This window comes from Sporosarcina sp. YIM B06819 (genome assembly GCF_033485175.1).
Lineage (GTDB): Bacteria > Bacillota > Bacilli > Bacillales_A > Planococcaceae > Sporosarcina.
Window position 1 is genome coordinate 1 of the sequence record NZ_JAWLIQ010000015.1, and the last position, 57,671, is coordinate 57,671.

The 57,671-nt window shown below is 42.6% G+C and carries 58 protein-coding genes and 11 tRNA genes (1 of these 69 running past the window's edge); 47 read left to right on the forward strand and 22 right to left on the reverse strand.

Annotated elements, in window-relative coordinates; translation table 11 throughout:
* The first annotated feature begins 7 nt into the window (after positions 1–7).
* The 13 genes from R2B72_RS11315 to R2B72_RS11375 all read left to right on the forward strand — a co-directional run bounded on the left by R2B72_RS11315 (position 8) and on the right by R2B72_RS11375 (position 3,896).
* A tRNA-Asp gene (locus R2B72_RS11315) sits at positions 8–83 on the forward strand.
* Positions 84–111: 28 nt separating this feature from the next.
* Positions 112–187 (forward strand) — tRNA-Phe (locus tag R2B72_RS11320).
* A 14-nt stretch (positions 188–201) separates the two neighbouring features.
* Positions 202–277: transfer RNA gene (locus R2B72_RS11325), tRNA-Thr, on the forward strand.
* Positions 278–290: 13 nt separating this feature from the next.
* Positions 291–375: transfer RNA gene (locus tag R2B72_RS11330), tRNA-Tyr, on the forward strand.
* Positions 376–382: 7 nt separating this feature from the next.
* Positions 383–456 (forward strand) — tRNA-Trp (locus R2B72_RS11335).
* 20 nt (positions 457–476) lie between these two features.
* A tRNA-His gene (locus R2B72_RS11340) sits at positions 477–552 on the forward strand.
* A gap of 33 nt (positions 553–585) precedes the next feature.
* A tRNA-His gene (locus R2B72_RS11345) sits at positions 586–661 on the forward strand.
* A gap of 10 nt (positions 662–671) precedes the next feature.
* Positions 672–743, forward strand: a tRNA-Gln gene (locus tag R2B72_RS11350).
* Positions 744–747: 4 nt separating this feature from the next.
* Positions 748–822, forward strand: a tRNA-Gly gene (locus R2B72_RS11355).
* Between the two features lie 9 nt (positions 823–831).
* Positions 832–905: transfer RNA gene (locus R2B72_RS11360), tRNA-Cys, on the forward strand.
* A gap of 42 nt (positions 906–947) precedes the next feature.
* Positions 948–1,028 (forward strand) — tRNA-Leu (locus tag R2B72_RS11365).
* A gap of 128 nt (positions 1,029–1,156) precedes the next feature.
* Positions 1,157–1,603, forward strand: coding sequence for a hypothetical protein (locus tag R2B72_RS11370; protein ID WP_318616682.1), 447 nt, complete (start codon positions 1,157–1,159; stop codon positions 1,601–1,603).
* A gap of 493 nt (positions 1,604–2,096) precedes the next feature.
* Entirely contained in the window at positions 2,097–3,896 is a 1,800-nt protein-coding gene (locus tag R2B72_RS11375) for a sialidase family protein (RefSeq protein WP_318616683.1), read from the forward strand.
* A gap of 3 nt (positions 3,897–3,899) precedes the next feature.
* Here R2B72_RS11375 and R2B72_RS11380 read toward each other — a convergent pair whose 3' ends face one another.
* The 3 genes from R2B72_RS11380 to R2B72_RS11390 form a co-directional block, all read right to left on the reverse strand.
* Positions 3,900–4,151, reverse strand: a complete 252-nt coding sequence (locus R2B72_RS11380; protein ID WP_318616684.1) for a hypothetical protein — start codon at positions 4,149–4,151, stop codon at positions 3,900–3,902.
* 209 nt (positions 4,152–4,360) lie between these two features.
* Positions 4,361–4,876, reverse strand: coding sequence for a hypothetical protein (locus R2B72_RS11385; RefSeq protein WP_318616685.1), 516 nt, complete (start codon positions 4,874–4,876; stop codon positions 4,361–4,363).
* A gap of 29 nt (positions 4,877–4,905) precedes the next feature.
* Entirely contained in the window at positions 4,906–5,598 is a 693-nt protein-coding gene (locus R2B72_RS11390) for a B3/4 domain-containing protein (RefSeq protein ID WP_412177826.1), read from the reverse strand.
* Between the two features lie 56 nt (positions 5,599–5,654).
* Here R2B72_RS11390 and queG point away from each other — a divergent pair, with 56 nt between their 5' ends.
* On the forward strand, positions 5,655–6,794 hold the full coding sequence (gene queG / locus R2B72_RS11395) for a tRNA epoxyqueuosine(34) reductase QueG (RefSeq protein ID WP_318616687.1): 1,140 nt from the start codon (positions 5,655–5,657) through the stop codon (positions 6,792–6,794).
* Positions 6,795–6,808: 14 nt separating this feature from the next.
* Positions 6,809–7,282, forward strand: a complete 474-nt coding sequence (trmL, locus tag R2B72_RS11400; RefSeq protein ID WP_318616688.1) for a tRNA (uridine(34)/cytosine(34)/5-carboxymethylaminomethyluridine(34)-2'-O)-methyltransferase TrmL — start codon at positions 6,809–6,811, stop codon at positions 7,280–7,282.
* 43 nt (positions 7,283–7,325) lie between these two features.
* Here trmL and R2B72_RS11405 read toward each other — a convergent pair whose 3' ends face one another.
* Together R2B72_RS11405 and R2B72_RS11410 are read right to left on the reverse strand one after the other, a co-directional pair.
* Positions 7,326–7,448, reverse strand: a complete 123-nt coding sequence (locus R2B72_RS11405; protein WP_318616689.1) for a hypothetical protein — start codon at positions 7,446–7,448, stop codon at positions 7,326–7,328.
* A 111-nt stretch (positions 7,449–7,559) separates the two neighbouring features.
* A complete protein-coding gene (locus R2B72_RS11410; protein ID WP_318616690.1) occupies positions 7,560–8,861 on the reverse strand; it encodes an NCS2 family permease in 1,302 nt (433 codons plus the stop codon).
* A gap of 437 nt (positions 8,862–9,298) precedes the next feature.
* Between R2B72_RS11410 and R2B72_RS11415 the strand changes: the two genes are divergently transcribed.
* Together R2B72_RS11415 and R2B72_RS11420 are read left to right on the forward strand one after the other, a co-directional pair.
* A complete protein-coding gene (locus R2B72_RS11415; protein ID WP_318616691.1) occupies positions 9,299–10,123 on the forward strand; it encodes an aldo/keto reductase in 825 nt (274 codons plus the stop codon).
* An 81-nt stretch (positions 10,124–10,204) separates the two neighbouring features.
* A complete protein-coding gene (locus R2B72_RS11420) occupies positions 10,205–11,140 on the forward strand; it encodes a methyl-accepting chemotaxis protein (protein WP_318616692.1) in 936 nt (311 codons plus the stop codon).
* Between the two features lie 44 nt (positions 11,141–11,184).
* Here R2B72_RS11420 and R2B72_RS11425 read toward each other — a convergent pair whose 3' ends face one another.
* From R2B72_RS11425 to R2B72_RS11435, 3 genes are read right to left on the reverse strand one after another with little or no spacing between them, the layout of a single operon-like run.
* Entirely contained in the window at positions 11,185–12,030 is an 846-nt protein-coding gene (locus tag R2B72_RS11425) for an RluA family pseudouridine synthase (protein ID WP_318616694.1), read from the reverse strand.
* Between the two features lie 28 nt (positions 12,031–12,058).
* On the reverse strand, positions 12,059–12,520 hold the full coding sequence (locus R2B72_RS11430; protein WP_318616695.1) for a thioredoxin family protein: 462 nt from the start codon (positions 12,518–12,520) through the stop codon (positions 12,059–12,061).
* A 1-nt stretch (position 12,521) separates the two neighbouring features.
* Entirely contained in the window at positions 12,522–12,947 is a 426-nt protein-coding gene (locus R2B72_RS11435) for a disulfide oxidoreductase (protein ID WP_318616696.1), read from the reverse strand.
* Positions 12,948–13,141: 194 nt separating this feature from the next.
* Here R2B72_RS11435 and R2B72_RS11440 point away from each other — a divergent pair, with 194 nt between their 5' ends.
* Positions 13,142–14,686, forward strand: coding sequence for a GNAT family N-acetyltransferase (locus R2B72_RS11440; RefSeq protein WP_318616697.1), 1,545 nt, complete (start codon positions 13,142–13,144; stop codon positions 14,684–14,686).
* A 48-nt stretch (positions 14,687–14,734) separates the two neighbouring features.
* Here the strand turns inward: R2B72_RS11440 and rsgA are convergent, their stop codons facing one another.
* Both rsgA and R2B72_RS11450 read right to left on the reverse strand, forming a co-directional pair.
* Positions 14,735–15,814 carry a ribosome small subunit-dependent GTPase A gene (gene rsgA / locus R2B72_RS11445; RefSeq protein ID WP_412177831.1) on the reverse strand — a complete coding sequence of 360 codons (1,080 nt, stop codon included), beginning with the start codon at positions 15,812–15,814 and terminating at the stop codon, positions 14,735–14,737.
* A 964-nt stretch (positions 15,815–16,778) separates the two neighbouring features.
* Positions 16,779–18,101, reverse strand: a complete 1,323-nt coding sequence (locus R2B72_RS11450; protein ID WP_318616700.1) for a hemolysin family protein — start codon at positions 18,099–18,101, stop codon at positions 16,779–16,781.
* 600 nt (positions 18,102–18,701) lie between these two features.
* Between R2B72_RS11450 and R2B72_RS11455 the strand changes: the two genes are divergently transcribed.
* The 3 genes from R2B72_RS11455 to R2B72_RS11465 all read left to right on the forward strand — a co-directional run bounded on the left by R2B72_RS11455 (position 18,702) and on the right by R2B72_RS11465 (position 23,819).
* Positions 18,702–20,441, forward strand: coding sequence for an ABC transporter ATP-binding protein (locus tag R2B72_RS11455; RefSeq protein WP_318616701.1), 1,740 nt, complete (start codon positions 18,702–18,704; stop codon positions 20,439–20,441).
* A gap of 1 nt (position 20,442) precedes the next feature.
* A complete protein-coding gene (locus R2B72_RS11460) occupies positions 20,443–22,200 on the forward strand; it encodes an ABC transporter ATP-binding protein (RefSeq protein WP_318616702.1) in 1,758 nt (585 codons plus the stop codon).
* A 359-nt stretch (positions 22,201–22,559) separates the two neighbouring features.
* Entirely contained in the window at positions 22,560–23,819 is a 1,260-nt protein-coding gene (locus R2B72_RS11465; protein WP_318616703.1) for an MFS transporter, read from the forward strand.
* 38 nt (positions 23,820–23,857) lie between these two features.
* On the opposite strand, the gene R2B72_RS11470 is transcribed toward R2B72_RS11465, so the two are convergent.
* Positions 23,858–24,010: a hypothetical protein gene (locus tag R2B72_RS11470; RefSeq protein WP_318616704.1), complete on the reverse strand. Its 153-nt coding sequence runs from the start codon at positions 24,008–24,010 to the stop codon at positions 23,858–23,860.
* Positions 24,011–24,061: 51 nt separating this feature from the next.
* Positions 24,062–24,265: a YheE family protein gene (locus R2B72_RS11475; RefSeq protein ID WP_318616705.1), complete on the reverse strand. Its 204-nt coding sequence runs from the start codon at positions 24,263–24,265 to the stop codon at positions 24,062–24,064.
* Positions 24,266–24,336: 71 nt separating this feature from the next.
* On the opposite strand from R2B72_RS11475, the gene R2B72_RS11480 reads away from it, so the two are divergent.
* From R2B72_RS11480 to R2B72_RS11505, 6 genes are all read left to right on the forward strand, one after another.
* Positions 24,337–24,726 (forward strand): ferritin-like domain-containing protein, encoded by a 390-nt coding sequence (locus R2B72_RS11480; RefSeq protein ID WP_318616706.1) that lies wholly within the window; start codon positions 24,337–24,339, stop codon positions 24,724–24,726.
* Between the two features lie 102 nt (positions 24,727–24,828).
* On the forward strand, positions 24,829–25,950 hold the full coding sequence (locus R2B72_RS11485) for a DUF445 domain-containing protein (RefSeq protein WP_412177832.1): 1,122 nt from the start codon (positions 24,829–24,831) through the stop codon (positions 25,948–25,950).
* Between the two features lie 12 nt (positions 25,951–25,962).
* Positions 25,963–26,310 carry a YlbF family regulator gene (locus R2B72_RS11490; protein WP_318616709.1) on the forward strand — a complete coding sequence of 116 codons (348 nt, stop codon included), beginning with the start codon at positions 25,963–25,965 and terminating at the stop codon, positions 26,308–26,310.
* 111 nt (positions 26,311–26,421) lie between these two features.
* Entirely contained in the window at positions 26,422–27,930 is a 1,509-nt protein-coding gene (locus R2B72_RS11495; protein ID WP_318616710.1) for a coproporphyrinogen III oxidase, read from the forward strand.
* Between the two features lie 221 nt (positions 27,931–28,151).
* Positions 28,152–28,931, forward strand: coding sequence for an enoyl-CoA hydratase (locus R2B72_RS11500; protein WP_318616711.1), 780 nt, complete (start codon positions 28,152–28,154; stop codon positions 28,929–28,931).
* Between the two features lie 237 nt (positions 28,932–29,168).
* Positions 29,169–29,324, forward strand: coding sequence for a hypothetical protein (locus R2B72_RS11505; protein ID WP_318616712.1), 156 nt, complete (start codon positions 29,169–29,171; stop codon positions 29,322–29,324).
* A gap of 231 nt (positions 29,325–29,555) precedes the next feature.
* Here R2B72_RS11505 and mgsA read toward each other — a convergent pair whose 3' ends face one another.
* From mgsA to R2B72_RS11520, 3 genes are all read right to left on the reverse strand, one after another.
* A complete protein-coding gene (mgsA, locus tag R2B72_RS11510) occupies positions 29,556–29,960 on the reverse strand; it encodes a methylglyoxal synthase (protein ID WP_318616714.1) in 405 nt (134 codons plus the stop codon).
* 56 nt (positions 29,961–30,016) lie between these two features.
* Positions 30,017–30,442, reverse strand: a complete 426-nt coding sequence (locus R2B72_RS11515; protein ID WP_318616715.1) for a VOC family protein — start codon at positions 30,440–30,442, stop codon at positions 30,017–30,019.
* A 66-nt stretch (positions 30,443–30,508) separates the two neighbouring features.
* Positions 30,509–30,694 (reverse strand): YhzD family protein, encoded by a 186-nt coding sequence (locus R2B72_RS11520; RefSeq protein WP_318616798.1) that lies wholly within the window; start codon positions 30,692–30,694, stop codon positions 30,509–30,511.
* Between the two features lie 151 nt (positions 30,695–30,845).
* On the opposite strand from R2B72_RS11520, the gene R2B72_RS11525 reads away from it, so the two are divergent.
* The 7 genes from R2B72_RS11525 (at position 30,846) to yhaM (ending at position 38,762) form a co-directional block, all read left to right on the forward strand.
* A complete protein-coding gene (locus R2B72_RS11525; RefSeq protein WP_318616716.1) occupies positions 30,846–31,043 on the forward strand; it encodes a helix-turn-helix transcriptional regulator in 198 nt (65 codons plus the stop codon).
* Between the two features lie 2 nt (positions 31,044–31,045).
* The gene (locus R2B72_RS11530; protein ID WP_318616717.1) at positions 31,046–31,357 is read left to right on the forward strand and encodes a hypothetical protein; all 312 of its coding nucleotides are present in this window, start codon (positions 31,046–31,048) and stop codon (positions 31,355–31,357) included.
* Positions 31,358–31,424: 67 nt separating this feature from the next.
* Positions 31,425–32,324: an ABC transporter ATP-binding protein gene (locus tag R2B72_RS11535; protein ID WP_318616718.1), complete on the forward strand. Its 900-nt coding sequence runs from the start codon at positions 31,425–31,427 to the stop codon at positions 32,322–32,324.
* On the forward strand, positions 32,317–33,582 hold the full coding sequence (locus R2B72_RS11540; protein WP_318616719.1) for an ABC transporter permease: 1,266 nt from the start codon (positions 32,317–32,319) through the stop codon (positions 33,580–33,582). Before R2B72_RS11535 ends, R2B72_RS11540 begins: the two co-directional genes overlap by 8 nt.
* Before the next feature lie 123 nt (positions 33,583–33,705).
* Positions 33,706–34,917, forward strand: coding sequence for a DNA repair exonuclease (locus R2B72_RS11545; protein WP_318616720.1), 1,212 nt, complete (start codon positions 33,706–33,708; stop codon positions 34,915–34,917).
* 9 nt (positions 34,918–34,926) lie between these two features.
* Complete coding sequence (locus R2B72_RS11550) at positions 34,927–37,827, forward strand: ATP-binding protein (RefSeq protein WP_318616721.1); 2,901 nt, start codon at positions 34,927–34,929, stop codon at positions 37,825–37,827.
* Positions 37,824–38,762 carry a 3'-5' exoribonuclease YhaM gene (gene yhaM / locus R2B72_RS11555; RefSeq protein ID WP_318616723.1) on the forward strand — a complete coding sequence of 313 codons (939 nt, stop codon included), beginning with the start codon at positions 37,824–37,826 and terminating at the stop codon, positions 38,760–38,762. Before R2B72_RS11550 ends, yhaM begins: the two co-directional genes overlap by 4 nt.
* A gap of 45 nt (positions 38,763–38,807) precedes the next feature.
* Here yhaM and R2B72_RS11560 read toward each other — a convergent pair whose 3' ends face one another.
* Complete coding sequence (locus R2B72_RS11560; protein ID WP_318616724.1) at positions 38,808–39,677, reverse strand: peptidylprolyl isomerase; 870 nt, start codon at positions 39,675–39,677, stop codon at positions 38,808–38,810.
* A 144-nt stretch (positions 39,678–39,821) separates the two neighbouring features.
* On the opposite strand from R2B72_RS11560, the gene R2B72_RS11565 reads away from it, so the two are divergent.
* On the forward strand, positions 39,822–39,914 hold the full coding sequence (locus R2B72_RS11565; RefSeq protein WP_192598653.1) for a YjcZ family sporulation protein: 93 nt from the start codon (positions 39,822–39,824) through the stop codon (positions 39,912–39,914).
* Between the two features lie 69 nt (positions 39,915–39,983).
* Here the strand turns inward: R2B72_RS11565 and R2B72_RS11570 are convergent, their stop codons facing one another.
* The 5 genes from R2B72_RS11570 to R2B72_RS11590 all read right to left on the reverse strand — a co-directional run bounded on the left by R2B72_RS11570 (position 39,984) and on the right by R2B72_RS11590 (position 42,660).
* Complete coding sequence (locus R2B72_RS11570; protein WP_404830757.1) at positions 39,984–40,175, reverse strand: hypothetical protein; 192 nt, start codon at positions 40,173–40,175, stop codon at positions 39,984–39,986.
* A gap of 54 nt (positions 40,176–40,229) precedes the next feature.
* Positions 40,230–40,793 carry an HTH-type transcriptional regulator Hpr gene (locus R2B72_RS11575; protein WP_412177833.1) on the reverse strand — a complete coding sequence of 188 codons (564 nt, stop codon included), beginning with the start codon at positions 40,791–40,793 and terminating at the stop codon, positions 40,230–40,232.
* 206 nt (positions 40,794–40,999) lie between these two features.
* Positions 41,000–41,362, reverse strand: a complete 363-nt coding sequence (locus R2B72_RS11580; protein WP_318616726.1) for a YtxH domain-containing protein — start codon at positions 41,360–41,362, stop codon at positions 41,000–41,002.
* Positions 41,363–41,521: 159 nt separating this feature from the next.
* Positions 41,522–42,070: a tryptophan transporter gene (locus R2B72_RS11585; RefSeq protein WP_318616727.1), complete on the reverse strand. Its 549-nt coding sequence runs from the start codon at positions 42,068–42,070 to the stop codon at positions 41,522–41,524.
* Between the two features lie 170 nt (positions 42,071–42,240).
* A complete protein-coding gene (locus R2B72_RS11590; protein ID WP_318616728.1) occupies positions 42,241–42,660 on the reverse strand; it encodes an HIT family protein in 420 nt (139 codons plus the stop codon).
* Positions 42,661–43,030: 370 nt separating this feature from the next.
* On the opposite strand from R2B72_RS11590, the gene R2B72_RS11595 reads away from it, so the two are divergent.
* From R2B72_RS11595 to R2B72_RS11620, 6 genes are all read left to right on the forward strand, one after another.
* Positions 43,031–43,771 (forward strand): ABC transporter ATP-binding protein, encoded by a 741-nt coding sequence (locus R2B72_RS11595; RefSeq protein WP_318616729.1) that lies wholly within the window; start codon positions 43,031–43,033, stop codon positions 43,769–43,771.
* Positions 43,764–44,975, forward strand: a complete 1,212-nt coding sequence (locus R2B72_RS11600) for an ABC transporter permease (RefSeq protein ID WP_318616730.1) — start codon at positions 43,764–43,766, stop codon at positions 44,973–44,975. The genes R2B72_RS11595 and R2B72_RS11600 overlap by 8 nt, the downstream gene beginning before the upstream one ends.
* Before the next feature lie 144 nt (positions 44,976–45,119).
* On the forward strand, positions 45,120–45,356 hold the full coding sequence (locus R2B72_RS11605) for an IDEAL domain-containing protein (protein WP_318616731.1): 237 nt from the start codon (positions 45,120–45,122) through the stop codon (positions 45,354–45,356).
* 344 nt (positions 45,357–45,700) lie between these two features.
* Positions 45,701–47,683, forward strand: a complete 1,983-nt coding sequence (gene uvrB / locus R2B72_RS11610; RefSeq protein WP_318616732.1) for an excinuclease ABC subunit UvrB — start codon at positions 45,701–45,703, stop codon at positions 47,681–47,683.
* A 6-nt stretch (positions 47,684–47,689) separates the two neighbouring features.
* Positions 47,690–50,593 (forward strand): excinuclease ABC subunit UvrA, encoded by a 2,904-nt coding sequence (gene uvrA, locus R2B72_RS11615; protein ID WP_318616733.1) that lies wholly within the window; start codon positions 47,690–47,692, stop codon positions 50,591–50,593.
* Between the two features lie 311 nt (positions 50,594–50,904).
* Entirely contained in the window at positions 50,905–52,152 is a 1,248-nt protein-coding gene (locus R2B72_RS11620; protein WP_318616734.1) for a DUF4097 family beta strand repeat-containing protein, read from the forward strand.
* A 124-nt stretch (positions 52,153–52,276) separates the two neighbouring features.
* Here R2B72_RS11620 and R2B72_RS11625 read toward each other — a convergent pair whose 3' ends face one another.
* Complete coding sequence (locus tag R2B72_RS11625) at positions 52,277–52,834, reverse strand: N-acetylmuramoyl-L-alanine amidase (protein ID WP_318616735.1); 558 nt, start codon at positions 52,832–52,834, stop codon at positions 52,277–52,279.
* Positions 52,835–52,971: 137 nt separating this feature from the next.
* On the opposite strand from R2B72_RS11625, the gene hprK reads away from it, so the two are divergent.
* The 6 genes from hprK to R2B72_RS11655 all read left to right on the forward strand — a co-directional run.
* Positions 52,972–53,922: an HPr(Ser) kinase/phosphatase gene (gene hprK / locus R2B72_RS11630; protein WP_318616736.1), complete on the forward strand. Its 951-nt coding sequence runs from the start codon at positions 52,972–52,974 to the stop codon at positions 53,920–53,922.
* A gap of 3 nt (positions 53,923–53,925) precedes the next feature.
* Positions 53,926–54,735, forward strand: a complete 810-nt coding sequence (gene lgt / locus R2B72_RS11635) for a prolipoprotein diacylglyceryl transferase (RefSeq protein WP_318616737.1) — start codon at positions 53,926–53,928, stop codon at positions 54,733–54,735.
* 14 nt (positions 54,736–54,749) lie between these two features.
* Entirely contained in the window at positions 54,750–55,694 is a 945-nt protein-coding gene (locus tag R2B72_RS11640) for a nucleoside recognition domain-containing protein (protein ID WP_318616738.1), read from the forward strand.
* The gene (ppaX, locus tag R2B72_RS11645; RefSeq protein WP_318616739.1) at positions 55,687–56,340 is read left to right on the forward strand and encodes a pyrophosphatase PpaX; all 654 of its coding nucleotides are present in this window, start codon (positions 55,687–55,689) and stop codon (positions 56,338–56,340) included. Before R2B72_RS11640 ends, ppaX begins: the two co-directional genes overlap by 8 nt.
* Positions 56,337–56,852 (forward strand): acyltransferase, encoded by a 516-nt coding sequence (locus R2B72_RS11650; protein WP_318616740.1) that lies wholly within the window; start codon positions 56,337–56,339, stop codon positions 56,850–56,852. Before ppaX ends, R2B72_RS11650 begins: the two co-directional genes overlap by 4 nt.
* 95 nt (positions 56,853–56,947) lie before the next feature.
* Positions 56,948–57,671, forward strand: the 5' end (the start) of a protein-coding gene (locus R2B72_RS11655) for a tetratricopeptide repeat protein (protein ID WP_318616741.1). It continues 800 nt past the right edge of the window; only the first 724 of its 1,524 coding nucleotides appear in the window; the start codon lies at positions 56,948–56,950; its stop codon lies beyond the right edge, outside the window.

Consider the following 57,671-nt stretch of genomic DNA (forward strand, 5'->3'; position numbering starts at 1 on the left):
ACCAAATGGTCCCGTGGTGTAGCGGTTAACATGCCTGCCTGTCACGCAGGAGATCGCCGGTTCGATCCCGGTCGGGACCGCCATTTTTTTTAAAAAAATGAATATATTTGTGGCTCAGTAGCTCAGTCGGTAGAGCAAAGGACTGAAAATCCTTGTGTCGGCGGTTCGATTCCGTCCTGAGCCACCATTTTAATTCCACGTGCCGGTGTAGCTCAATTGGTAGAGCAACTGACTTGTAATCAGTAGGTTGAGGGTTCAAGTCCTTTCGCCGGCACCATTACTTTATATTTGGTGGGGTAGCGAAGTGGCTAAACGCGGCGGACTGTAAATCCGCTCCCTCCGGGTTCGGCGGTTCGAATCCGTCCCCCACCACCATCTTTTTAGGGGCATAGTTTAACGGTAGAATAGAGGTCTCCAAAACCTTTGATGTGGGTTCGATTCCTACTGCCCCTGCCATTTTAAATTAAAATATCGTGGCGGTTGTGGCGAAGTGGTTAACGCATCGGATTGTGATTCCGACATTCGAGGGTTCGATTCCCTTCAGTCGCCCCATAGTTTTTATAAATGAAAAGAATAGCTATAATGGCGGTCGTGGCGAAGTGGTTAACGCATCGGATTGTGATTCCGACATTCGGGGGTTCGATTCCCCTCGTCCGCCCCATTTATTTTTTTGGGGTATAGCCAAGCGGTAAGGCAACGGACTTTGACTCCGTCACTCGTTGGTTCGAATCCAGCTACCCCAGTTTCGCGGAAGTAGTTCAGTGGTAGAATACGACCTTGCCAAGGTCGGGGTCGCGGGTTCGAATCCCGTCTTCCGCTCCATTTTTCTACGGCGGCATGGCCAAGCGGTAAGGCATGGGTCTGCAACACCCTTATCACCGGTTCGATTCCGGTTGCCGCCTCCAATCTTATGATGGATTGGTTTTCGTGAAAAGAATAGTTATTATGCCCGAGTGGTGGAATGGCAGACACGTCGCACTCAAAATGCGATGCCGCGAGGCGTGCCGGTTCAAGTCCGGCCTCGGGTATTAAGGAAAAAAGACATAACTTCGGTTATGTCTTTTTTCGTTCTTCATATTAAAAATGTTTCTTTGTCAAATGACGTTAGTGAAGAATAGTAGCCAACCAAAATCTTTTGGAAGCGAAGGGAATCGTATTGGGTGTAGATGATCTACTTGTTCTTCAATATCTAATCCGTCATGAAGAAATTGACTCTACGAAGGTTGCTGAGCTAATTCAACGTGATGTTGAGCAAGCTAGGGAACTGTTGGGTAGATTAGCGAATGAATTAATGCTAATAGAGGCAGTCGGACGTGGAACGGGAAGATATTATACTTTGTCTTCATATTCAGCTGCACAGCTGAAAGGTGAAATGAGCTACGAGAGAAATGTTGCATTAGATATTGAAAAGGTGAAAATTCTAGTGCTCTCAATCTTAGATAAAAAAGCATTGACGAACAAAGAAATACGCCAATTAACAGGTTGGTCACGTCAAAAGGTATTTGATTTAATGACGGAGTTAAGCAACGAGGGGAAAGTAGAAATAATAGGCCTTGTAAGAGGGGCTTATTACCAAATAATAGACGGATATTCATTTATGTAAGTCATTTCGGTTTAATTGAATATAACATGCCGTAAATTTTTGATATTTGCTTAGCGTTGATTGATAACGGAAAAATCATAGGTGGTAACGGCAAGACCATAGGGGATAGTGACAAAATCATAGGTGATAACAGTAAGACCTTAGGTGATAGTGGCAAAACCATAGGTGGTAATATTAAGGATTTTGATTACGTAGGTAGTTCTACCCGTAGGATTGGATAAGTCAAATGATATTAATAGTTCGATATACAAAAAACATAATAAAGACCAAATAATTGGTAGATGTTTATAACGGGCTGTTAATTACTGTTCAATAAGCTTTCCGGACATTTGTTTATACGTGAATAATTCAGATTTAATAATGATTTGATACAATTAAGATGATAAGCTAGATTATGACAATACAACAAACCGGCCAGTTTGTTGTAGAATATTTTTGGTACGGTGAGATATATTACCACTAATATAGTCATAATTTCGTAGGAGGAAAAGCAATGTCCAAGGAAAATATTACAAAAGGTATGAATTTGAAAGTAGGAAATCTTGATCTCGCATCCCTGCCGGATGCCCTGATTCCTGACGCTACCAATCTGACACAGTCCCTGGTGCAGCCTCCGCTCATTGTTGCGACGCCGCCTTCCGACGCAGGACGCGGCCTGATTCGCATCGGCAATCGTGAGATCCGCCATTACTCCGGCGACAAGAAGCCGTTGCACTATCTCGTCAGCCGGGATAACGGACTCACATGGAGCGACGAGGAAGTACCCCAAAGTTATCCGCCAAATTTCGGTGGTGTGACGAAGGAATCCCCTGCCTTTACGTGCAACCCCAATACAAATGAGTTCTTGCGCATCCAACCTGTGGAAGATTTTATATTCGTGAGTAAGGGCGGACTTGATGGCTCATGGTTCACTGCGACGATTGATGGCATGTGGTCAGGAGAGTGGGACAAGAAGCATGGTGACCTGCTCTCGCTCAGTGGCATCCTACGTAGCCCGCTTTTTATTGACAACGGCAAGCGGCTGCTTGTCCCGTCCCATGAAATGCGAAAGGGGATCGAAGTCCACATTTCCGAGGATGGAGGACTCAAATGGCACAAATCGAAGAGCGTGGTGAACGCGCCGCGTCATCAGGCAGGCGGGGAGCACAAGGGGGTGCGATGGTACAATGCAGGAGCGGAGGCTTCCATCGTCGAACTCGAAGGCGGCAAACTCTGGATGCTATTCCGAACCTCACAGGATCAGCACTACCAATCGTTCTCCACCGACAAGGGAGAAACTTGGAGCGAAGGGGAGCCGTCACATTTCTTCGGCACACTTACCATGCCCACGATAGGGAAGCTCAAGGACGGACGGCTCCTTATGTTGTGGACCAATACGCAGGCGTTGCCGGAACTCGAGACCGCGGTGGACGACATGTGGGAGGATGTGTTCACCAACCGCGACTCACACCACGCCGCAATATCATCTGACAATGGAAAGACTTGGATTGGCTTCCGCGAGTTGATTCTCGACGAACATCGCAATCGCTCAGATTACGCCACGTTTGGCGGACCGGAAGATCGCGGCAAGCACCAGAGCGAGTTCGTGCAACTCGATGATAACCGCGTGCTTGTATCAATTGGCCAGCATAGAAACCACCGTCGTCTGGTGATCGTGGACATGCGCTGGCTAGCTGAAAAGTCGCGGACCAGCACTTTTGAAGACGGTTTAAATGACTGGACGCATCATACCTACATCCCCGTAATCAAGGGGCATGCTTCGTACAATCGCAAGTCGTCCGCATTGCTTATCGCTCATCCGGAAAAGCCGGGCGCTAAGGTCATGAAGATAGCGTTTCTGGATGACCCCGAACTGATGAACGAGAAGACCGGTGCGGATTACCGCCAGGGAGGGGCCACCTGGAATTTCCCGAATGGGGAAATAGGGCGCGTTTATCTGCGCTTGCAGTTGCCGGAAGGGTCCGGCGGCGCAAGGTTCAGCATCGCCGATCGGCTCTTTAACGCCTGTGACGCCGATATTACCCTTCACGCGCTATACACCATCAGGCTTTCAATCGGAGAAACGTTCGGCTCGGAAACCTTGCGTGCCGACACATGGTACGATTTCGGTATTCATTGGAATGGCGTGACCAAGGGATCCACCGCTGAAATACTGCTCAATAACAAGCCGGTTGGCACATTGCCTCTAAACTACGAAAGTCCGAACGGGGCCAGCTATCTGCACATGATCTCCACAGCGAACGAGACCGATGCAGGCTTGCTGGTGGAAACGGTGAGCGCTTGTGTGGAATGATATCTACTCTTGTTGAGGCACGACCATCAAAAGCAAAAGTACTTTGAGGGGCCGCATCTGAAAAATTCCCCAAATGACTGATAAATCCCAGCCAATCATTTCCGTAGGCCCGGCTTTATCTTCTTCCCTTGGTTTGATGTAGCGTAAGGTCATGTCAATATTCGGTGTTCCATCCGATTTCAAATGGACAGCAATCTCGGCTATGTTGGAAAGGGGTACCCCAGCTTTAATTGTATTCATATACAAATTGACCATAAATAAAATCGCTCCTTACCGCCGAAACGGAAGGAGCGATTTTCATAGGGGGACCGGTTGACACTCGTAAGGGTTGTCAATTGCAATTGCCTTGGTTGGTCATTGGAGATGGGTCACAAAGTAAATGGGGACTGGTTATTGGTTTGCCAGTAATTTAAATTGTTGGTCCCACACTATGCCTTGGAAAGGAGTCTCACCTTTTCAAGGGGTTAAAAGTATTTACTATCGTCAAATGCCAAAGTGATAGAATAGTTTTTGGCATTAATAGCATTGGATAACTTATGCGCATCTTTTTCTGCTTGCAATGATTTGACCCGATAGTCTTCTGGATCAAATAAAGCGACACGATAGACAACAGTATTGTCAGAGTAGCCGTATTGGATTTCTTCTTTTTGGGACATGGAAAGTTCCTTGTAAAATCGAGCTTTAGCACGTAATTGAGTCGCAAGTTCGATTGCTTCTACAATGGCTAGTGCTTGCCCCTGGAAGTCGATGTTATGGTCGATATTGGCTCGATACATCAGACGATCAAGTACGCGACTGTCAGCACGCACTTCGTCCAGCTCAGTTTCTACGACTTGCAGGGGCCGTGGTCCTTGTACAGGCTCGTTGCCTTTTTCCACAGTAGTAAAAGCAACACGTCTCATTTCATCTTCAAGCTCATGGATTCGTTTCGTTAAAATGCTTTTTAGTTTTACTGCTTCAGCGAGTGTAATGTTAGCCATCCCATCATTCCCCCGATTCTTTAATGCTATTAGTTAACTACAATGGAAGTTTGTCCCTCATGCAAAACGTATGAGCGGACGTCACCACCACTAACACTAGTGAACATATTCCCACATGCAGTAGTCAGTTCAAGTGCTTCCGTTGCATCCATTGACGGTCGGATAAAGAACACATGGAGCGCTTCTGTTGTTTCTTCTGTGACAGCAGTTCGTACAGAATCGACGAATGGGCTGCCAAACGGGCTATAATCATCTTTTAACAGTAAAATATTGTGTAATGAATTGAACCGACCATTCAATCCATCATAGCCATCTGCTTCTGCGCCTGATGAAATTTGGACATTGCCGACAATCTTGTTAAAGTCATATATACCTGCTGGGATTGCGTGTTGTAAGGAGAAGAAGTTATTCAGATCGACAGCCGAGTGAAACGGATGGATGTAGTTTTGCTTTTTAACACGTCGCATGAGTGCTTCTGTGGAATGACGATAGCGATTAGGATCTGCACCAAGCGCTTTCCATACTGTCCGCCATTCCTTAATGCCTGGAAAGTCAGTTACAGATTTGCCTTCTAGTTCAAAGAAAAGTTGTTCCTGGAACAGTTGTAATCGACCTTTTATCATTTGAGGCGATTCTGATACGGTAATTTTGGTATAATGGTTAATGCCCAATTTTAATCCGGGCACGGCTTGTAAAATCTTCGAAGCCATTTCAATATTCAATGACATCACCCTTTATATAATTTAGTTTAATACTAGCATAAAGGAGGAGATAAGGCGTGAATACTGTTCAATTGCAACAGGCGGTGAAAGACTATGCGGTTTCAATTGGCATAGACAAAATCGGTTTTACGACAGCTGCTCCATTTAGTGAGCTGAAAAATCGCCTGAAGCGGCAACAAGAGCTGGGCTATCAGTCTGGATTTGAAGAGAAGGACTTAGATAAGCGAACAGAACCTGCACTACTGTTAGATCAAGCAGAGAGCATTATTGCAATTGCCGTTGCTTATCCATCCAAGATGGTGAATGCGCCTAAAGGAAAGAAGGGTGAGCGGCGTGGCATGTTTTGCCGCGCATCATGGGGGACTGACTACCATACAGTTCTACGAGAGAAGCTTAGCCTTCTAGAAGAGTTCATTTTAACAAATGTACCTACTGCTAAGGTTCGTTCGATGGTCGATACAGGAGAGCTTGCTGATCGCGCGGTTGCAGAGCGTGCAGGTATTGGTTGGTCGGCAAAAAACTGTTCGATTATTACGCCAGAATTTGGTTCGTATGTCTATTTGGGAGAAATGATTACAAATATCCCGTTTGCGCCAGACGTGCCAATGGAAGACGAATGTGGAGACTGTACACTATGCCTGGACGTCTGTCCGACAGGGGCATTGATCCAAGGAGGTCAACTGAATGCACAGCGCTGTATCGCGTTTCTGACGCAGTCTAAAACCCCCATACCGGATGAGTTTCGTTTAGAGATTGGCAATCGGGTATATGGTTGTGATACATGTCAGACGGTATGTCCAAAAAATAAAGGAAAGCATAACTTGCATCAGCATGCATTCCAACCAGATCCAGAATTAGCGAAACCGCAATTGCAGCCGATTCTCAAATTATCGAACCGTGAGTTCAAAGAGAAATTTGGTCATGTGTCTGGCTCATGGCGAGGGAAAAATCCGATTCAACGCAATGCGATCATTGCACTTGCACACTTCAAAGAGGAGTCTGCAGTGCCAGAATTGATTGAGATGTTGGAGCAAGATCCGCGCCCTGTCATTAGGGGAACCATTGCATGGGCTCTTAGTCGAATTGGCATGGAGGAAGGCTATAGAGCAATCCAAAAAGCATTAGAAAATGAGCAAGATCCAGAAGTACTTGCTGAATTAAAAAAAGCAATGGATAATTGGATACAACAAGTTTAGAAGGAAGTGCTAAAATGGCTATACATGTTGCATTATTTGAGCCGCTCATCCCGGCGAACACAGGCAATATTGCGCGGACATGCGCAGGGACCAAAACGAAGCTTCATCTTATAAAGCCCCTAGGATTTTCGACAGACGATAAAATGTTGAAGCGAGCGGGACTTGATTATTGGGAGTATGTTGATATTACGTATCATGATGGCATTCGCGAAATGTTTGCGGCCTATCCAGATGCGGTATTTTACTTTTTGACGAAGCATGGCGACAAGCCACATACGTCATTTGATTACTCAGATGCAGCACAGGATATATTCTTTGTCTTTGGGAAAGAGACGACTGGGCTGCCAGACGATATTATAGAAGAAAATAAAGAACGGTGCTTGCGTATTCCAATGAATGAACATATTCGCTCGCTAAATCTATCGAATACGGCAGCGATTCTTATTTATGAAGCGCTTAGGCAACAAGATTATCCAGGATTAGCGTAAAAAAACGGGACAGCCATAAGGCTAGTCCCGTTTTTAAATTGTATTAGGTTGGCTGATGGCCACGGCTTTTCTTGCTTTTATGGCTATTGCCTTTGTCTTCGTAGCCGCCTGTAAGAATCGCAGCTAGGAATGCTACAGAAACACCCATGATAAGAATAAGATTCATCAGATTATACCTCCTGTAAAATCAATAGTTCTTCATCCAGTATACCTTATCGGCAATCAAATTGAAATGACCGACAGGAAAAGTTGTGACAAATCCAGTAACGGCTTTTGCTTAATGCGGTAAAAAGAGAAGCTGATAGGCAAATAATACTGCAAAAATATACAAAAGAACAGGAACTTGTTTCCCTTTTCCTTTGACAACTTTTAAAAGTGGATAAGTGATGAAGCCAAGCGCGATACCCGTTGCAATGCTTGATGTGAGCGGCATTGTTAAAATAACGAGAAATGCTGGAAATGCTTCGTCAAATGAATCCCAGTCAATGTTTTTAACCGCGCCAATCATCAGGCTCCCAACAATAATTAAAGCAGGAGCAGTAATTGCTGATACGCCCGAAAGTGCACTGACAAACGGAGCAAAAAATGCAGCAACGATGAACAAAATAGCTACGGTTAGTGTCGTTAAACCAGTTCGTCCACCTACTGCAACACCAGAAGACGATTCAATATAAGCTGATGTAGGGCTTGTACCGAACATTGCACCTGTTGCAGTTGCGACAGAATCAGCAAGCAAGGCATGACGTGCACGAGGCAATGTATTGCCCTTCATTAAGCCGGCCTGCTTGGCAACGCCAATCATTGTGCCGGTCGTATCGAATAATGTAACGATTAAGAATGCAAAGACGACACCGTATAGACCATGAGAGATGACATCTCCGACTGCTTGAATCGGGTTCCAAACTAGAATACCTTCTGGTAAATGTGGCATTTGCCATAGAGGTCCTTCAAATGTTAGTTGCTTCGTAAAGACGGCTACAATTCCGGTTAGGATCATGCCGATGAAAATCGAACCATAGACATTCAATGTCATTAGAATGATTGTCACGAGCAGTCCAAATAGTGCCAATAGAACTGGGGGAGAAGTCAGATCTCCTAGCTGCACAAGATTACCTGGATGGGGAGCAACGAGCCCTGAGAGGCGTAAGCCGATAAAGGCAATGAATAATCCTATGCCTGCTGTGATTCCTAGTTTCAAGGTCTCAGGAATTGATTGGATTAATTTCTCGCGGAACGATGTCAAAGACAATAAGACAAACAATAGACCAGCGACGAAGACAGCAGAAAAGGCGGTCATGTAATCAAGTTGTCCATCTGATGCGATGACAATGGATGTGAAATAAGCATTTAAACCCATACCTGGTGCGATGGCAATTGGATAGTTGGCGAACAGTGCCATCCATAGTGTACCAATGACTGCGGCAACAATTGTTGCGAGGAAAACCTGCTCGAATGGTACGCCCGCGTCAGCAAGAATAATCGGATTGACAATGACGATATAGGCCATTGTCAAAAAAGTAGTCAACCCAGCTAATATTTCAGTTTTTACAGTTGTATGGTGTTCTTTTAAATGAAACATCATAAATCTCCTTTCAAAATACGAACGAAATGAATTCCATTTACAATAATATTCGTTTTTAAGGCGGAATTCAACTAACAGATCAATTACGCCTTGGCGTAATTGCGTCCAAATTTTGAATTGTGCCCGCAGGATGCGGGTATGCAGTCGTTGCGACAGGACGTCGCGAACCTAGACTGCCTTCCTTAGCTCCTTTCAAAATTTATGACATCCGCCGGAGGCTTGGGCCAACAGGATGTTGGTTACTCAGACGTTGCCGCAGGACGCGGCGTACTTAGTCTGAGTTCCCCTATTCAGCAGGGAGTTCCGACCCCCTGCTGAATAAAGTCAAATCAGCGAATTCGTCAAAATCAGTTTACGAATGTACAATTGAAAAAAGAAGGAAAAACTACTTTATCGCATACTGCGATAAAAAGTTTTGAAAGGGGAAAATTAGAATGTCAAAAGTATTCACCGCAACAAAGGAACTTGCTAACGGAGTAGCGATGCCTCAACTAGGGTTAGGCGTTTATAAAATGACCAATCCACAGCAAACCTTTGAAGCCATTACATACGCCATTGAGACAGGCTATCGCGCGATTGATACTGCAACCATTTATGCGAATGAAAAAGAGACGGGCGAAGCGGTTCGTCATGCTAGGGTTCCACGACAAGAGCTTTTCATTACATCGAAAGTATGGAATACCGATCAAGGTTATGATGAGACGCTTCGTGCGTTCGAGGCTTCACTCAAGCGACTCGGTTTTGATTACTTGGATCTTTATTTGACACATTGGCCTGTTCCGGAAAAATATACAGAAACGTATAAAGCGATTGAGCGGCTATATGATGAAAAACTAATCCGTGCAATAGGTGTTTCCAATCATCATAGGCATCACCTTGAAAAGATTTTAGCGAAAGCGAATGTCGCACCTATGGTCAACCAGATTGAACTCCATCCGCGCCTAACGCAGGAGTCATTACGTGAGTTCTGCCGAGCGAATGGCATTGCAGTCACGTCCTGGTCACCAATTGCACGAGGACAGCTTCTAGCGGACCCGACACTACTTGAAATTGGCGGAAAATATGGCAAGACACCTGCGCAAGTCATCATTCGTTGGCATTTGCAAAATGATCTTATTGTAATACCGAAATCAGTGACACCAGAACGGATCAAAGAAAATAGTGAGGTGGCTGACTTTGAATTGTCGCTACATGATATGGAAGCGATCAATGCGCTTAATCGAAATGAACGGACGGGAACGGATCCAGATTCGTTGTGAGTAGTAAACCTTTTCTCATAGATAGAATTGTTGAGTAATTTGTATGATATAATTTAAGAAAAGATTCTAGGAGGAATGTATGTGTTTACGAATAAGAAAAAGAATATTCAGGACAATAGTCTTCAATTAGAAATCGAACGCCTAAAAACGGCGTATTCAGATAAAGAAATCGAAGAACAGGATCGCTTAACTGAATTAAAAAGCGAACTAAATGCAGCTGTCAATCAGCATGAAAAGGTCAATGCACAGCATAATGTATTAGGCGAAGCAGTTAGCCAAATCGAAGTGAAGTTTGAAAGAGTTGGAGACTTAAGTGAAAGAACTTCAGATAAATCACAGGAGTTGTACGAAAAAGGTCGTTCACTTGAAGAAAAGTCGTATAGCATGGTGACGGAAGCATCGGAAGGTACGAAAGAAGTCAATGCAACTGCAGAAGTCATTAAAGATTTAGGAATACAAATTCAAGCATCCGAAAAAAATATGACCAATTTGAGCGCTCGATCAGTTGAGATTCAGTCAATTGTTGGTGTCATCGAAGGTATCGCGGCACAGACCAACTTGCTAGCATTAAATGCATCAATCGAGGCGGCCCGTGCAGGAGAATCAGGGAAAGGATTTGCGGTTGTGGCACAAGAAGTGCGTAAACTTGCGGAAAGTACTTCTAATAGTACGGCTAATATCCAAACATTAACTTCTTCTCTACGTGATGAAATCGAAATGGCACTTGCTGCAACACGAAAAAGTGCTGAGCTTGTTGAAAAAGGTGTAGCAGTCAGTTTTGCAACAGCTGCAAAAATCGAAAGCATCCTAGGTACGATTGAACATAGCCAAGGAGATATCGGTGCAATACAGGGGATGATTGAAGAACAAAAACGATTGTCGGAAGAAGTGAAGAGTGAATTATTGGGTGCGAAAAAACTATTTGCACAAGCTCATGACTTAATCGTAGAACATATCGAAGATGCCAAAGAAGTAGACGAGCGTCTTGAAAATGGAATTCGTCAACTGACATTCTAATTAAAAAATCCATGGAGAAAATTTCTCCATGGATTTTTTTGAGTTTACTTCATTTCAATTGTTGTCTGTTGTTCTGTAAATGGATGAATGAAGCTTAGCGTAGTGGCTGTCAATCGGTAGTGACCGTCTGCGGTTTCACTGCCTTCATATAATGTATCCCCTGTAACTGGATTGCCAAGATGGGATAAATGGACACGAATTTGGTGCGTCCGCCCCGTCTCAAGCTGGGCTTCAACGAGAGTTGTATCTTCCCTACGTTCAATAACCTTGAAGTGAGTGACCGCAGCTTGTCCAGACATGGAAACAAGTCGCTTCGCGGGATGATGGCGATCTCGACCAATCGGCAGTTTAATAGTTCCTCTTGGCCTTTTCAAGTAGCCATCAACCTCGGCAACGTATTTCCTCGTCAAGTTGTTCTGTTCAATCATTCGGTCGAACAGAGATTTTGCAATCGGATGCTTAGCAATGAGCACAACACCGGAAGTACCTTTATCCAGACGATGGATATGCTCAGCATAGTCACCGCCATTGTTACGAACATGTGCCATGACACGGTTCATCAGCGTGCCGTTATCTGTCGGTCCATCGGGATGAGTCGCTATGCCAGCCGGTTTCACTACAGCGAGAATATGTTCATCTTCGAAAAGAATGTTCAGTTCACCTTTGTCATCTGATAGATACGTGGAAGCGGTGTCTGGAAATGTGACTACCAATTCCGTCCCTTTAGTCAGAGGAGCACGCCAGTCATCTACTGGATTACCTGCTGAATCGAGCACACTTTTTGCCATTCGCATCAAGTGAACCGTTTTTTTACCGCCTTGCCATTGTTCTTTGAGTAGTTGTTCGACGGTTAGACCGTCTTGTAGGGTTTTATAATGAAATAAAGCCATTTATATCATTCCTTCCAGCTATTCTTCATTATTTTCCTTCAAATTCAGTAAAAAATGCCCGGATATTTTCAGCGGGTTGTTCGCCGACCATTCTTCCAACTTCTTTACCATCCTTGTAGTGGACTAGCATAGGCCATGATTCTACATCAGCAGGATGAGGGAATTCCATCATATTGTATTGCAATACATCTACACCCATCTCTTTAGCAATCGGCATCATGACTGGCGTCATAGCCATACAGTACTGACATTCTGGGTGGAAATAGTAGGCTGTTACTGGTTCACCTGAAGTGATTTTATCGTTAAGTACTTCTGGTAGAACGATGTTGTCATAGTTTTCATTGCCAATTAAAGCGATTGTCGATTTAGATAGCTTGTCTGTGGCATACGGATTATCCTTTAGTTTGATCTGATCCGATTTATTCGACAAAACAACGATGAGGATGAAGACGGCGACAATCGCAGCGCCAATGATGAGTAGTTTTTTCAAGTTACTTCGACTCCTTCTGCCATTTCATCATGAAAAGGCTTGTGATAAAGATGATTACAAATGCGACTAGTGCTAAAAAGGGGATGGTGATGAATCCAAGATAATTGATGTACTGTCCTGTACAAGACACGTTGCCGCAAGTCGGTGCAGTTTCGCTCAAAAAGCTTAACTTTTGGATGCTGTAATGATAGAGAGAGATGCTTCCTCCAATAGTCGCGAAAACAGCAGTCGTTAAGGCAATTCGTGCATTTTTCTGGAATAGGGCAACCCCTGAAATAATGACAATTGGATACATCAAGATGCGTTGGTACCAACAAAGTGTACAGGGCTCGTATCCACGTACTTCTGAAAAGTATAGCGAACCCAACGTTGCGACGAAAGATACGGTCCAAATAAAAATGAGTCCATTCTCTAAGCGTTTTTGCATATGACCAGCTCCCACTTGGTTAACTACATATTTGATTATAGGGGGTTATCCTGGGCAAGTAAAATATTAATAACTTGCTTCTACTGAAGTAAGTTGGCCTCTGTTGGATGTCAAAAGATTCGGTTGCAATCGCGCTATGGCATAATTGATTAGTCAGAGTTGTGCGATATAATAAAAAGAAAGGAGTGGTTCGAGTGAGCGAAGAATTCGATTTGTCATCATTTGAAGTAAGCATGGTTATTCGTCAAATGGAATCCAAAGACATTAAGAGGTTGTTGGCGATGCAAGAGCTTTGTTTTCCCGGGATGGAGCCTTGGGAAGAGGGGCAACTGAAAAGCCATTTGGCAATTTTCCCAGAAGGTCAGCTCATTGCAGAACTGGATGGTGAAATTATCGGTTCCTGTTCAAGTCTTATTATTAACTTCGATGAGTATGATGACCGTCATACTTGGGATGATGTGACGGATGAAGGCTATATTACCAACCATAATCCAGACGGCTACAATATGTACGGTATCGAAGTGATGGTGCATCCTGGTTATCGACGTATGAAGGTCGGGCAGCGTCTGTATGAGGCACGAAAAGAGCTCGCCAGGGAATTGAATTTGAAGTCCATCATCCTTGGTGGACGGATTCCGAATTACCATAAACATGCTGCGGAAATGTCACCACGTGAATATGTAGATTCTGTATCACGCCATAAAATTTATGACCCGGTGCTAACTTTTCAATTGATGAATGATTTTACGTTAATGCGAGTCAATCCGAATTATTTGCCAGACGATAAAGCATCGAAGAAATATGCGACACTGATGGAATGGAACAACGTCGATTATAAGCCGCTTACCAAACGTCATTTTAAGACAAGTTATCCTGTACGAATTTGCGTCGTGCAATATTTAATGCGCAAGATTTCGTCTTTCGAAGAGATGGCTCACCAGTGCGAGTACTTTGTCGATGTTGCGTCGGATGCCAACTCTGACTTTGTCGTCTTCCCTGAAATATTTACAACACAGCTTATGTCCTTTTTGAATGAGCGCTCGCCGAGTCAAGCCGTGCGTAGAATGACGGAGTACACGCCGCAGTATATTGAAATGTTTACAAATTTAGCAGTACGTTACAACATCAATATTATTGGTGGTTCTCATTTTGTCGAAGAAGAGAATGAAGAAATTTATAATATCTCTTATTTATTCCGACGAGATGGTTCAATCGAAAAACAATATAAGATTCACATTACGCCCAATGAGCGCAAATGGTGGGGAATTAGTGCGGGAGATGCAGTTCGCGTATTCGATACAGACTGTGGAAAAATTGCCATCCAAATTTGCTATGATATCGAGTTTCCAGAATTGGCTCGTATTGCGACAGACATGGGTGCTAATATTATCTTCACACCATTTTGTACAGAAGATCGCCAAGGCTATTTACGCGTTCGTTATTGCGCACAAGCCCGTGCTATCGAAAATCAAATTTACACCGTTATTTCGGGTACAGTCGGTAATTTGCCACAGACGGATAATATGGACATCCAATATGCGCAGTCTGCCATATTCGCGCCATCCGATTTCGAGTTTGCGCGGGACGGTATTGTGGGCGAGACAAATGCTAACTTAGAGATGGTATTGATTGGTGACGTCGATCTTGAAATTTTGCGCCGCCAGCGTCAAGATGGAACGGTCAAGCAGCTGAAAGATCGAAGGCATGATGTGTATCATATTGAGTATAAGAAGGGTTGAAAAATAGCTGTGCGCACTGAGAATTATCAGTGTGCACAGCTATTTTTATTATTTCTTCTTCGAAGGATGTTTGCGCATGCTTTTCGTAATGTTTTTCCACTTGTTGCGCTCCGCGGATTGTGCTGCACGATCCATTTTACGCTCCAAGAAAGCTAACTCTTTTTGAAGCTTTAAATAGCTCGCGTAGCGGTCTTCGGGTAAAGTACCTGTGGCAAGTGCTTCCTGTATGGCGCAGCCGGGTTCGTTGTTATGCTGGCAATCATTGAACTTGCAGACGTCTGCAAATGCTTCGATGTCTTTAAAGCCGGAGTCTAGGCTTTCGTTGGTCTCCCAAAGCTGGAACTCCCGCATGCCTGGCGTATCAATGAGTACGCCGCCACCTGGAATTTTAATAAGTTCTCGGTGAGTCGTCGTATGCCGACCCTTCGCATCATCTTCACGAATATCTTGTACGGCCATCATTTCATAGCCACATATAGCATTTGTCAGTGATGATTTACCAACACCTGAAGAGCCAAGCAATGCCGCTGTTTTCCCGTCTGTTAACAACGCAGTTAATTCGTCAATACCTTCGCCAGTTACATTGCTGACAGCAAACACATCAGCACCGAAAGCGATGTTGCGAGCTTCTTCCATATAAAATGAGGGATCTTCGCAAACGTCTTTTTTCGTTAAGACTACAACTGGGTTAGCGCCGGAGTCATAGGCGGCGACAAGATAGCGTTCAAGTCGTCTGGCATTGAAGTCCTTGTTCATCGACATGACGAGAAAGACAACATCGACGTTTACTGCGATAATCTGTTCGACAATCGTTGTGCCAGCTGCTTTTCTTGAAAAGAGCGATGTTCTAGGTAAAATCGCATGAATGATGCCGCGCTCTTCACCCGGCATCTTTTCGACTGCGACCCAATCTCCGACTGCAGGAAAGTCACGTCGTTCTACAGCGTCATGTTGCATGGCGCCAGAGCAGACAGATAACCATTCACCGTCAGCAGTGACTACTCGATACATATGTTTATGTTCAAGCGTAACACGCCCGGGCGTGCACTTCTTCATTTTTTCGTTATTGTTCAGTTCTTCCCAATTTTCTTCATGGGATGTATTCCAACCGTAGTCATTTAAATTAATCAATTTGTATTCCTCCTGTTATGTGCGTTCTAGACAATAAAAAAAGCTGTGAGTCCTGATCGGACACCACAGCTTTCACGCGCATAACAGAATAAGCATACTTTTATAGAAGTATGGCAGGTGAAAGTATGGGTCCGATCGATTGAGCAATCTCAGATACAATGATAATAGCCATAAAAACATCACCTGCTTTCTGTAAGATAGGCTAATATTAACAAAGTCAGAGGAGTGTGTCAATATGAAATTTATGAAATATACATTATTAGGGGAAGATAAACGCCGTATTGTGGAAAGTAGACAACTCCTGCCGCGGTTCACAACGTTATCCGAAAAGTAACCAACGTCTTGGATGAAGTAGACAATGTTATCCTGGAAGTAAACAACGTTTGCTGAAGTTCACAACGTTATCCGGAAAGTAACCAACGTGTTGGGTGAAGTAGACAACGTTATCCGGAAAGTAGACAACGCTTGCTGAAGTTCACAACGTTATCCGAAAAGTAACCAACGTCTTGGGTGGAGTAGACAATGTTATCCGTGAAGTAGACAACGCTTGCTGAAGTTCACAACGTTATCCGGAAAGTAACCAACGTCTTGGGTGGAGTAGACAATGTTATCCGTGAAGTAGACAACGTTTGCTGAAGTTCACAACGTTATCCGGAAAGTAACCAACGTGTTGGGTGAAGTAGACAACGTTATCCGTGAAGTAAACAACGTTTGCTGAAGTTCACAACGTTATCCGGGAAGTAACCAACGTGTTGGGTGAAGTAGACAACGTTATCCGGAAAGTAGACAACGCTTGGTGAAGTTCACAACGTTATCCGAAAAGTAACCAACGCATTGGGTGGAGTATACAAACCTTATCCGAAAAGTAACTAACGTCTTGGATGAAGTATACAACGTTATCCTGCAAGTAAACAAAATACCTAACAAAAAAAACGACCCTCATAGTGAGAGTCGCTCTTCATTAGGATTCCAACGATAATTCTGACATGTTGTCGGCTTGTTGTTCTTCGTGTTTGAATACTTCCAAGTAGAGAATATGGTGACCTTCTACATCTTTTACCATAAATTCATACCCTTGTTCAATAATTTTTTCACCTTGGATGGCATCGAAGCGCTGGGTCATAAACCAGCCGCCAATTGTATCGATATCCTCCTCGTCAATGTCGATTGCCAGAATGTCATTGACATTTTCAATCAGCATCTTGGCATCGAAGATATAATGATCGTCGCCTACCTTTTGAATTTCAGGCACTTCATCGGTATCGAATTCGTCCCGAATATCACCGACGATTTCCTCTAAAATATCTTCAATTGTGACAAGGCCGGAAGTTCCACCATACTCATCCATTAGGATAGCCATGTGAATCCGTTCCCGTTGGATTTTTAGCAACAGGTCACCGATGGCAATCGTTTCAATAACATGGATAATCGGTTGCATATAATGAATAACGGACTGATGCTCATTTTCTGGATTCTTAATGAATGCCGTTAATAAGTTTTTCATGTTCACAAGGCCAATGATATGGTCCTTATCACCATCTGTAATAGGGTAGCGTGTGTATTGCTCAACGCCAATCACTTCAAACACTTCACGTAATGTCATATCTTTGTCAATCGACATCATTTCTGTCCGAGGGGCCATAATTTCTTTGGCAATCCGGTCGTCGAATTCAAAAATCTTATTCACATATTTATATTCAGATTGGTTGATTTCACCGCTTTTTAAACTGTCAGCTAAAATCATCCTAAGCTCTTCTTCCGTATGTGCAACTTCTGATTCTGAAATGGATTTAAAGCCTAGAAGTCGACAGATAAGGCGTGCAGAGCCATTCATGCCTTTAATAATGGGGTACATGAGGCGATAGAACAAAATAAGCGGTTTTGAAAATGATAATGTAATCTCTTCCGCTTTTTGAATCGCAATTGTTTTAGGAGCCAATTCACCTACAACAACATGCAAAAATGTAACGAACGTGAACGCGATGATGAATGAAAGTAGACTGGAAAGACTGGCTGTCAAATCAAAATGAGCGAAAATTGGTTTCAGCATTAAGTTAACAGTAGGTTCCCCTAGCATCCCGAGTCCGAGAGCGGTAATCGTAATTCCTAATTGACAAGCGGATAAGTATTCATCTAAATTACTGATTACTTTTTTCGCATTGAGTGCCTGGCGATTCTCTTCCGCAACAAGCTGATCAATCCGTGTTTTTCTTACTTTCACAATAGCAAATTCACTCGCAACAAAAAATGCGGTGAGGGCGATCAAGACAGCAAATGCTGTCAATCGTATGGCAATCTCCAAATAATGACTCTGTTCCAAACCCAAATGAGGGGGAGAACAAAGTGTACACCTCCTGTAGTGGTAAAATAGTTAGTTAAGACAATGATAAATTATTTACAAGAAAAAAACAAATAGTTAAGTCTATGTAGTAGATAAAGTTCAAGCACTGGGGAATTAGGAAGGGAATTAGAATTAAAATAATTCTCGGAATCTATTGACATCGATAAAATGGAAATGGTAACCTGTAATAGTTAGATACTCGAAATAGAAAGGGAGGTACGGAACATGAAAAAGCTATTCGTCACTCAAAAAAACTTCATGATACATCCGTCCCGTCCGGCTTCTATTCATTTTTGAATTTATCTGGAATGGCACGGGTTGCCGTTCTTTTTCGTTAAGCACACGCTTATGTTTAAAGGCGTGTGCTTTTTTTGATGTTATGATATACCATTTTATGGTGTTTTCACGCTTTGCGTGTTGCATAAAACTTGAGAAAAGGAGTGCTGGCTATGTTAATCATGAAGCAGCAAAGGAAATTATTGAAAAAGGAATCTCTTGAAAGTGGATAGTTGGTAGAGAAAAAGGAAGAGGGTAGATGGGTTTATGTTTTCGGTTTTGTTCAAATTAAAGTGGTTTTTTAAAGAAAATAGAAAGAGATATACAGTTGCGTTGATCTTATTAATGATAACGAATGTGTTGGTCGTTATTCCGCCTTGGCTCATTGGGGAAGCCATTGACTCGATTTATATGCAGACGTTGACGACGAAGTTATTGGCCGTATTGCTTGGCTCGATGTTGCTTATTATGGCTGTGAACTATGCGTGTAATTTTGTTTGGCAATATCAGTTATTTGGTGGTGCCTATGTAATTGAAAGGCAACTTCGAGGAAGATTGATGCGCCATTTCTTGAAGATGACACCGACGTTTTATGAGAAAAACAAGACAGGCGATTTAATGGCACGTTCAACAAATGACTTGCGTGCCATTTCGGAAACAGCCGGTTTTGGGATCATGACGCTCATCGATTCTACGCTGTACTTGCTGACACTTGTTTTGACGATGGGTTTCCTTGTGTCGTGGAAATTGACACTAGTGGCGATTTTACCGTTGCCGATTTTGGCGTTCATCATGCAAGTATTGGGGAAAAAGATTCATGAAAGATATATGACAGCTCAGCAAGTTTTCGGCGATTTGAACGACAATGTCTTAGAAGCAGTCGCTGGTGTACGTGTTGTTCGTGCTTATGTGCAAGAGCGTGCAACTGAAAACGAATTTGCGAAAATGACAGAGGATGTTTTTCAGAAAAATATGCATGTCGAAAAAATTGATGCTTTGTTTATGCCTATTTCAAAGGTACTAACAGGATTGACGTATATGATTGGACTCGGTTATGGGGCGTATCTTGTTTCTATAGGAGATATGACACTGGGGAATCTTGTAACATTTAACGTTTATCTTGGTATGATTGTTTGGCCAATGTTTGCGATTGGTGAATTAATCAACGTCATGCAGCGCGGTAATGCATCACTCGACCGAGTGACAGAAACACTAGACTATGAGGAAGACGTCAAAGATCCCGAACAGCCCGTTACGATGGAACTGCCGGAAAATGTTGGCTTCCGCGATGTGTTCTTTACGTATCCTATGTCGCATTCGGTCAACCTAGATGCGATTAAACTCCATTTGGATCGTGGCGATACACTTGGTATTGTCGGTAAGACAGGTAGTGGGAAAACAACATTTGTTAAACAATTGTTGCGCGAATACCCAGTTGGGGAAGGGGAAATCGTCTTTTCGGGCGTACCACTTCAGTCTATGACAAAAGATCAGGTGAGGGATTGGATTGGTTACGTCCCGCAAGATCACGTGTTGTTTTCAAGGTCAGTGAAAGAAAATATTTTGTTCGGCAGACCAGATGCATCGGACGCAGATATTGCAGAAACGATTCGTTTGTCTTATTTCGAGAAAGATCTTGAGATGCTGCCGGATGGACTGGATACGCTTGTAGGCGAAAAAGGCGTTGCCTTGTCTGGCGGGCAGAAGCAACGGATTTCAATTGCACGTGCACTCGTGAAAAATCCAGAAATTCTTATTTTGGATGACTCACTGTCTGCTGTCGATGCCAAAACAGAAGCAAAAATTATTGAAAATATTCAAGCAGAACGTTCCGGTAAAACGACAATCATTACGACACATCGGTTGTCAGCAATCCAGCATGCTAACTGGATTATCGTTCTTGACGATGGTCGCGTGATTGAAGAAGGAACGCATGAAGGGCTGCTAGGAATGAACGGCTGGTACAAAGAGCAATTCGACCGCCAGCAGATTGGGGAGGTTGAATAATATGGGTACTGGTAAACGTTTAGTTCACTATGCGCTTGATTATAAAAAACTACTGATTACAGGTTTGGTATTGCTTGGCTTTGCAGTAGGTGCGGATTTGATGGGGCCGATGATTGCGAAGAAAATTATTGACGACCATATTGCAGGTGCTGTGGGTGGCGGTATCGATTTCGAACCGATTGCCAAATTACTTGCTGTCTTTTTCGGGCTAGCAGTTGTAACGGCGATTTTGAGGTATTTCCAATATTTACTACTCCAAAATGCAGCCAACCGTATTGTGCAGAAAATGCGTAATGATTTGTACGAACATATCCAAACATTGCCGATTCGGTATTTCGATAATTTACCGGCGGGGAAAGTTGTTGCAAGGATTACCAATGATACAGAAGCAATTCGAAACCTGTATGTAACGGTTGTTTCACAGTTTGCGATTAGTGGGATGTATATTACAGGTATCTTTATTGCCTTGTTTTATTTAGATCCGAAAATGGGTGCGATTACGCTGTTCGTCTTGCCTATTTTGTATATTTGGATGAAGATGTACAGGAAATTTGCATCAAAGGTCAACCATATCATTCGCGGTAAAGTAAGTGATATGAACGCGATGATTAATGAATCAATAAATGGGATGACGATTATTCAAGCGTTTCGTCGTGAAAAGCAAATGGAGGAAGAATTCCGTGAGCTGAACGATGAGCATTATCACTATCAAAATAAGTTGTTGAAAGTGGAAGCGGCGACATCACATAACCTGGTCGATATTATTAGATCGATGACGTTCGTGTTCTTTATCTGGTATTTCGGTGGCGCATCATTAGCGACAGAAAGTGTAATTTCAGTCGGGATGCTCTATGCATTTGTGGATTACATTACACGATTGTTTAATCCAGTGACGGGTATTGTCAATCAGTTTGCACGACTTGAGCATTCCCTTGTAGCAGCAGAGCGTGTTTTCAAGTTGTTGGACCGTGAAGGGGAGCCCGTAAGTGATGATAAAATCGCTCGTTACCGCGGAAATGTCCGTTTTGAAAATGTCTGGTTTGCTTATAAGGAAGAAGAATATGTACTGAAGGATTTGTCATTCGAGGCGAAGCAAGGGGAAACGGTCGCGCTCGTTGGTCATACAGGGTCGGGGAAAAGTTCGATTATGAATTTACTGTTCCGATTCTATGATGCGTCAAAAGGGGCGATTACGATTGATGGCATGAACATCAATGATATGCCACGCCAGACGGTTCGCGATCATATGGGGATTGTCTTGCAGGATCCATATTTATTTAGCGGTACGGTGGAGTCAAATGTGAGCTTAGGGGATGCGCGTATTACACGTGAAAAAGTGCAGCAATCGCTTGACGCGGTTGGAGGGGAACGTGTATTGAAGCATTTACCTGGTGGTATTGACGAGCCGGTTGTAGAGAAAGGGAGTACACTTTCTTCTGGACAGCGGCAGTTGATTTCATTCGCACGGGCTTTGGCATTTGACCCAGCGATTTTGATATTAGATGAAGCGACGTCTAACATTGATACAGAAACGGAAGAAATTATTCAGCATGCAATGGACGTACTGAAAAAAGGGCGTACGACATTCATCATTGCCCATCGACTTTCGACGATTAAAAACGCGGATCGCATTTTAGTATTAGACCGCGGGGAAATAGTAGAAAGTGGTTCGCATGATGAATTGCTGGCGCTTGGCGGACAGTACGCGCAAATGTATAAATTGCAGGCGGGAACTTCCTCTCAACCGAAAATTGGTTGAGGGGGGTTCCCTCTTTTTTGATAGGTAATGAGTTTACTGTACTGGGAGTGCGGTTACTACGGTTTAGCTTATGTTTACTACCACTCACAGGGATACAATATGAAGTAGTTGCGAAACTATTCAGAAAGCCGTATATTTAGAGAGTCGAAGTAATAACTTGAAGCAGTAGAAGTTCCTGCTACTTCAAGTTAAGCCTCCGGCGGATGTCACAAATTTTGAAGGGAGTTAAAGGAAGGCAGTCTAAGTTCGCGACGTCCTGTCGTACCGACTGCATAACCTACTTCCTGTAGGCCTCAAGCGCAATTCAAAATTTGGACACAATTACGCCAAGGCGTAATTGATTAGAAAGTTGGAATGGTATGGGGAAATGGTTTGCGGATTGGAAGAGGAAGATTTCTTCATTCAATAAAAATGTTAGGTTGTTTATGCTGGCGAATGTGCTCATCCAAATTGGTATGGGTGTTTTTATGGTCATGTACAATCTCTATATAAAAGAGCTGGGGATGTCGGAAACGGTTAATGGTAAGGTGATTTCGATGGCGGCGATGGCATCGGCAATTATGCTTGTGCCGGCAGGTTTTTTGAGTGATAAGTTTGGACGGAAATGGATGATTGTTGGCGGTGCGTTGTTTGGGGCAATGACGTTGTTTTACCGCAGTGTTGCGGTTGCGGAAACACCAATTATTTACGCGGCATTTTTGACGGGCTTATTCATGGCATTTGTGCAAGTGTCAGGTGTGCCATTTTTGGCAGAGAACTCGACACCGGCTGAACGCGTGCATATGTTCAGTATCCATTTTGCGTTGATGACTGTGGCAAACGTTATTGGTAGTCTATTTGGCGGTGTGATTGCGGATGTGCTTGAAGTGGTGGGGGGCATGGATGCAGCATCGGCGATCCGCTTTGCGTTACTTGTAGGAGCCGTTATTTTTACGCTGGGACTATTGCCTTTATTCAAACTGCAAAATAAGCCACCGGAGCCTGTGCAGGTGAAACTAGATAAGGAAGAGAAAGTGGAGAGTGTTGATAGTAGCTTTAAGCGCAATATCATTCTCATCTTCCATTTTTCGTTTGCGAGTTTGCTCATTGGCATTGGTTCAGGATTAGTTGTTCCTTATTTGAATTTATATTTTTCCAATCGTTTTGATGCGTCGAATGCGTATATCGGGTTGATATTATCATTGGGATCTGCGATGACGGCGGTGGCAATGCTGATTGGGCCACTACTCGTGAAAAAGGTTGGAAAAGTGAAAGCACTCATTATTTTCCAAGTGCTATCGATTCCCTTTCTTATTTTGACGGCTTATACGACATCATTATTGCTGGCATCCCTCGGTTTCTTGATGCGTCAGGCACTCATGAACGCGGGGAATCCGATTCAAAGTGCCATTGCGATGGAAATTGTTGCGGATAAATATAAAGGCCTTGCGAACTCTGTGAACCAAATGGTATTTAATATTGGATGGGCTACTATGGGTCCAGTAGCTGCGGGACTCGTCATCGCCAATGGTTTCTACTGGGGCTATGCCTATGCCTTCACGATGACGGCATGTTTGTATATTGTGTCCTCCACGTACTATTTCTTTATTTTTGGTAAGAGGAAGTTGGCTGAGGAATAACAAAATGCCCTGCACATTTTATTGTGCAGGGTATTCTTTCATTCGCCTCGTTGGTATTGAGTTTCCTTCCAAGCGTTTTGTTCATTAGGAACCCGGCTTTTATCCTCAAAGATATTTTCCGTTATTTGGTTTTGCACTTTCAGCTGTTCCTTTTCCTTACGTAGTTCTTCGGGTGATTTTTCTTTTGTCATACTACGCCTCCTTACTTGTTATAAAGCGTAGTATTCCCGAAATAGTTGGAATCAGTCGTAAATGTGGAAAGTCATTAATTCGTGAATCATTTTTTTAACGTTTTCTTCTTCTGTAGGTGCTTCTCCGTTCCACCGTATATCTCCCTCAGGCATATAATCACCGGTATATCTCGTATTGCGAAAGAAAAATGCAAAGGTCCAACCTGGTAATTGTTTATTGTCATACATGGGTTTATAACTGAAATGTTGTAGCATAGTTAACTCCTTTCATAAGATACTACCCAATCGCATAAAATCGGAGTAAAGATAAGCGAAAGGGTGCTGACTTGTTTGTAAATAAATTAAAGCAGGCCATTGAAGGTGAGTACAGAGATTATTATTTTTATAAATCCATGTACAGCTTGACGAATGATCCGCTCTGGCAAGATTTTCTCCGTCATATGTATGAAGATGAAAAAAGCCATTATGAAATGTTCCAACAGCTCTATTATATGATGACGGGGACGTTTGTTCCAAATCCAAAGAAGCCATTGCCTTGTTATAACTTGAAAGAGTGTGTCCAAAGGGCGTTGGTTGATGAATTGGAGGGCGTTGAAACGTATAAGGAAATGCTGTTGACAATTCCATTTCAGCAGGCTTATAATCCATTATTTATTGCCATGCATGATGAAATGGAGCATGCGATTCGAATGTCGACGATGTATAACGCATTGTGATAAGCCTTTGCATTTTTCCGTTTGGTCCCGTTCTGCTATAATTGGGACGTAAAGAAACGGAAAAAGGTGAAGCGATTGGATTTTTTATGGACATTGGTATTTATGGCCTTTATTGGCGCGCTGATTGGTGGATTTACCAATCACTTGGCGATCAAAATGCTTTTTAGGCCACATGAAGCAAAATATATTGGGAAATGGCGTTTGCCGTTCACGCCTGGGTTAATTCCAAAACGGCGTGACGAATTGGCAAGGCAGCTTGGTAAGACGGTTACTAATTATTTGTTAACCCCTGATACTTTCCGCAAGAAGTTATTGACACCTGACATGGAAAAAAAGGCAGAGAGCTTTATTCAACAGAAACTGGTAGAACATGTCCTGCATTCAGATAAAACCTTGAATGATTGGCTGACGACTGCGGGTGCAACACAAGTTGCAGACAAAGCAGAACAGAAAGTGTTGGAAGTGCTCAATGCCCAGCTTAACGCCGTGCGTCGAAAACTGACGACCGGAACGGTAGAAGAGGTGCTGCCGGAAATGTGGCGGGTAAAAGTAGGAGAGCGTATTCCAACTGTGACAACGTACATTTTGGGTAGGTCAGAACAATACTTCGCATCCGATGAAGGAAAAGCAATGTTCCGTAATCTCATTGATGATTTTCTGGCGTCTAAAGGAACATTAGGTAGTATGGTCAATATGTTTTTTGGAGAATCGGAGTCACTTGTTGGAAAAGTACAACGAGAAGCCATCAAGTTTGTTACTGCACCTGGTACTACAGCTTTAGTGAATACAATTATTTATAATGAGTGGGAAAAGTTGCAACAACGTCCTGTTGAGGAATTGTTGACTGGCTTTGATTGGGACGGATTGTTCGGCTCAATCACGGCATATGCGAAAAATGAATTGGCCTTGGAAGCGCGTCTTAATAAGTCAATTCGTGATTATTGGCCGGATGGGGCAGAGTGGACAGCTGTTAACATCACACCAAAGCTGATCGAATTTGCTTTTAAACAAGCAGAAGAACAATTAGAAAAATCACTTGGAAAATTGAAATTAGATGATATGGTAAGAGAGCAAGTCGATACGTTTCCAGTGGCTGTGCTGGAGGATCTCGTATTGGGCATTTCCAAGCGCGAATTCAAAATGATTACCGTTCTTGGGGCATTGCTCGGCGGAATCATCGGTATCGTTCAAGGCCTTATCGTCTTTGCAACAAATTTATCGTAGGGGGAACTATCAATGACAGTAAATATCTATGATGATCTAAACAAGTTGGAAGCAACATTTCGTAAAACAACAGAATTTGCAGCAGTGGAACAAGCGGTAGGTGAAGTGAAAGCGGATGAAGAAGCACTTGCTCTATTTAAAAGCTTCCGTAAAATCCAGATGACACTTCAAGAAAAACAAATGCAAGGTGAAGAAATTGTTGCAGAGGAACTTGAATATGCACAAAAAACGGCCCAGCTTGCGCAACAAAACACTAAAATCATGACGATGCTTGAAGCGGAAATGAAGCTTAGCGGCTTGATTGAAGAAGTGAATCGCGTATTGATGAAGCCCGTACAGCAACTATATGAATCCATCTAAAACCGGCATATGCCGGTTTTTCTTCTTTATCCCTAACGAAAATTTGGTACAATGAACGTTACTAATAAGAAAAAAACCTCAGATTTATCCATAGAAAGTTGGTACACATACATGCAGAAAATCGTTATAAAACAATCGTTCGAACAGGATTGGATTCGGATGTTCACCCATCTGGCTAATCTTTTTTTTGAGCAGTCGAAGATTATAGATGAAGACGAAGATGAGGCCATCAGTGTAGTGTTTTCACTTGAAAAAAATGAGGATAATATGCTGATAGGGCAAGCATTCCTTATTTGGGATGGTGCGGAGTATACTTCTGAGTTTTCTGAGCTGGAAGAGATGGATGATGAAAAAATCCAAACGCGTCAGCTAAAACGTATTTATTCACATATTTTACTTGAAGCACTTGAGCAAGCGACAGGTATGCAGCAATCATGGGGAATTTTAACGGGCATTCGTCCGATGAAGCTGTACCATAAATACCGTCAGCAAGGGCATAGCACGGAACAAGCACAGCAATTGCTAATGGATCGCCACCGAATTTCGCGTGAAAAAAGTGAGCTTCTTGCCCAAATTGCAGATGTTCAGCTGCGCTCAGTACCTGATTTGTATGACTTGAAAGATGAAGTGAGCATTTACATTGGTATTCCATTTTGTCCAACGAAATGTGCCTATTGTACGTTTCCCGCCTATGCGATTCATCGGAAAAATGGTCGGGTAGAATCTTTCCTTGATGGATTACATGAAGAAATTCGTGAAATGGGGAAATGGTTAACAGAGCATAATATGTCGATTACGACTATTTATTTCGGCGGAGGCACGCCAACTTCAATTGAAGCAGAAGAGATGGATGCTTTGTACGAAACGATGTATGCCTCGTTTCCAAACATGGAAAATGTGCGTGAAATAACGGTGGAGGCGGGCCGTCCTGATACGATTACGCCTGCTAAAATTGACGTGCTGAAGAAATGGGGCATCGACCGCATTAGCGTCAATCCACAATCGTATACGGATGAAACCTTGAAAGCTATCGGGCGTCATCATTCGGTTCAGGAGACCGTCGATAAATTTTGGCTATCCCGTAATATGGGCATGAAAAATATTAATATGGATCTCATTATCGGTTTGCCGAATGAAGGCATGGAGGAGTTTCAGCATTCGCTTGATGAAACCGCAAAGATGCAACCGGAATCACTGACGGTTCATACATTATCATTCAAACGAGCGTCTGAAATGACACGTAATAAGGACAAGTACAAAGTTGCAGATCGTGGGACGGTTGAACAAATGATGAAGCTTGGCGAACAGTGGAATGCGGAAAATGGTTATGAGCCATACTATTTGTATCGTCAGAAAAACATTTTAGGCAACTTAGAAAACGTTGGCTATGCAAAACCGGGTGAAGAAAGTATCTACAATATTATCATCATGGAAGAAGTACAGACGATTATTGGTGTGGGATGTGGGGCGTCTAGTAAGTTCATCGATCCGAAGTCAGGAAAAATTACGCAGTTTTACAATCCGAAAGATCCGGCAGCGTATATTCTGACGTTTGAAGATGCGATTGAGAAGAAGCTGGAGCATTTGAATACAATTTTCCCAGAGACGGTGAGTAGTTAAATCAATTACGCCGAGGCGTAATTGCGTCCAGATTTTGAATCGAGCGAGCTCGATTAACTCCTTTCAAAATCTGTGACATCCGCCGGAGGCTTTATTTATATTCAGCAAGTGTTGAACACTTGCTGAATATAAATAAAGGATATATGGAAAAGACATCGAATATATATATAATGAATGGTGATTCATTTTACTTCATACTATTATAAGGGGTGTCTTTTTTTATGTATACAACTGTTGAATTGACAAAAGAGGGACGACTTGCGCGTCTCACATTGAACAGACCTGCGTCGATGAATGCGATGGATGGCGTGATGATGAAGGAGCTTGCAGACGTTTTTGAAGAACTGAAGGGCGACACAATGATGCAAGTGTTAGTGATTCAAGGGGCAGGCCGAGCATTTTCTGCTGGTGGGGATATTAAAGCGATGGTGGATCCGAACAGCCCAATGGATATTGGAAAGGTAATGGTCGATGTGTCACGTCTTGCGAAAGCATTGTACACATTGCCACAAATTACGATTGCGGTCGTCCACGGGGCGGCGGCCGGGCTCGGCTTTAGTCTTGCGCTAGGCTGCGACATCATTATTGCGGAGGAAGAAAGTAAATTGGCGATGAACTTCATTGGAATTGGTCTTGTGCCGGACGGGGCAGGCCATTTTTTCTTAAAAGAACGTATCGGTGTGCCGCAGGCGAAAAAATTGATTTGGTCAGGTAAGGTAATGAACGGTTCGGAAGCCTTGACGAAGGGATTGATTGACGAAGTGGTGCCGGAAGGTCAGGCTGCTGAATACGGCGAAGCCTATGCACAGAAATTACTTGCTTCACCTATTGCGTCGATGATTGCGTCGAAGAACATTTTGCATATGCAGAGGCTTTCTGAACTTGAAAATGTCTTGAAAATGGAAAGCGAAGCACAAGTGGCGATGCGCAAAACGGCTGACCATATGGAAGGTATTCAGGCGTTCGTGGAGAAGCGAAAACCAGTGTTTACGGGGAAATAAGAGCAGTGCCGGATGTGAACCTTACGGGGTGACATCCGGTATTTTTTATCAATTAGAGGTTTTTCTTGTATACTGGATGAAGAAGTATGTTCGAATGACAAAATGATGTGAATTATAATTATAGCGTGAAGACAATCTATAGCGAAAGATGAGGTGAGGATAATGGAAGAGTTATTAAAACAGTTTATGGGGCAGATGGAGAATCGCTTTGAGCAAATGGACAAGTGATTCGAACAAATGGAAAATCGTATGGAGGAACGTTTTGACCTGATTGACAAACGTTTCGATAAGGTTAAGCTAGAGATAAGAGAAAAAAAAGTAGAAATGGCAAATAATCAAACTGAAAACAGGAGCCATTTTAGACATATGGAAGAAAGACTCGACCAACAGTAGCAAACTTTCCAAGTTGTTGCCGAGGAGATAATAGGCATTAAAATTGATATTAACTATTTAAATCAAAAAAATGCAAAGCATGACATGGAATTAACAACTTACACCAGCGTTTGATGGTATGAATGAATTGAAAAAAGATACATCTACACGGATAGCCATCCAAGTAGGTGTATCTTTTTAAATTTATGTCGGACTCATTGATAAATTAGAGAATGCTTTGATAGACTAAAGTTATTTATATTTATCCGCCGTTTCTCGCCAAGCAAAATAGCCATTTTCGACAGAGCGTATTAACAGTTCAGCCGTTGCAATATTTGTTGCAAGTGGGATGCCATAGACGTCACATAGTCTTAGTAGTGCACTGACATCAGGTTCATGTGGCTGTGCTGTCAATGGGTCACGGAAAAAGAGGATTAAGTCCAAATCGCCAGTCGCCAGCATTGCACCGATTTGTTGGTCCCCACCTAAAGGTCCTGACATGAGTCGGTTAACGGTCAGTTTCGTTTCGTCCATAATTCTTTTCCCCGTCGTACCTGTTGCATATAACGTATATTGTGAAAAGATATGCTCATAGGCGATTGTGAAGTTCACCATTTCGTTTTTCTTTTCATCATGAGCGATTAATGCGATTTTCATTTAGAACACCCCTTTTATTCTACTGGTAAGCAATAATCTAATTCCCTTATAGATTATCACAATTTGTCGATATGTGTATGAATTAATTTAGGCGCTACTAATTCAACCTTCATTCTATCCGGGTCTTCAAAGAAAACGGCGTAATACTCGGGTCCACCGGCAAATGGATGCTTTTCGGGATAGAGAATGCGGATTCCTCTATCTTGTAATTTGTCTGTTAGCTCATCGACCTGTTGACGTGAGCTTGCGTGAAATGCCAAATGATTAAGGCCAACTCGGCATCTATGATAGGGCACATCCAAAAACCTGTCCTCCGCCTGCACAAAAACAAGATAGGTTTCGCCTAATTTCCAACTCCGCCCACTGTCCCATTCCTGAAACAGGCTATAGCCTAATTCCTCTAACAACCAACCCCAAAAATCAATCGTCTTTTTCAAATCAGAAACGTACAGTTCAATATGGTGAACAAGTCCTTGTGACATCTATTTTTCCCCCTTGTTATCTAAATGAAAATGCAGCTAAGCGAATTTTTGCTAAGCTGCACTTTTTTATGAATGAAACAATAATAATTTCCCGGCTGGAGATGCAAGACGATGTGTTTTTTCGACAAGGTCTTTTTCTTCAAGTAATGCCTGCCCTTGTATTTTTGCAGCTTCATCTGTTTCCGCTGTGAACGTCTTCTCTGTAATCAATTTCCCAGTTGGTTCATATGCAGTCAGCTTATAAGTTCTCAACACATTCACCCTTCCCATTCTCTTTCAGTCATTATACTACAATACTACAAAAGATTGTGAAAATAATATGTAAAGGTTGCTTGACATCAAACGTATAGTAAAGTAACCTTTACGTAAAGCTACCTTTACTATTGAAAGGGGGAGCAGGATATTGAATAACTTGATTAAAGAAATGCGGACGGAGATGGGATTGACGCAGGATGACTTGTCGGAAAAATTGGAAGTTTCGCGGCAGACGATTATCTCGCTTGAAAAAGGCCGATATAACCCATCGTTGACTTTGGCATTCAAACTTGCGAAGTTGTTCAATTGTCGCATCGAAGATATTTTTACACCGGAGGAGGAATGAGGATGTACGAAGGATTTGACATATGGGCATTTTTATTGGGATTTCCACTTTCCCTCGGGATTGTTTTAATTATTCTGTTAGTAAATTCGAGGATAGGTAAGAAAAATCGATTGTTTGACGAGCGATATAGGAAAATCCATCAACAGGCTAGGTCAATTTCATGGGGAGTGACAACAGTTGCGATATACATTGCATGGATGATTGTCATGATTGTAGAAGGACCTCGTCTTGCTTTTTTCATTCTGGCAGGGATTTGGGTCACACATATGCTGTCGTATTTAATTGGTGCAGTTATAGCTAACAGCAAAAACTAACAAGTGTGAAACTTCTAGGTGTTAGACACGTATAGTTATAAGGTTGAAATTTGAAAGGGGTAACAATATGACTCTACTACTTGAAAATGTCACAAAGCGTTTCGGCGATTTTACGGCTGTGAACAATTTGACGCTGTCCGTTGGCGATGGCACGATGTATGGATTTCTTGGCGCCAATGGGGCAGGCAAGACGACAACATTCCGGATGATTCTAGGATTATTGAACGCGAATGAAGGGCGGATTACATGGAATAATAAGCCTATCACTTATGCAACAAGTCCTGAAATCGGGTATTTACCAGAAGAACGCGGGCTTTATCCGAAAATGAAGGTAGAAGACCAGCTTATTTTCCTCGCACAACTGCGGGGCATGAGCAAAGGAGATGCGAAAAGAGAGCTCAACAACTGGCTCGACCGTTTTGAAGTGCCGCATTATGCCAATAAAAAAATTGAAGAGCTATCCAAAGGAAATCAGCAAAAAATCCAAGTGATTGCATCGCTTCTGCATAAGCCACAATTGCTCATTCTGGATGAACCATTTTCCGGTCTTGACCCGGTGAATGTTGAGATGTTGAAAGCGGCAATATTGGATTTCCGTAATGACGGCGCGACCATTATATTTTCGAGCCACCGCATGGATCATGTGGAAGAATTATGTGAGCAGTTAAGTATTATTGATAAAGGTAAACAGATTGTCAGTGGCACACTGCGTGATGTCAAACGGTCATTTAGTAAGCAGAATGTCCGTATTCATTCAGATAATGATTTGTCACAGCTTGAATCGATTTCGGGTGTCACATCTGTCCATAATACAATCGAAGGGGCTGTCTTCCAAGTTGAAATGGAAGATATTGCCCATAAACTATTGACGGCGGCTTTACAAACAGGACCAATCCGTCACTTTGAAATTGAAGAGCCTTCGTTGCAAGATATTTTCATCGAAAAGGTGGGGAAACAACATGCGTGAATTCATGATTATCTTTAAACAGGCTTTCGTGACCAAAGCGAAAACGAAGTCGTTTATCATTACAACGGCGATTATGATGGCGGCAGTCTTCTTATTTGCCAATATGGACAGAATTATTGATGGTGTGAAAAGTGTGACAGGCGGCGGTAGTGAGTCGTCGCAAGTGCTACAAGTGATTGACGATAGTGGTATTTTAATAGACCGTTTGGCAGCGCAGTTCAAGGCTAATGGCTCTGATAAGACAGTAGAAAAAGCCAGTGAATCGGAACAAGCACTGACGGATAAGGTGAAAGAAGGAGAAATTGATTCCTTTTTGACAGTGAAATTGGATGAAGCCAATACGATTCAAGCGAACTATACATCTATGAGCTCAATGGAATTCACGCTTCCGATGATGATACAAGAGGCGCTCCAGTCCATTCAAACGGAAATGAAGGCAGAGGAGTTATCATTGTCCGGTGAACAAGTGCAGACATTATTTGCACCGATTCAGTTTGATCAACATTCCGTATCTCCGTCAGCAAAAACGGAGGAGGAGTTGAGCCAGGCACGCGGTCTCGTCTATGTACTCATGTTTCTCATCTACTTTGCAGTTATAATGTATGCCAGCATGATTGCAACAGAGGTGGCGACGGAAAAATCATCGCGTGTCATGGAGATTCTGATATCGAGTGTATCGCCTGTTAAGCATATGTTTGCCAAAGTAGCGGGGATTGGCTCGCTTGGTTTATTGCAAATGGTGTTGTTTGGCCTCGCAGGGTTCATTGCGTTGAAAACGTCAGCATCTGACATGGCGGATGGTTTCTTCTCTGTCTTTGGTTTTTCGAATTTGAATGTCGGAACAATCGTTTATGCCATCGTGTTCTTCCTATTAGGTTATTTCCTCTATGCGACGCTTGCCGCTTTACTTGGTTCGCTCGTTAGCCGAACAGAAGATGTGCAACAAATGATTTTGCCAATGACATTGTTAATTGTGGCGGCATTTATGATTGCGGCAACTGGGCTTGGTAATCCAGAAATGGCGTATATCAAATATGCTTCCTTCTTCCCGTTCTTTGCACCACTCGTTATGTTTTTACGCGTCGGCATGTTGGATTTACCCGTTTGGGAGCCGGTGCTATCCATTGCGATATTGCTCGTCACGATTTTCATCCTCGGCTGGTTTGGTGCACGCGTCTACCGCGGTGGCGTTTTGATGTATGGCCCATCAAGGTCATTGAAGGATATTAAGAAGGCAATTCAGTTAGGGAAGGAATAAATTTTTGCTTAAAGCCTTATCGCTCATGAAATCACATGCGATAAGGCTTTATTTTATGTGCCAAAAATAGTTATTTGTGATAAAATAAGAACAAGTATTCGTTTGTAGAAGGAGGGATTTGAGTTGTCGACGATTCGATTTATTCACACGGCAGATTTGCATTTGGATAGTCCATTTAAAGGCATGACGGGGCTACCAATGGAGCGGTTGAACCACTTACGTGACAGTACGTTTGTGGCGTTCACTAACCTGATTGACCACGCAATCAATACAAAACCAGATTTCGTGCTAATTGCTGGGGATATTTATGACGGTGAGGATCGAAGTTTACGTGCGCAAATGAAATTCCATGAAGGTATGGAAAAGTTGAATGAGGCGGGCATTTCGGTGTTTATTTCCCATGGCAATCATGATCATCTGGCTGGGAAATGGACGCGCTTTGCGTTACCACCAAATGTACACGTATTTAACGATCAGGTAGAAGAAGTACAGTGTAATGTCAATGGACAAGCTGTTTCAATTTATGGCTTTAGCTATAAAGAACGACATATTCGTGAGCGAATGGTTGATGCGTATCCAATCGCGCAGAATCAGGATGCGTTCCATATCGGCATGCTACACGGCAGTTTGGCTGGGGATGACACGCATGCGGTGTATGCACCGTTTACGAAAAGTGAACTACTGGCTAAACATTATGATTATTGGGCACTCGGCCATATCCATCTGAGACAGCATTTGCATGAACAACCTCCGATTGTTTATCCGGGGAATTTACAAGGGCGGCATCGCAATGAGCGGGGCGTGAAAGGGTTTTACGAAGTAGAGTTATCGAAAACGGGTGCGTCACTGCAATTCATTTCCGCATCTGCAATTGTTTTTGAACGTATGGATGTGTCTTGTAAAGGAATGCGTCATGCCAATGAATGGCTGGCGGCTTGTCGAGAAGTGCTTGAGTCTTTCACATCACAGCATGGAGCAGGAATTGTCGAGTTGTCGATGATAGATGTTGATGCGGGGACTGCAGAGTTATTTAGCCAATCGACAGAGCAAGAGTGGTTGGATGTATTACGCGATGTGATTGGAGACAGCGAGCCTTTTGTTTGGGTACAGAAGCTGTCATTTGCAAGGCCAGCTAATCTTTTAGCAACTTCAGGAGCACTAGGTCAATCGGTCATCGGCATGATTGAAGGCTGGCAGGAGGACGAATGGAAGGATGTTTTAAAAGAGCTGTATCAGCATACGCAAGGTGTAAAGTATTTGGATATTTTAACGGCAGATGAACTTTATGAGGTCAAAGCTGGGGCAATTGCATTATTAGCGGCAGAAATGGAGTGAGGTGATAAAGTGAAAATTGATAAGCTAATCATTTATGGATTTGGCAAGCATGACAATGTCACCGTCGATTTTGGCACGGGTATTACGGTGTTATACGGCTTGAATGAAGCCGGAAAAACGACTATTCAGCAATTCATCTTACATATCCTTTTTGGCTTCCCACCCAAAAATAGTGCCTTGCTACGCTATGAGCCAAAATCAGGTGGCAAGTATGGTGGGCAAGTGCATGTTGTGGATAAAAAATACGGCAAATGTATGATTGAACGTGTTCGCGGAAAATCAGCGGGCGATGTCACGGTCCATTTTGAGGATGGAACAACAGGCGGAGAACAGGAACTGAGCATGCTTCTGCGCCACTACGACCGGACATCATTTGAATCCATTTTTTCGTTTTCTCTATTGCAGTTGCAAGGCTTTGACAAGATGGATGAGGAAGAGCTTAGCCGTACGCTTTTGGCTTCGGGGACAACAGGTGTTGATTCGCTGATACAGCTTGAAAAGAGAATGGAAAAAGAGATGGGCGAGTTGTTTAAGAAGTCCGGAAAAATTCCAGAGATAAACGTCAAGATGCTTGAACTTCGCGAACTGGAACTGGAGCTGAAAGAGGCGCAAGGAAAAGTGGCAGAGTATGCACCAGCTATTCAGCAACTACAAGAAATCGATGCACGTCTGACTAAATTATACGCTCGGCAAAAGACGCTTCAGCAAGATGCCCAGCAGTTATCGATTGTACGCCAGCTTCTCCCTCTTCATCAGAAAAAAATAGCTCTTGAAGCTAAGCTTACGCAATTAAATGCATCATCATTTCCAGTGGATGGTATTAGGCGTTACGAGGCATTAGTAGATAAATGGACGGAAGCAACTGCAACGACACAGAGATTGACCGAAGAACTGACGGCATTGGCTATAAAAATGCCACAACAACAGCCTGCTGATCGTTTAACGGATAGCGAGGTTTTATTGGCAAAAGAGGCGGAGTGGCATGGTTGGTGTCTGGCAGAGACAGCAGCGGCAGATGAACTTAGGCGTTTAACGAGCGAAAGAAGTTATTTAATCGGGCGTCTTGGTGTTCAAGGACAACTGGCGGAGCAGCGTCTGCTGCGGGCCGACTTGTCGATGCAGAAGGAAGAAGAGATGCATCTTTTGTTAGGGCAACTTGCTGAAAGTGACCAGCAAATTGGTTATTCGGAACGCCAGCTTGTTCAACTTGATAATGATTTACTCGATATTGAAACAAAACTGGCTACACTGCAACAAGCCGACCCTTCGCAAGAGGAATTGGAGCGCGCACAACGATGGCCTCAGATTCGCCAACAGCTTGCCGAAGCGAAAGCATATATGGCATTTGGAGGGCGTCAGGCAGAAAAGAGTACAATCGCTGTGCCGGCAATTCTATTACTACTTGCTGTCGTGTGCATCCTCATTGGTTTTATCCAACAACATTGGTTTGTTGTTGTAATTGGTGCTGTCATTGGCGTAGCTGGTGCATTCTTTTGGAAGCAAAAGGATTCACAATCTAATGAACCAACTAAAATGCGGGAGATGGAACGATTCATCGCTTTGTATGATGGTCAAGAACAGCAGATGGAGCAACTTGTGGAGCGTATAGCGAGCACTAAACGGGAAAAAGAAGGGCTACAACAAGCTTATGCAAGTTTTGAACGGAAGCATCTTGCGCTTTTAGCGGAGCTTGATATCTTTCATGACAATAGACGGCAAGTAGAATCACAGCTTGTTCAATTGTTACAAGCGTACGGTTTTGATAGGTTGCCATCACCTGCAATCATTCCAGAATTGTTGCGTTTCATACGCCAATTCCAGGAAGTGACGAGAGATATAGAGGAAATGAATAACCAACAGCAAATCGCCCAAAAAAGTATCGCTATTCGGGTAACAGAAATTGAAAAAGTTCTGCAAAAAAGCGTGCCACAAGAAGCGATGTATGAGATGCTTAGAAGGGAATTTATACAGTTAAAAGAAGAGACTGAAATGCTCAAGTCATTGACTATGAGCATACAGCACAAGGAACAAGCATTGAAGGAGTCCGCTGAGCTAGCCGATACGCTACAAGACAGGTTACAGCAATTATTGGCTGAAGCAGGAGTGGAAACGGAAGAAGCATTTTACGTGGCGGATCGTGTACATCAGGAAGTTGGTCGTTTGACGGAACAGTTGACTGATACACAGTTGCAATTATCTGCACATGGAGCTATGGAAGTACCAGAGGGCATCACCGAGGAAGATTTAGTAGCTAAGGTGACTGACAACCAAACTACAAAGTTGGTGGTCGACGAACAGCTCAAGACGTTATTGAATGAGCAAGCTACCCTTATTCATAAAACGAATCATTTGCTGACGGATGAAACCTATGGACGCAAACTACAACTGTTCGAAATGAAGAAGGGCGAACTTGCCGAACTTGCGAAACGCTGGTCGGAAAGCAAAGTGATTGCTGAAGCAATTAGACGTACGATGACGGATTTGAAAGAGAAGAAACTACCTGAAGTACTTGAAGTAGCGGAAGGGCTATTCCGTGAATTAACAGGTGGTCGTTATGAATCACTTATTGTGACGGAGTCTGGTCGTTTTGAGGTGTTGGCCATCGATGGCAAGCGCTATCCGATTGGTGAGCTCAGTCAAGCGACTAAAGAACAGGCTTATATTGCACTACGGTTGGCGCTCGCTGCATCGATACTTGGGACAGCACCATTTCCAATGATTATGGATGATCCATTCGTCCACTTTGACGGACAGCGACTTTCGCGTATGATTGAATTACTAAATCAGTTACAACAGCATCATCAGTTTATTTACTTCACGTGCCATAAAGTGATGACTGAACAATGGCAGGATGCAACAATACTAAACGTTTCCGATATAGGAAGCGAACAGGGGGCGATTACACGATGAAGAAATTGACGGATTATAAAGTGGGCGAGCCACTAGATATTTATCTACTCATTAAGCAGTCTACCAAAGGAGTTACAACGCAAGGTAGTCCATTTATGACACTGATTTTACAGGATAAAAGCAGTGATATTGAAGCGAAACTGTGGGACACGACAGAAGAGCTAGCCAAAACATATGCCGCTGCTACCATTGTCAAAGTGGGCGGAGAATTACATGAATACCGAGGGAAAAATCAGTTGCGCATTAAAAGCATCCGTCCGGTTAAAGAGGATGAAGGAATATCGATTGCTGACCTCGTTCCTTCATCAGCCAAAAGTAAGGAAGTGCTGTATGAGGAGTTAATGCAGTATTTTTTTGAAATGCAAAATCCCCATATTCAACGAATTACCCGCCATTTATTAAAAAAGCATCAGGCGGCTTTCATGACATACCCAGCAGCGACAAAAAATCATCACGATTATGTGTCTGGGCTCATTGACCATGTCGTGTCGATGCTGAAACTAGGAAAAGCGCTGGCAGACTTATATCCATCACTTAATAAGGATCTCCTGTATTCGGGCATCATTTTACATGATGTTGGAAAGGTCATTGAACTGTCGGGGCCGATTGCAACGCAATATACGATTGAAGGCAATCTTCTTGGTCATATTACCATTATGGTCAATGAAATATCGAAAGCAGCAGACGAACTTGAAATCGTTGGTGAAGAAGTGATGCTCCTACAGCATATGGTATTATCTCACCATGGCAAGGAAGAATGGGGAAGCCCGAAACGACCGATGCTGAAAGAGGCGGAAATTCTTCATTACATTGACAACATCGATGCCAAGATGAATATGCTAGATCGTGCGCTAGGAAAAACAGCGCCAGGTGAATTTACCGAGCGAATCTTTCCATTGGATAATCGTTCATTTTTCAAACCATCTTTTGAATAAAGAAAAGCTGTCCCCATTGTTTTCATAGGGACAGCTTTTTTGGAATTATTTTTTGTCAGCTTCAGCTGGTAAGTAAGCTTCAAGTACATTTTTGAAATCATCATTTTTAATTTTGATATCAGCATCTTTTAGTAGGCTGACAATTTTTTCTTCAAATTTAATACCTGTTAATTTGTTTTTTGCTTCAGCCTTTAGTTCTTCGTCAGTCTTTTCAAGTTCTACCTTGCGCGTATCCATCAATTCGATGATGTGGAAACCGTGCATTGTTTGAACAGGTTCACTAATTTCACCTTTTTTCAAAGCGAAAGCAGCTGCTTCGAATTCAGGAACCATTTTACCAACACCGAACCAACCAAGGTCGCCGCCTGATTCTTTTGCAGCTGGCTCAGTGGAATATTCTTTTGCTAATGCTGTAAAATCTCCACCTTCTTTCAGCTTCGCAAGAACTTCCTCAGCTGTTTTTTTGTCTTTAACAAGAATATGGCGGGCATGAACTTCTTTTTTCATATCTTCAATCGTAGCATTGATTTCCTCGTCAGAGATTTCTATGGAATCAATCAATCTTTCTTGTAGCATTTTTGATTTCACGTTTTTTTCAAAGTAATCTTCAGTTATGTTATTTTGTAGCAGGTACATTTCGAAGCTGTCTCCAAATTGTTCTTTTTGCTTATCGACTTCTTCTTTTAATTCTTTGTCTGTAATTTTAAACTCGTTTTCAATTGTTTGTTGGAGAATTAAGTTTTGAACAACTTGTTGACCAATTGCATCTTTCATTTCTTCATATAGATCAGCTTGTGTGATATTCCCAATTTTAGAAGTAGCAATGATTGCATCGTCAGCGGTATTTTTATCACTACATGCTGAAAGTGCAAGAACAAATGCCGCCATTGTGAGTGCTAATACAGTTTTTTTCATTTTAATTTCTCCCCTAACTTTTATGTGCAACAGTAAACACTATATCATATAAGCGCTTTGAAAACAAAAAGGTTCCCCGGATAATTTGCCCATAACGTCGTCAAAACTTCGCATAGGATGTATAGAGAGAGAGGGGGTGCTCAAATGAGCGGATATAACCAAGGTTCTTCGGGCTTCGCGTTGATTGTTGTGTTGTTCATCTTACTGATTATTGTCGGTGCAGCCTTCTTGTACTAAACCTAGCAGCTTAAATAATGTAAAAAGTCCATTTCCCCTTGCTGGGGACAATGGACTTTTCTTTATGATTTAGACATTCAACAGGATTTCGACATAAAAGGATAAAATTAAAATAGTGACGAGAATATTGACCGTTTTATAGATTTTCGGCTGTTTCTCTTCGGGGATTTCCCGTGATTCACATAGCGCATATGTCATCTTATTGATTTGGAACAAATAAAATAATGAGAACAGAATTGTAATTACAAGGATCAAGTCCATTCCTCCCCTTCAGCTTAACAAAGTAATCATAGCAGAAGTTCTGCTGAAATGAAATTATTTTTCACCAGCAATCGGCAATGAATGTATGCTTTCAACTTGTTCGTCCGTTACGGTCGATTCCTGACGGCTATCAAATGAGTTTTCAAGGTTTTTAAAGCCCTGCTCAAAAATTTCCATGAAGTCTTCTCCATATATATTGCGGATAACAGACATCACTTCAAGAAATTCCGGGAATTTCCCGTAAAGCTCCTTAATAGGCAGTGAACCTTCTAAAATATCACGATTGGAATTAAAATAATTATCATTCATTTCAAGGAGCAGCTTTTCGCCTTCTGCTGTTACTGAAACATATGTATTACGTCTGTCATCATCTTTTTTATAGAAGATTAAATAGCCACGCTGTTCTAGTTTCTTCGAGAAATTAAATGCCGTAGAGACATGCATCACTCCGAATTTAGCAATATCAGAAATAGTTGCAGCTTGAAGGTGGTAAGAAATCCATAAAATGTGATGCTCATTAATATTCAAGTCATAGGGTTTGATCCAATGTTGCCAATCCTTCTCGACCGCTTTCCAAAGTGCTTTTGACATTTGTGCAACGCGTTGACTGAACATCATGGCATCCTTTGGAGAAAACTTTTGATCTGACACGGAGACACCTACTTTCTATATATATATTATTATTTCTTTTATTATAGCAGGAAAACAAAGAAGAGAAAAGTAAGAATTGCAGAAAAACTTTTTTCTGAATTCATTCTTCGGCGGATGTCGCGGATTTTCATAATAAAAAAGGTTATCCAAGTTCGTTTGGACAACCTTGTGAATCATTTCTGCTGTGCAACAAGTGACTGTTCAAGTTCTTCAAGCGCTTTTTGAATGGCTACAATTTCTTTTTCCATTCGCTCCTTGTTCGGTTCGGTCGCTTGTTGCCATTTTTCAACCGAGCCTTTAATGCCTTCGATAGCTACCGGAATGGCTTCTTTTGCTTCTTGCGTTAGATTTGAAATGGAATCTTTCAAATCATCAACGCAGCCTTTGACATCTTTGATTTTGTCCTTCATATCGGTTGAGGCGTTTTTTATCGTTTTCCGAAGTTCATTTCCCGGTTGAGGGGTCGAATATAATACTGTAACCGCGGCCGCAACAGAGCCGGCTACGAGTCCGAGGAAAAATGTAGATGCTTTCATTGTGTAGCACTCCTTTCTTGGTGAATAGTATTTATCTCATATTATTATTAAAACATGGAAGCGCGGTCTGGGCAATTAAGAACTGAAATTTACAAATCATTAAAGCGCTTATAAATAAAAAAGCTTTCCGTATGTGGACGGAAAGCTATGCATATATAGTCAGTTGGACATGACTGTTTTAAATGAAGTTCGTTTCATTAGCCCTTTGACGATTGGATAGATGATGAAAAATGCGACACAGTTCATAGCGATTGCTGGAACAACAACGATTGTGAACAATCCTGTAAAAGCGGCCATTGGTGATGCGAAACCAGGGATTGTTGCACCAAGGATAAACAATGCAACCGATAAGAAAATAGCACCTGATAGAACAGTTCCAATGCCAGTCATAATTGTCGTAGCAATCAAGTTGCTAGTGAACTTCTTAAATACGATAACAAGAGCATAAATGACAAATGCCGTGACAAATTTGTCGACAATATTGGGGATGAAACCACCAGGGAAACTAGAGAACAGCCCGGATATGACACCAGTTGTGACAGCAAGTAAAAATACATTCTTCGTTTGCGGGAATAATAATATACCGATAAACATCATCGTTAGCATGAAGTCAGGCTTCATACCTTCACCATACCCTGGAATGATTACATACAATGCAGCACCTACCGCGACCAATAACGCCATTAACACAAGATTTTTCGTATTCATTTCTCATCTCTCCTCAGCTCAACTAGTATTATGCGTTTCTCCTGACGTATCCTCATGATCGGCAGCGAAAAACTTACTATGAATCATACACTCTATTCAGAAACTAAGCAAGACAATTTTATTCAAAACCCTATTGAATAAAATTGAGTCGCCGGCGGGTGCCGCAGATTTCATAGTTGGCTACGAATACCCGTAGCGAATGCAGTAATTTGTTCAGCGGTATAGGCCTCATCATTTGTTTTAACGGCTAATTGGAAGCCATCTGTTTCATCATAACGAGGGATAAAGTGTAGATGGAAATGGAACACAGCTTGTCCAGCAAAAGCACCGTTGTTTTGTAGTAAATTCATTCCTTTTGGATTAAATTCAGCTTGGATAGCGTTTGCAATTTTTGGTGCAACGGTAAATAGTTGAGAGGCTTGTTGTTCTGTCATATCATAGATATTTTCACAATGTGTTTTGGGAATGAGTAAGACGTGTCCTTTCGTGGCAGGCATAATATCCATGAAGGCATAGACGTGTTCGTCCTCATACACTTTCATGCTTGGGATGGTACCTTCGATAATCTTACAAAAAATACATGCAGTCATTTTGGCACTTCCTTTCATTAATGAGACAAGTGTAGCATAATTTATCTTGAATCATCAGAAGTTCCCTGATGATTCAAGATAAAGGAAGGCAACCTAAGTGCGCCACTTCCTGAATATGTGCCTTAATTTCTGCAAAAAGCGCAGAAATACGGCCAATCGAACCCTTCGCAGTTCGATTGGCAACGGTTGCATGACTGACATCCTGTCTTCCCGCGGATGTCACGGATTTTTAGGGGAGCTTTTCGAGCTCGCTCGAAAAAAATCCGGACGCAATCACGCCGAGGCGTGATTGATCTTATTGTATAAAAGTGAGGCAAAGCATTTTTAACCGTTTTTTGTTAAACTTATGAAAGATGAATGGGGGATGGATATGACAATTCTTGAGATGAAAGATGTAACTGGCGGCTATACACGTAAACCCGTCCTGCATGATTTATCATTTAACATAGGACAAGGTGAGCTTGTTGGGTTGATTGGCCTAAACGGGGCTGGAAAAAGTACGACGATTAAACATATTATTGGGCTGATGAATCCGCATAGTGGCGAAATACGCGTCAACGGGGTGACGTTTAGTGAAGATCCTGAAACCTATCGCAAGGCGTTCACTTATATTCCTGAAACGCCGATTCTTTATGAAGAGTTGACCTTGAGAGAACATCTTGAGCTGACAGCGATGGCTTATGGGCTTGAAAAAGAGATATTTGAGGCGCGTTCGGAAATGTTATTGACTGAATTCCGGATGGAAAAGAGATTGAACTGGTTCCCAGCGCATTTTTCTAAGGGAATGCGGCAAAAAGTAATGATTATGTGTGCGTTCCTCGTCAATCCTTCGTTATATATTATTGATGAGCCGTTTGTGGGGCTTGATCCACTCGGTATTAAATCACTTCTTGAGCAGATGACTGAACGTAAAGACAATGGCGCTTCGGTTTTGATGTCTACTCACGTTTTGTCAACAGCAGAAAAACATTGCGACAGAATTATTTTGCTGCACGACGGACGAGTGCGAGCGGAAGGTACGATGGACGATTTAAGAAAAGCATTTGGACGTCCGGGTGCATCCTTAGATGATCTGTATATCGCGATGACAGAGGAAGCGGACAATGAATAATTTACGTGAAATATGGGGGTCTCGGTTCGTCCACTATATAACCGAACTCCAAAAATATTTGAAATATGTATTTACAGGCCATTTGGCAATTGTGCTCGTTTTTACAATTGGGGCAGGGGGCTACGCGTATAGTGAATGGCTGAAGGAGGTTCCTGCAGAATTCCCGGCGGCATTGCTGGCGGCAATTGTGCTTGGAGCGGCGCTTGTTTTTTCGGCACCCGTGACACTGTTGAAGCCGGCGGATACGGTTTATTTTCTACCTCTTGAAAATAAACTCGGGATGTATATTAAACAATCATTACGCTGGACATTTTTCTCGCAGTTGCCTTTACCGTTTCTACTATATATTATCGCCTTGCCATTATTAGCTGCCACGGGGACAGGTACAAGGACAGAAATTGTAAGTATTGCCATTCTCATGGTACTCGTTAAGCGGGTATTTGTTGTCACTGAATATAATTTCCGGCATGCGTGTGAGGGAAGAAATGTTTGGACAGACCGTGCCATTCGATTTGTGCTGGCAGGTCTACTCATTTTCAACGGACTTGTTGGAAATATGCTGCTCCTCCCAGTTATTGCTGTCTTACTAGGGCTGTATAGCTTTCATTGGGCGAAACAGAGGAAAGAAAAACCGTTCCCTTATGATCATTTTATCGAACTTGAACAAAATCGAATGATGCGTTTTTACCGTTTTGCGAACTATTTCACGGATGTCCCGCATTTGAAAGGCTCTGTAAGTAGAAGAGGCTGGATTGGATTAGTATTCGATGCGCCGAAGTTTGGACAAACGGTGCCTCAATCTTATCTTGTGAGGCGGACATTCATCCGAACGGATGATATTTTCTGGTTATGGATAAGGCTAACTGCGTTGTCTGCACTTGGAGCGCTATTCATTCCATTTCCGATTGTCATATTCGTGTTTTCTGGCGCACTTGCATTTGCTTCGGCAGTACAGCTCATCCATGCGTTACGCGCAGGAGACGAGTTCCGAATGGATATGCTGTTTCCTGAACAGGAAGACACACGACCCGCAGCAATTAAGAAGATGGTTCGAACGGTGCAATGGATTCAAGCGGCAGTCGTTACGGTTACTGCATTGTTTCTATATGGAATGGCCGCAACACCGTTGTTAATAGGTGCAGTCATTATAATTATTTCAGAAGCAACCATCCATTTGACAGGTGAAAAGGAAGAATTTGAATGAAAGAAGCCGTTCCAATGATATATTGGAGCGGCTTCTTTGTGTTGATTTCTTCATACGTAAAAATAAAAATAGAATATTCCCAAAATCCTTGCAACTTACCCCGAAAAGTAGATATAATAAATAAAAGGCATCGGGGTGAGCGAGATGGAAAATAATTATTCATATGCAGAGTTTTTGAAAGCCGTTGGGAAAAATAGTTCTTCACTCCAATCGGAAAAACTGTTGAATGACATTTACATGGACCTATTCCTAAACCACATTCACCGTCAACAAACAAAGGAGCGACTCATGGGACTGATTGATCTGTCTCTTGATTGTCGTGACGCACAGGCATTTCATATGCATTCAGAAAGCCTTAGAAAATTAGAAGAAGTAAATTAAAAATTGAGGACGTTGCATGGAACAATACATGCAACGTTTTTTTATGTAAAGTTGTCCTAAAAAAACGTACGTTCGTTTTTATTCGTGAAAAACAATAACATGTGATAAAATAAACGTAACTTGATTCAACTGAATCAAGTTACAGCCTCCGGCGGATGTCACAGATTTTGAATGGAGTTAAGAAGGCAACCTAAGTTCGCCGCGTCCTGCGGCAACGGTTGCATGACCAGCAAGGAAGGATGTAGTTCAATCCTTCCCCCGTGCTGGCCTCAAGCTCAATTCAAAATCTGGACGCAATTACGCCAAGGCGTAATTGATTTATTCATTGGGAGGCCGGGACCATTATGGTGCGAAAATTTAACTTGCAAGCCCCTTATACACCACAAGGCGATCAGCCGTATGCGATCGCGAAATTATTGGAAGGACTTGACCGAGGCGACAAGCACCAGACACTACTCGGTGCGACAGGAACAGGGAAGACATTCACAGTATCGAATGTCGTAAAGGAAATCAATAAACCGACCCTCGTCATTGCCCATAACAAAACGTTGGCAGGTCAGTTATATAGTGAATTCAAAGAGTTTTTTCCAGACAATGCGGTTGAATACTTTGTCAGTTATTACGATTATTATCAACCAGAAGCGTATGTACCTCATACAGATACGTTTATCGAGAAAGATGCCAGTATCAATGATGAAATTGACAAACTAAGGCACTCCGCAACCTCTGCGTTATTCGAGCGCAATGACGTCCTAATTGTAGCATCGGTTTCTTGTATTTACGGTCTCGGTTCGCCGGAGGAATATCGTGAACTCGTTGTGTCATTACGTACAGGGATGGAAATTGGCCGTAACGACTTGCTACGTAAATTTGTCGATATTCAATATGAGCGAAATGACATTAGCTTTACCCGCGGGACCTTCCGTGTCAGAGGCGATGTAGTGGAAATATTCCCAGCATCCCGCGACGAACACTGTATGCGCATTGAATTTTTTGGTGATGAAATTGACCGAATTCGTGAAGTGGACGCACTAACAGGCGAAATTCTTGGTGAACGTGATCATATCGCAATATTCCCGGCATCTCACTTCGTCACACGCGAAGAAAAAATGGTACAGGCTATTGATAATATTGAAGCCGAACTGGAAGAACGATTGAAGGAATTACGCGGGAATGACAAGCTATTGGAAGCGCAACGCCTTGAACAGCGAACGCGCTACGATCTTGAAATGATGCGCGAAATGGGCTTCTGTTCAGGGATTGAAAACTATTCACGTCATTTGACACTACGTCCAGCTGGTGCCACGCCGTATACCTTGCTTGACTATTTCCCCGATGATTTTCTAATTGTGGTCGATGAAAGTCATGTGTCGTTACCGCAAATAAGGGGTATGTTTAATGGTGACCAAGCACGAAAAAATGTTCTTGTTGAACACGGTTTTCGTCTGCCTTCAGCGCTTGATAATCGGCCGCTGACATTTGCAGAATTCGAGGGGCATGTCAAAGAAGCGATTTACGTTTCTGCAACCCCGGGTCCTTATGAAATCGAGCATACCCCTGAAATGATCGAGCAAATTATCCGTCCGACGGGACTCCTTGACCCGACGATAGATGTTCGCCCAATTGAAGGACAAATTGATGATCTTATAGATGAAATAAATGAACGAACGAAGAAGAATGAGCGTGTTCTTATCACAACATTGACGAAGAAGATGTCGGAAGATTTAACCGATTATTTGAAAGAAATCGGTATCAAAGTGCAATATCTTCATTCCGAAATCAAGACACTAGAACGCATTGAAATCATTCGCGAGCTGCGTATGGGTACATACGATGTCCTTGTCGGGATTAACTTGCTGAGGGAAGGAATCGATATCCCAGAAGTGTCACTTGTGACGATTCTGGACGCGGATAAGGAAGGTTTCCTGCGATCTGAGCGTGCGCTTATCCAAACGATTGGCCGGGCGGCGCGTAATTCGAACGGTCATGTCATCATGTATGCGGATCGAATGACGGACTCGATGACAAAAGCAATCGATGAAACGGATCGACGTCGTGCGATTCAAAAGGCTTACAATGACAAGCATGGTATTACACCAACGACGATTAAAAAAGAAATTCGCGAAGTTATTCGTGCAACTCAAGTAGCCGAGGAAGTTGTTTCTTATTTTGATAAGATCACAAAAGGCAAGAAACTGACAAAGGACGAGAAAACAACGCTTGTTGCTTCGCTGGAAAAAGAGATGAAAGAAGCGGCAAAAGCGCTTGATTTCGAACGTGCTGCGGAACTAAGAGATACAATTTTGGAACTGAAGGTTGAGGGGTGAAAGGTTATGAAGAACAACGAAATCGTCATACAAGGTGCCAGAGCACATAATCTGAAAAATATTGATGTTTCGATTCCACGTGACCAACTTGTCGTCATGACAGGCTTATCGGGGTCGGGAAAATCCTCTTTGGCATTTGACACCATTTATGCAGAGGGACAACGTCGATACGTTGAATCACTATCAGCATACGCACGCCAGTTTTTAGGTCAGATGGACAAGCCAGATGTCGATGTTATTGAAGGGCTATCTCCGGCCATTTCCATCGATCAAAAAACGACTAGCCGTAACCCACGCTCGACAGTAGGAACTGTCACAGAAATTTATGATTATCTGCGTCTGCTGTATGCGCGTATTGGGAAGCCGATTTGTCCGATTCATGGCACGGAGATTTCATCCCAGACGATTCAACAAATGGTGGACCGTCTATTGCAATTGCCGGAACGCTCCCGTATCCAAGTGCTGGCACCTATCGTGTCTGGCCGCAAAGGAACCCATGTGAAATTAATTGAAGATATTAAAAAACAAGGGTATGTGCGCATCCGAGTAAACGGTGAAATCATCGACCTAGATGATAATATCGAGTTAAATAAAAACAAAAAACACAATATCGAAGTCGTGATTGACCGCATTGTCATGAAAGAAGATATCGCAGCTCGTTTAAGTGATTCTCTTGAATCGGCGTTACGTCTAGCAGAAGGCACTGTTCTCATCGACGTCATAGACGGAGAAGAGCTGTTATTTAGCGAACATCATGCTTGCCCGTTATGCGGATTTTCAATTGGTGAATTGGAGCCGCGAATGTTTTCATTTAATAGTCCATTCGGTGCTTGTCAGGATTGTGATGGTTTGGGATCGAAGCAAGAAGTCGATCCAGATTTAATCATCCCTGATTCGTCCAAATCGTTACGTGATCACGCTATTGCGCCGTGGGAGCCAACTAGCTCTCAATACTATCCCGAGCTATTAAAAACAGTTGCTGATCATTTTGGGATTTCGATGGATGTACCGGTCAGTGAATTGCCAGAGGATGACTTGGACAAGCTATTAAAGGGCTCGCAAGATGAAAAAATACGCTTCCGTTACACAAATGAATTTGGTGGTACGCGGGACAGCAATATTTATTTTGAAGGAGTTCTTGCGAATGTTGAACGTCGTTATAAAGAAACGTCCTCGGATTATATTCGCGAACAAATGGAAAAATATATGGCCCAACGCCCTTGTCCAACATGTGCGGGTTATCGTTTGAAGGAAGAAACGCTCGCGGTGAAAGTGTCCGGCGTCCATATTGGTAAGGTCACGGAATTATCGATTGTTGAAGCGGATCAGTTTTTCAAAAACCTTCAGTTGTCCGAAAAAGATGCTCAAATTGCTAAGCTGATTTTACGTGAAATTGATGAACGGCTTGGTTTCCTCATTAACGTTGGACTCGACTATTTAACATTATCGAGAGCAGCAGGCACATTGTCTGGCGGCGAAGCACAACGAATTCGTCTTGCTACGCAAATCGGCTCGCGGTTAACAGGCGTCCTCTATATTTTAGATGAACCATCGATTGGCTTGCATCAACGCGATAATGATCGACTCATCGGTACGTTGAAAAGTATGCGGGATATCGGCAATACGTTAATCGTTGTGGAGCATGATGAAGATACGATGATGGCAGCTGATTATTTGATTGATATTGGACCAGGTGCTGGAGTTGCAGGTGGACAAATCGTGTCGGCTGGTACACCAGATAAGGTGATGAATGACCCAAATTCATTAACAGGTCAATATTTAAGCGGCAAGAAGTATATTCCATTACCCGTGGAACGACGGAAAGCAGACGGTCGGAAAATCTCCATTAAAGGTGCTTCGGAAAACAACTTAAAAAATGTCAATGTGGATATTCCACTCGGGCAGTTCATCGCCGTCACGGGGGTATCGGGATCAGGGAAAAGTACGCTCATCAATGAAGTCCTTTACAAAGTACTGGCCCAGAAATTAAACCGTTCCAAACAAAAGCCTGGCGACTATAAGTCTGTCACAGGTATTGAAGAACTAGAAAAGGTGATTGAAATCGATCAATCGCCAATCGGACGCACGCCAAGATCGAATCCTGCAACGTATACGGGTATGTTCGACGATGTACGTGATGTCTATGCATCGACTAATGAAGCAAAAGTACGGGGCTATAAAAAAGGACGTTTTAGCTTCAACGTCAAAGGTGGACGTTGTGAAGCGTGCCGCGGCGATGGCATTATCAAAATTGAAATGCATTTCTTGCCTGATGTCTATGTACCTTGCGAAGTTTGTCATGGCAAGCGTTATAATCGTGAAACATTAGAAGTGCACTATAAAGGAAAAAATATTTCAGAAGTGTTAGGAATGACGGTCGAAGATGCACTCGTATTTTTTGAAAATATCCCGAAGATCAGTCGGAAACTGCAGACGATCGTGGATGTCGGGCTTGGCTATATCCAATTGGGCCAACCTGCCACAACTTTATCAGGAGGAGAAGCGCAGCGTGTGAAATTAGCCTCTGAGCTACATAAACGCTCGAACGGTAAATCATTTTATATTCTCGATGAACCGACAACAGGTTTGCATGTCCACGATATATCTAAGCTGTTGATTGTCTTGCAACGACTTGTCGATACGGGCAATACAGTTCTCGTTATCGAACATAATTTGGACGTCATTAAAACCGTTGACCATATTATCGACCTTGGACCTGAAGGGGGAGATAAGGGCGGACAAATTATTGCAACGGGCACACCTGAAAAAGTAGCAGATAGTGACAAGTCTTACACAGGTTATTATTTGAAACCAATTCTTGAGAGGGACCGCAAGAGAATGGCGTCTACAATTGAAGCGGCTGAGAACCTTGATCAATTACGCCTTGGCGTAATTGCGTCCAAATTTTGAATTGTGCCCGCGGGATGCGGGTATGCAGTCGTTGCGAATCGAACTGCGAAGGGTTCGATTTGCCGTATTTCTGTGCATTTTGCAGAAATTAAGGCACATAATCAGGACGTCGCGAACTTAGACTGCCTTCTTAACTCCCTTCAAAATTTGTGACATCCGCCGGAGGCTCAACTTGATTCAGCAGGAAGGTTGTATTCCCTGCTGAATCAAGTTGTTGAATCAAGTTAGTTGAAACCTTTTCGGATACCAGTCGTATATATAGATAACAAAACGGAGCAATCCGTATAACGATACTACTAGGAGGCGCGAGGATGCAAAATGAACGACAACGAATTTTAGCGATGCTAGAAAACGGAACGATCACGACAGACGAAGCACTAACACTTCTAGAAACATTGGGACAATCTAAGCAAACAGCAAAGCCCGTTGAGACGGAGCAAGTGACTGAAGAAGTGACGCTATCCAAACAACAACCCGTCGAAGAGGAAAGAGAAGAAGAAAAGGAACCACAACTACAACAAACTGATCATCAACAAACAGAGCAACAGCAATCCGCTACACAGGACTTTGAGTTTGACAAAAAAGAAGACAACGAACCTTCTCTAGATGAATTTCTGGATGATTTACGTAAAGATTTCTCTAATGTAGGGGATCGTTTTATGCAATTCATGCAAACAGCTGTCCAGAAAGTGAAATCATTCGACTTTGATTCACCTTTTGGCAATTCGATTACATTCAATCATGCACTGACAAAATCATCCGAAGGTGTTAATGAAGTGATTATCGACATCGACAATGGTAAAGTGACAATCCACCATGATGAGGTGGATGAAATTCGTGCAGAGTTTGCAGTGAAGACGTATACGGGTGATTCGGAAGAAAAGGCGAAAGAAGATTTTTTGGATAAGTTATTATTCGTCAATGATGAAGGTAAACTAAGAATTTCAAGTGATTTGAAAATGGTCCAAGTAAATGTAGAATTATTTGTTCCCAAAAAGGACTATGCAAGAATCTCTGCCCGCTTACTAAATGGTTCATTCAAAATGAAAGATGCAATAGCTGAAACAGTACGTATTAAAACAGCCAATGGGAAAATCGAGATTGCTGGATTGATGTTTAAAGACGGCGAATTTGAAACAGCTAATGGCTCTATCGCATTAAACAATGTGAAGGGCAACAGCATTGAAGCTGAAACATTGAATGGCCGTATCTATATCGACGGCGCAGTAAAAGATGTAGAAGCGCAATCGTTGAATGGTCATGTAGTTGTCACAACAACAGATCCAGCAGCCGAGAAAATCGAAGCGAAAACGATGAGTGGCTCAGTTGAAATTTATATTCCAAGCGGCGTTGCCCTATCGGGTGAAATTACTTCTAATATGGGTCGCCTAGATTTACAACTAGATGACATCAATCGTACTGCTGAGCAGGAGCAATTGCTACAACGAACGATTCGATTTAAAAAGGATGTTGAAGGAAATTCTTCTCCAATTCACATTTTTGGTGAAGCGAAAACAGGATCTGTTCTAGTTTGTTATAACGCAAAACATGAAGAATAAACATGCCTGAAGACTGCCTTAGCACTAGAAATGGTGATAAGGCATTTTTTTGTAATTCCATAGGGTCGTTCTGATTAGATCAAGATAAAGCCCCAATTGTCTAGTCTACACTTGAGACTTCAATTTATAGTTTCCCTCGGTATGCCCATGCCGTGATTGCAAAGGAGATCGCTTTCGCGCATTGCTTGCGATAGGCCTTCTGTAATAATAATGCAGCTTCTTGCCGATGGGTCATGAATCCACATTCAATGAGAACGGCAGGCATGTTGGTTTCACGCAAAACAGCAAAATCCGCTTTTTTTACACCTCGATCTGTTCGGTTGCACGCCATTATGAGTGAACGTTGAATAAGGGAAGCGAGTGCCAGAGATTCTTGACTAGCTGTTAGGTAAGCGTATGTCTCGATACCATTTGCTAGATTCCAATTCGTTCCGTAGGCATTTGCATGGATGGAGATAAACGCCTCGACCTGCATCTTATTGGCATATCTTGTCCGCTCGGCAAGCGAGACATCTTTCTGTTCGTCATGAGCGAAGTAGACGGTTAGTCCTTCCTCCATAAGGTATTGCTGAATGAGATTTGCCACAGCGCTGTTAAAGCTAAATTCTCGTAGTAGCCCGTCTGGCGACCGTTTTCCTGCTGTTTCTGGGCCGTGGCCAGCATCAATCATGATTTTCATCATTTTATCCCCTCCTTATCCTCTATATAGGAAAAAGGGAGGGGGAAATGGACGGCTTTGATGCTAAATTTTTTCATTTACAAAATGGCATGGTAAAATGGGAAATAGATGTTTGAAAAATAGAAAAAGGGGGCATTACCATGTCTTTTGTAACGGTAAGGGATGTTCAGGAAGCATTATTTCTGGAGTTGAGTGCTGGAGAAGTGGGCATTGATCAACCCATACATACAAGTGATATTTCAAGACCAGGACTAGAAATGGCAGGTTATTTTAATTTTTATCTTTCCGAGCGTGTACAACTCCTTGGGAAAACAGAATTGTCGTTTTTTGCGAAGTTGACAGATGCTGAACGATTAGATCGGATGCACAGGCTTTGTTCACCTAAACCACCAGCTATTATTGTGGCGCATGAAATGGAAATACCGGCCGAATTGATTGAAGCCGCGACCGCTAATGGTGTCCCGGTTTTATATACGGATATTCCGACAACTAGATTTTCGGGCATGCTGACGAATTTCCTTGGAGGCAGGCTTGCACCGATGAAGGCAGTCCACGGTGTACTCGTCGATGTTTATGGAATTGGTGTTTTGATCACAGGTAAGAGTGGTGTAGGAAAAAGTGAGACAGCACTTGAGTTGGTGAAGAGAGGACATCGCCTTGTAGCGGATGATCTTGTGGAAATTAGACAAGTAGCGAAGAATGTCCTGATTGGTAACCCACCCAAACTTCTGGAGCATATGCTTGAAATTCGTGGTGTTGGCATTGTGGATATGATGACACTGTTCGGTGCGAGTGCAATAAGAAGTGACAAGCGAATCCTAATGGTCATCGATTTGGAGATTTGGGACCCCGATAAGATTTATGATCGACTCGGTATCGATGAGGAGAAGTTGAAAATCATGGATTCTGAATTGACAAAGCTAACGGTACCCGTACGTCCAGGCCGAAATCTATCTGTTATTATCGAAGTGGCAGCCATGGATTATCGAATGAAAAGACTGGGTGTCAATGCGGCAGAGGAATTTGCGAAAAAAGTAAACAGTGCAATTCTAGACAATCCAAATCAGGTTGATGACGAAAGGACAGAATGATACATGTTTGATTTATTAGCAATTAACCCGATTGCATTTTCACTAGGTCCCATTGAAGTACGCTGGTATGGTATTTTAATCGCACTTGGTATTGTACTGGCGTTCATCGTCGTTCAAAAAGAAATGGTCAAACGAGGTATGCATCCAGATTTTCTAACGGATTTACTCATCTGGGCGGTTCCGATATCTATAATAACAGCGCGAATCTATTACGTTATTTTTACATGGGATTATTATCAAGATCATCCGGGGCAAATTATTCAAATTTGGCAAGGTGGAATTGCAATCCATGGCGCGCTGATTGGTGCGTTTATTACGACATATGTCTATACGAAGCGCCGTGGTATTTCATTCTGGAAGACGACTGATATTGCCGCTGCTGGGCTGTTGATTGGTCAAATTATTGGACGCTGGGGAAATTTCATGAATCAAGAGGCGCATGGCGGACCCGTTTCTGCGAAATTTTTGGAAACGACAATCATACCCGACTGGATTATGAATCAGATGACTATCGAAGGTGTAACTTATCATCCAACATTTCTTTATGAATCGATGTGGAATATCGTGGGATTGGTTATCATCCTGCTGTTACGTAAAGTGAGTTTGAAGCGTGGCGAAATGTTTTTGTTCTATCTGATTTGGTATTCTGCAGGACGGTTCTTTATAGAGGGCATGCGTACGGATAGCTTGTATGTCATCGGAGAACTTCGAGCGGCGCAACTAGTATCTGTTGTGACGATTATAGTAGCAATAGCTATTTTCATCATCAGACGCTATGTTTTAAAAGTGAAAGAGAATTACCAAGATAAATAAAAAGGGGTAGGGAAATGGGGACGCTTCAAAATGGTCTGAAAGCAGGGCTTCGGACAACGTGGACGTTGGGGAAAATTATTTTCCCGATTACTGTACTCGTCGTCATCTTACAACATACACCCGTGTTGCCCTGGGTTATTCAGCTAGTCGCACCAATTATGGGGGTATTCGGTTTAAGTGGAGAGGCTGCGATTCCGTTAGTACTAGGTAACGCACTCAATTTATATGCAGGAATTGCAGGTATACTATCGTTGGAATTGACGGTGAAAGAAGTATTCATCATCGCCACTATGCTGTCGTTTTCGCATAATATGTTTATCGAAACAGGTGTTGCCCTAAAAGTCGGTGTAAAGTTGTGGATTGTACTTGTTGTGCGTTTTGGATTAGCTTCTTTATCAGCTATTATCATCAATTTATTATGGCAAGGCGGAGGCGAAACAGCACAGTATGGGATGGCTCCTAAAGTGACGGATATACCAGATGGTTGGTTGGAAATCGGCTTGATGGGTGTCCAAAAAGCATCATTTGGTGTGTTACAACTGGCGCTTATCGTCATTCCGTTAATGATTATTGTGCAATTTTTGAAAGATCGGAATTACTTGCAGAAGTTTTCGGAGAAGTTGGCACCCTTTACAAAAGTGATTGGTGTACAACCGAATGCTTCAATGACACTTGTGGCCGGTTTAGTGATTGGGCTTGCTTACGGGGCTGGCGTTATGATCCAGGCAGTACAAGAAGATGGCGTCAGTAAGAAAGATGCAACTTTGGCGTTCATATTTCTGGTGGCCTGTCATGCTGTTATTGAAGATACGCTGATATTTATGCCACTAGGTATTCCTATTCTCCCATTGCTACTCATCCGTGTTGTGACAGCTTTCGTCTTGACCATCATCGTTGCGTATATTTGGAAACGGACGGAACAACAGAAAGAGAAAGGGGTTTCAGTGGCAGATGGTTAAACCAATTACGACGTTATTATTTGATTTTGATGGAACTTTACTGGATACGAATGAGTTGATTATTCGATCTTACCAGCATGTCCTTGATAAGCATTATCCTGGGAAATATAAGCGAAGTGATATTTTACCTTTTCTTGGACCTCCATTGATGGAAGCGTTTAGCAAAGTTGACCCTCAAAGGGTTGAGGAGTTTACCGAAGAATATCGCACTTGGAATAAAGAGATGCATGATGAACTTGCAAGTGAGTTTGATGGTGTTTCTAAAACTATGCAGTTGCTAAAGGCAGCAGGTTTGAAAATGGCCATCGTCTCAACGAAGAGAAAGGATATGGTTTTAAGAGGGATAGAACTTCTCGACGTAGATGGGGTCTTCGACGTCATCATTGGTATAGATGATGTCACGAAAGCGAAGCCAGACCCAGAACCGATTTTACTTGCACTTGAACGTTTGGGGGCCTCCGCGGATGAAGCGCTCATGATTGGTGACAACTATCACGATATCGAGGGCGGTAAAAATGCGGGGGTCCGTACTGCGGGAGTGGCGTGGAGTGCTAAAGGAGAAGCGTTTTTGCAGACATTTCATCCAGACTTTATGCTACAGCATATTTCAGATTTACTTCACATCGTCAAAGGTGAAGAAATTTGAGGCGGACTGAACGGTATCCGGCAAAAGGTGGGGCCAATTCACTGTGGCATATTTATAAAACTGTGCCGTTTTTCAAAGTAGCAAAAAACTTTGCCGTTATTCAGTTGTCGAGATATACTCCGTTCATCCCGATGAAGAACTTTTTGTTCCGTACATTTTTGAAAATGGAAGTGGGCCATCAAACATCCTTTGCATTGATGGTCATGCCGGATGTCATGTTTCCAGAGCGGATAAAAGTAGGAGATAACTCCATTATTGGTTTCAATACGACAATTCTGGCCCATGAATATTTGATTGATGAGTACCGAATTGGTGATGTGATAATCGGAAAGAATGTCTTAATTGGAGCGAATACGACGATTTTGCCGGGAGTGGAAATTGGCGATGGTGCCATTGTTTCGGCGGCATCGCTAGTGAACCGAGACATTCCTCCGGGCGTATTTGCGGGTGGAAATCCAGTAGCCATCATCTTTACAGAACAGCAAATGAGAGAACGCCAACAAAATAACTGAAAACGAATAGCGTTTGAGTAACTTATGCTATAATAGGCAACAATACGAGAAGGAACGTATGGTACGTTCCTTTTTATTTTTTCGGGGGAATATGATTGGACAAACAACGTAAGATGCAGGATAAAAAAATTATTTCTTTCATTCCAGACGGTGAATTTTATTATAATAAAGCACTTCAGGCGATGCAACGTGACCGCTTTGAGGATGCACATAGGTATTTAAAAAGAGCAACAGAGCTAAGCCCCGATAATTCGAACATTATCATGCAATATGGCGTATTAGTGATGGAAGAAGGACGTTTCGAAGAAGCTCATGAATTGCTAATGGCTGCCCATACACTCGCCCCGTTAGAACAGGAAATTATTTTCTATTTGGCGGAGGTGCATGCCCATCTTGGGATGTTGCGTGATGCGAAGATGTATGCGGAAAAATATATTTCGTTAGATCCGAATGGCCCGTTTGCTGATGAATCAATGGAAATTATCGACTTTGCAGAACAAGAAGAAGCATTTTTTGAAGACGACGAGATGCCCGATGGGGAAGCTTATTTTCTTCAGGAGAAAGCACGAAGTCTTATGGAGTCAGGTAAATTCAATGAAGCAGTGGAATTACTTGAGTCAATTATTGTGGAATATCCCGAGTTTTGGGCAGCTTACAATAACTTGGCGCTGGCTTATTTTTATATTGGAAAAACCGTGCGAGCGAGTGAGTTATTGCATGAAATCTTAAGTAAAAGTAAAGGAAATATACACGCCCTTTGTAATCTTGCTGTCTTTTATTATTATGAAAAAAAGGAAGAAGAACTGGATTCTCTTCTTG

Coding starts and splice junctions, on each gene's coding strand:
- trmL (WP_318616688.1), top strand. CDS start 6,809: ATGGCTATACATGTTGCATTATTTGAGCCGCTCATCCCGGCGAACACA.
- R2B72_RS11540 (WP_318616719.1), top strand. CDS start 32,317: ATGCGTGAATTCATGATTATCTTTAAACAGGCTTTCGTGACCAAAGCG.
- R2B72_RS11410 (WP_318616690.1), bottom strand. CDS start 8,861: ATGTTTCATTTAAAAGAACACCATACAACTGTAAAAACTGAAATATTA.
- uvrB (WP_318616732.1), top strand. CDS start 45,701: ATGGTGCGAAAATTTAACTTGCAAGCCCCTTATACACCACAAGGCGAT.
- R2B72_RS11465 (WP_318616703.1), top strand. CDS start 22,560: ATGGGGAAATGGTTTGCGGATTGGAAGAGGAAGATTTCTTCATTCAAT.
- R2B72_RS11455 (WP_318616701.1), top strand. CDS start 18,702: ATGTTTTCGGTTTTGTTCAAATTAAAGTGGTTTTTTAAAGAAAATAGA.
- R2B72_RS11470 (WP_318616704.1), bottom strand. CDS start 24,010: ATGACAAAAGAAAAATCACCCGAAGAACTACGTAAGGAAAAGGAACAG.
- R2B72_RS11500 (WP_318616711.1), top strand. CDS start 28,152: ATGTATACAACTGTTGAATTGACAAAAGAGGGACGACTTGCGCGTCTC.
- R2B72_RS11640 (WP_318616738.1), top strand. CDS start 54,750: ATGGGGACGCTTCAAAATGGTCTGAAAGCAGGGCTTCGGACAACGTGG.
- R2B72_RS11605 (WP_318616731.1), top strand. CDS start 45,120: ATGGAAAATAATTATTCATATGCAGAGTTTTTGAAAGCCGTTGGGAAA.
- R2B72_RS11580 (WP_318616726.1), bottom strand. CDS start 41,362: ATGAAAGCATCTACATTTTTCCTCGGACTCGTAGCCGGCTCTGTTGCG.
- R2B72_RS11535 (WP_318616718.1), top strand. CDS start 31,425: ATGACTCTACTACTTGAAAATGTCACAAAGCGTTTCGGCGATTTTACG.
- R2B72_RS11570 (WP_404830757.1), bottom strand. CDS start 40,175: ATGGACTTGATCCTTGTAATTACAATTCTGTTCTCATTATTTTATTTG.
- R2B72_RS11475 (WP_318616705.1), bottom strand. CDS start 24,265: ATGCTACAACATTTCAGTTATAAACCCATGTATGACAATAAACAATTA.
- R2B72_RS11600 (WP_318616730.1), top strand. CDS start 43,764: ATGAATAATTTACGTGAAATATGGGGGTCTCGGTTCGTCCACTATATA.
- R2B72_RS11485 (WP_412177832.1), top strand. CDS start 24,829: ATGGCCTTTATTGGCGCGCTGATTGGTGGATTTACCAATCACTTGGCG.
- R2B72_RS11560 (WP_318616724.1), bottom strand. CDS start 39,677: ATGAAAAAAACTGTATTAGCACTCACAATGGCGGCATTTGTTCTTGCA.
- R2B72_RS11435 (WP_318616696.1), bottom strand. CDS start 12,947: ATGCAAAAACGCTTAGAGAATGGACTCATTTTTATTTGGACCGTATCT.
- R2B72_RS11620 (WP_318616734.1), top strand. CDS start 50,905: ATGCAAAATGAACGACAACGAATTTTAGCGATGCTAGAAAACGGAACG.
- R2B72_RS11575 (WP_412177833.1), bottom strand. CDS start 40,793: ATGATGTTCAGTCAACGCGTTGCACAAATGTCAAAAGCACTTTGGAAA.
- R2B72_RS11380 (WP_318616684.1), bottom strand. CDS start 4,151: ATGGTCAATTTGTATATGAATACAATTAAAGCTGGGGTACCCCTTTCC.
- R2B72_RS11495 (WP_318616710.1), top strand. CDS start 26,422: ATGCAGAAAATCGTTATAAAACAATCGTTCGAACAGGATTGGATTCGG.
- R2B72_RS11565 (WP_192598653.1), top strand. CDS start 39,822: ATGAGCGGATATAACCAAGGTTCTTCGGGCTTCGCGTTGATTGTTGTG.
- R2B72_RS11530 (WP_318616717.1), top strand. CDS start 31,046: ATGTACGAAGGATTTGACATATGGGCATTTTTATTGGGATTTCCACTT.
- uvrA (WP_318616733.1), top strand. CDS start 47,690: ATGAAGAACAACGAAATCGTCATACAAGGTGCCAGAGCACATAATCTG.
- R2B72_RS11490 (WP_318616709.1), top strand. CDS start 25,963: ATGACAGTAAATATCTATGATGATCTAAACAAGTTGGAAGCAACATTT.
- R2B72_RS11460 (WP_318616702.1), top strand. CDS start 20,443: ATGGGTACTGGTAAACGTTTAGTTCACTATGCGCTTGATTATAAAAAA.
- R2B72_RS11505 (WP_318616712.1), top strand. CDS start 29,169: ATGGAAAATCGTATGGAGGAACGTTTTGACCTGATTGACAAACGTTTC.
- R2B72_RS11585 (WP_318616727.1), bottom strand. CDS start 42,070: ATGAATACGAAAAATCTTGTGTTAATGGCGTTATTGGTCGCGGTAGGT.
- hprK (WP_318616736.1), top strand. CDS start 52,972: ATGTCTTTTGTAACGGTAAGGGATGTTCAGGAAGCATTATTTCTGGAG.
- R2B72_RS11385 (WP_318616685.1), bottom strand. CDS start 4,876: ATGGCTAACATTACACTCGCTGAAGCAGTAAAACTAAAAAGCATTTTA.
- R2B72_RS11625 (WP_318616735.1), bottom strand. CDS start 52,834: ATGATGAAAATCATGATTGATGCTGGCCACGGCCCAGAAACAGCAGGA.
- R2B72_RS11415 (WP_318616691.1), top strand. CDS start 9,299: ATGTCAAAAGTATTCACCGCAACAAAGGAACTTGCTAACGGAGTAGCG.
- ppaX (WP_318616739.1), top strand. CDS start 55,687: ATGGTTAAACCAATTACGACGTTATTATTTGATTTTGATGGAACTTTA.
- R2B72_RS11375 (WP_318616683.1), top strand. CDS start 2,097: ATGTCCAAGGAAAATATTACAAAAGGTATGAATTTGAAAGTAGGAAAT.
- yhaM (WP_318616723.1), top strand. CDS start 37,824: ATGAAGAAATTGACGGATTATAAAGTGGGCGAGCCACTAGATATTTAT.
- lgt (WP_318616737.1), top strand. CDS start 53,926: ATGTTTGATTTATTAGCAATTAACCCGATTGCATTTTCACTAGGTCCC.
- R2B72_RS11515 (WP_318616715.1), bottom strand. CDS start 30,442: ATGTCACAAGGACTTGTTCACCATATTGAACTGTACGTTTCTGATTTG.
- R2B72_RS11590 (WP_318616728.1), bottom strand. CDS start 42,660: ATGACTGCATGTATTTTTTGTAAGATTATCGAAGGTACCATCCCAAGC.
- R2B72_RS11425 (WP_318616694.1), bottom strand. CDS start 12,030: ATGGCTTTATTTCATTATAAAACCCTACAAGACGGTCTAACCGTCGAA.
- R2B72_RS11405 (WP_318616689.1), bottom strand. CDS start 7,448: ATGAATCTTATTCTTATCATGGGTGTTTCTGTAGCATTCCTAGCTGCG.
- mgsA (WP_318616714.1), bottom strand. CDS start 29,960: ATGAAAATCGCATTAATCGCTCATGATGAAAAGAAAAACGAAATGGTG.
- R2B72_RS11595 (WP_318616729.1), top strand. CDS start 43,031: ATGACAATTCTTGAGATGAAAGATGTAACTGGCGGCTATACACGTAAA.